This is a genomic window from Marinobacter sp. UBA2688, assembly GCF_002352785.1.
GTDB classification, from domain to species: domain Bacteria; phylum Pseudomonadota; class Gammaproteobacteria; order Pseudomonadales; family Oleiphilaceae; genus Marinobacter; species Marinobacter salarius.
Genome location: NZ_DELU01000027.1, coordinates 1 through 57,671 on the forward strand (window position 1 = coordinate 1; position 57,671 = coordinate 57,671).

At 58.4% G+C, this 57,671-nt stretch carries 50 protein-coding genes and 1 pseudogene; 22 read left to right on the top strand and 29 right to left on the bottom strand.

From position 1 onward, the window contains the following. Positions 1-341 (bottom strand): annotated as a pseudogene (locus B3M52_RS17840) (isocitrate lyase); the annotation flags it as partial. 490 nt (positions 342-831) lie between these two features. On the opposite strand from B3M52_RS17840, the gene B3M52_RS17845 reads away from it, so the two are divergent. Next, on the top strand, positions 832-2,199 hold the full coding sequence (locus tag B3M52_RS17845) for a WS/DGAT/MGAT family O-acyltransferase (protein WP_286750001.1): 1,368 nt from the start codon (positions 832-834) through the stop codon (positions 2,197-2,199). 3 nt (positions 2,200-2,202) lie between these two features. On the opposite strand, the gene B3M52_RS17850 is transcribed toward B3M52_RS17845, so the two are convergent. The 8 genes from B3M52_RS17850 to B3M52_RS17885 all read right to left on the bottom strand — a co-directional run bounded on the left by B3M52_RS17850 (position 2,203) and on the right by B3M52_RS17885 (position 10,928). Then, complete coding sequence (locus tag B3M52_RS17850) at positions 2,203-2,610, bottom strand: NINE protein (RefSeq protein WP_041332848.1); 408 nt, start codon at positions 2,608-2,610, stop codon at positions 2,203-2,205. Between the two features lie 60 nt (positions 2,611-2,670). Further along, the gene (locus tag B3M52_RS17855) at positions 2,671-3,816 is read right to left on the bottom strand and encodes an iron-containing alcohol dehydrogenase (protein WP_075196318.1); all 1,146 of its coding nucleotides are present in this window, start codon (positions 3,814-3,816) and stop codon (positions 2,671-2,673) included. A 45-nt stretch (positions 3,817-3,861) separates the two neighbouring features. Next, positions 3,862-5,247 (bottom strand): aldehyde dehydrogenase family protein, encoded by a 1,386-nt coding sequence (locus B3M52_RS17860; RefSeq protein WP_075196319.1) that lies wholly within the window; start codon positions 5,245-5,247, stop codon positions 3,862-3,864. 9 nt (positions 5,248-5,256) lie between these two features. Then, positions 5,257-6,624 carry a glutamine synthetase family protein gene (locus B3M52_RS17865; RefSeq protein WP_036201946.1) on the bottom strand — a complete coding sequence of 456 codons (1,368 nt, stop codon included), beginning with the start codon at positions 6,622-6,624 and terminating at the stop codon, positions 5,257-5,259. Between the two features lie 102 nt (positions 6,625-6,726). Then, on the bottom strand, positions 6,727-7,773 hold the full coding sequence (locus B3M52_RS17870) for a TRAP transporter substrate-binding protein (RefSeq protein WP_036201943.1): 1,047 nt from the start codon (positions 7,771-7,773) through the stop codon (positions 6,727-6,729). Positions 7,774-7,863: 90 nt separating this feature from the next. Next, positions 7,864-9,186, bottom strand: a complete 1,323-nt coding sequence (locus B3M52_RS17875; RefSeq protein WP_036201940.1) for a TRAP transporter large permease — start codon at positions 9,184-9,186, stop codon at positions 7,864-7,866. Continuing rightward, positions 9,186-9,692, bottom strand: a complete 507-nt coding sequence (locus tag B3M52_RS17880; protein WP_075196320.1) for a TRAP transporter small permease subunit — start codon at positions 9,690-9,692, stop codon at positions 9,186-9,188. Before B3M52_RS17880 ends, B3M52_RS17875 begins: the two co-directional genes overlap by 1 nt. A 129-nt stretch (positions 9,693-9,821) precedes the next feature. Next, positions 9,822-10,928, bottom strand: a complete 1,107-nt coding sequence (locus tag B3M52_RS17885) for a helix-turn-helix domain-containing protein (protein ID WP_075196321.1) — start codon at positions 10,926-10,928, stop codon at positions 9,822-9,824. A 244-nt stretch (positions 10,929-11,172) separates the two neighbouring features. Here B3M52_RS17885 and B3M52_RS17890 point away from each other — a divergent pair, with 244 nt between their 5' ends. Further along, positions 11,173-12,063 (top strand): metal-dependent hydrolase, encoded by an 891-nt coding sequence (locus B3M52_RS17890; RefSeq protein WP_041332837.1) that lies wholly within the window; start codon positions 11,173-11,175, stop codon positions 12,061-12,063. A 29-nt stretch (positions 12,064-12,092) separates the two neighbouring features. Here the strand turns inward: B3M52_RS17890 and B3M52_RS17895 are convergent, their stop codons facing one another. Both B3M52_RS17895 and B3M52_RS17900 read right to left on the bottom strand, forming a co-directional pair. Beyond that, positions 12,093-13,190: a GGDEF domain-containing protein gene (locus tag B3M52_RS17895; protein ID WP_036201928.1), complete on the bottom strand. Its 1,098-nt coding sequence runs from the start codon at positions 13,188-13,190 to the stop codon at positions 12,093-12,095. A 139-nt stretch (positions 13,191-13,329) separates the two neighbouring features. Then, on the bottom strand, positions 13,330-14,145 hold the full coding sequence (locus B3M52_RS17900; protein ID WP_041332835.1) for an SDR family NAD(P)-dependent oxidoreductase: 816 nt from the start codon (positions 14,143-14,145) through the stop codon (positions 13,330-13,332). Between the two features lie 238 nt (positions 14,146-14,383). Here B3M52_RS17900 and B3M52_RS17905 point away from each other — a divergent pair, with 238 nt between their 5' ends. The 3 genes from B3M52_RS17905 (at position 14,384) to B3M52_RS17915 (ending at position 17,472) form a co-directional block, all read left to right on the top strand. After that, positions 14,384-14,842: an NfeD family protein gene (locus B3M52_RS17905; RefSeq protein ID WP_041332833.1), complete on the top strand. Its 459-nt coding sequence runs from the start codon at positions 14,384-14,386 to the stop codon at positions 14,840-14,842. Between the two features lie 2 nt (positions 14,843-14,844). Beyond that, entirely contained in the window at positions 14,845-15,879 is a 1,035-nt protein-coding gene (locus B3M52_RS17910) for an SPFH domain-containing protein (protein WP_075196322.1), read from the top strand. A 240-nt stretch (positions 15,880-16,119) separates the two neighbouring features. Further along, entirely contained in the window at positions 16,120-17,472 is a 1,353-nt protein-coding gene (locus B3M52_RS17915) for a HipA domain-containing protein (protein ID WP_075196323.1), read from the top strand. A gap of 357 nt (positions 17,473-17,829) precedes the next feature. On the opposite strand, the gene yfbR is transcribed toward B3M52_RS17915, so the two are convergent. Next, positions 17,830-18,423 (bottom strand): 5'-deoxynucleotidase, encoded by a 594-nt coding sequence (gene yfbR, locus B3M52_RS17920; RefSeq protein ID WP_041332831.1) that lies wholly within the window; start codon positions 18,421-18,423, stop codon positions 17,830-17,832. 110 nt (positions 18,424-18,533) lie between these two features. Here yfbR and B3M52_RS17925 point away from each other — a divergent pair, with 110 nt between their 5' ends. Next, positions 18,534-19,373 carry an amino acid ABC transporter substrate-binding protein gene (locus tag B3M52_RS17925; protein ID WP_256713631.1) on the top strand — a complete coding sequence of 280 codons (840 nt, stop codon included), beginning with the start codon at positions 18,534-18,536 and terminating at the stop codon, positions 19,371-19,373. Between the two features lie 12 nt (positions 19,374-19,385). Here the strand turns inward: B3M52_RS17925 and B3M52_RS17930 are convergent, their stop codons facing one another. Further along, entirely contained in the window at positions 19,386-22,298 is a 2,913-nt protein-coding gene (locus B3M52_RS17930) for a DUF748 domain-containing protein (protein WP_256713632.1), read from the bottom strand. 224 nt (positions 22,299-22,522) lie between these two features. Here B3M52_RS17930 and pdxH point away from each other — a divergent pair, with 224 nt between their 5' ends. From pdxH to B3M52_RS17945, 3 genes are all read left to right on the top strand, one after another. Continuing rightward, on the top strand, positions 22,523-23,158 hold the full coding sequence (gene pdxH, locus B3M52_RS17935) for a pyridoxamine 5'-phosphate oxidase (protein ID WP_075196326.1): 636 nt from the start codon (positions 22,523-22,525) through the stop codon (positions 23,156-23,158). Positions 23,159-23,198: 40 nt separating this feature from the next. Continuing rightward, positions 23,199-23,786, top strand: coding sequence for a DNA-3-methyladenine glycosylase I (locus tag B3M52_RS17940; RefSeq protein WP_075196327.1), 588 nt, complete (start codon positions 23,199-23,201; stop codon positions 23,784-23,786). A 219-nt stretch (positions 23,787-24,005) separates the two neighbouring features. Beyond that, positions 24,006-24,458 carry a DUF3429 domain-containing protein gene (locus B3M52_RS17945; RefSeq protein WP_075196328.1) on the top strand — a complete coding sequence of 151 codons (453 nt, stop codon included), beginning with the start codon at positions 24,006-24,008 and terminating at the stop codon, positions 24,456-24,458. Positions 24,459-24,482: 24 nt separating this feature from the next. On the opposite strand, the gene B3M52_RS17950 is transcribed toward B3M52_RS17945, so the two are convergent. The 8 genes from B3M52_RS17950 to B3M52_RS17985 all read right to left on the bottom strand — a co-directional run bounded on the left by B3M52_RS17950 (position 24,483) and on the right by B3M52_RS17985 (position 34,952). After that, on the bottom strand, positions 24,483-25,481 hold the full coding sequence (locus tag B3M52_RS17950) for a sigma-70 family RNA polymerase sigma factor (RefSeq protein WP_075196329.1): 999 nt from the start codon (positions 25,479-25,481) through the stop codon (positions 24,483-24,485). Between the two features lie 119 nt (positions 25,482-25,600). Continuing rightward, on the bottom strand, positions 25,601-27,043 hold the full coding sequence (locus tag B3M52_RS17955) for an aspartate kinase (protein WP_075196330.1): 1,443 nt from the start codon (positions 27,041-27,043) through the stop codon (positions 25,601-25,603). Positions 27,044-27,094: 51 nt separating this feature from the next. Beyond that, positions 27,095-28,363 (bottom strand): diaminobutyrate--2-oxoglutarate transaminase, encoded by a 1,269-nt coding sequence (ectB, locus tag B3M52_RS17960; RefSeq protein ID WP_075196331.1) that lies wholly within the window; start codon positions 28,361-28,363, stop codon positions 27,095-27,097. 131 nt (positions 28,364-28,494) lie between these two features. After that, entirely contained in the window at positions 28,495-29,010 is a 516-nt protein-coding gene (ectA, locus tag B3M52_RS17965; RefSeq protein WP_075196332.1) for a diaminobutyrate acetyltransferase, read from the bottom strand. A 149-nt stretch (positions 29,011-29,159) separates the two neighbouring features. After that, entirely contained in the window at positions 29,160-30,122 is a 963-nt protein-coding gene (locus tag B3M52_RS17970) for a metallophosphoesterase family protein (RefSeq protein WP_075196333.1), read from the bottom strand. An 11-nt stretch (positions 30,123-30,133) separates the two neighbouring features. Then, on the bottom strand, positions 30,134-31,537 hold the full coding sequence (locus B3M52_RS17975) for a sodium:solute symporter family transporter (protein ID WP_007154860.1): 1,404 nt from the start codon (positions 31,535-31,537) through the stop codon (positions 30,134-30,136). 186 nt (positions 31,538-31,723) lie between these two features. Further along, positions 31,724-32,686, bottom strand: a complete 963-nt coding sequence (locus B3M52_RS17980) for a radical SAM protein (RefSeq protein WP_041332820.1) — start codon at positions 32,684-32,686, stop codon at positions 31,724-31,726. Between the two features lie 76 nt (positions 32,687-32,762). Beyond that, positions 32,763-34,952, bottom strand: a complete 2,190-nt coding sequence (locus B3M52_RS17985) for an FAD-dependent oxidoreductase (protein ID WP_075196334.1) — start codon at positions 34,950-34,952, stop codon at positions 32,763-32,765. 219 nt (positions 34,953-35,171) lie between these two features. Between B3M52_RS17985 and B3M52_RS17990 the strand changes: the two genes are divergently transcribed. The 9 genes from B3M52_RS17990 to B3M52_RS18030 all read left to right on the top strand — a co-directional run bounded on the left by B3M52_RS17990 (position 35,172) and on the right by B3M52_RS18030 (position 41,721). Beyond that, a complete protein-coding gene (locus tag B3M52_RS17990; RefSeq protein ID WP_007154863.1) occupies positions 35,172-35,792 on the top strand; it encodes an RNA polymerase sigma factor in 621 nt (206 codons plus the stop codon). Further along, a complete protein-coding gene (locus B3M52_RS17995; RefSeq protein WP_041332818.1) occupies positions 35,786-36,049 on the top strand; it encodes a zf-HC2 domain-containing protein in 264 nt (87 codons plus the stop codon). The genes B3M52_RS17990 and B3M52_RS17995 overlap by 7 nt, the downstream gene beginning before the upstream one ends. Before the next feature lie 147 nt (positions 36,050-36,196). Then, on the top strand, positions 36,197-36,607 hold the full coding sequence (locus B3M52_RS18000; protein ID WP_007154865.1) for a hypothetical protein: 411 nt from the start codon (positions 36,197-36,199) through the stop codon (positions 36,605-36,607). Positions 36,608-36,688: 81 nt separating this feature from the next. Next, positions 36,689-37,441 carry a YiiX/YebB-like N1pC/P60 family cysteine hydrolase gene (locus B3M52_RS18005; RefSeq protein WP_041332814.1) on the top strand — a complete coding sequence of 251 codons (753 nt, stop codon included), beginning with the start codon at positions 36,689-36,691 and terminating at the stop codon, positions 37,439-37,441. Next, entirely contained in the window at positions 37,438-38,109 is a 672-nt protein-coding gene (locus B3M52_RS18010) for a TVP38/TMEM64 family protein (protein ID WP_041332810.1), read from the top strand. The genes B3M52_RS18005 and B3M52_RS18010 overlap by 4 nt, the downstream gene beginning before the upstream one ends. Positions 38,110-38,127: 18 nt before the next feature. After that, on the top strand, positions 38,128-39,462 hold the full coding sequence (locus tag B3M52_RS18015; protein WP_075196335.1) for a DsbA family protein: 1,335 nt from the start codon (positions 38,128-38,130) through the stop codon (positions 39,460-39,462). A 59-nt stretch (positions 39,463-39,521) separates the two neighbouring features. Next, positions 39,522-40,277, top strand: a complete 756-nt coding sequence (locus tag B3M52_RS18020; RefSeq protein WP_075196336.1) for an amino acid ABC transporter substrate-binding protein — start codon at positions 39,522-39,524, stop codon at positions 40,275-40,277. 26 nt (positions 40,278-40,303) lie between these two features. Next, positions 40,304-40,978 carry an amino acid ABC transporter permease gene (locus B3M52_RS18025; RefSeq protein ID WP_075196337.1) on the top strand — a complete coding sequence of 225 codons (675 nt, stop codon included), beginning with the start codon at positions 40,304-40,306 and terminating at the stop codon, positions 40,976-40,978. Continuing rightward, complete coding sequence (locus tag B3M52_RS18030) at positions 40,975-41,721, top strand: amino acid ABC transporter ATP-binding protein (protein WP_036201846.1); 747 nt, start codon at positions 40,975-40,977, stop codon at positions 41,719-41,721. The genes B3M52_RS18025 and B3M52_RS18030 overlap by 4 nt, the downstream gene beginning before the upstream one ends. A gap of 26 nt (positions 41,722-41,747) precedes the next feature. Here the strand turns inward: B3M52_RS18030 and B3M52_RS18035 are convergent, their stop codons facing one another. Then, on the bottom strand, positions 41,748-42,590 hold the full coding sequence (locus B3M52_RS18035) for a DUF547 domain-containing protein (RefSeq protein WP_226909996.1): 843 nt from the start codon (positions 42,588-42,590) through the stop codon (positions 41,748-41,750). Positions 42,591-42,760: 170 nt separating this feature from the next. On the opposite strand from B3M52_RS18035, the gene B3M52_RS18040 reads away from it, so the two are divergent. Then, entirely contained in the window at positions 42,761-44,848 is a 2,088-nt protein-coding gene (locus B3M52_RS18040) for a TonB-dependent receptor (protein WP_075196339.1), read from the top strand. A 33-nt stretch (positions 44,849-44,881) separates the two neighbouring features. Here the strand turns inward: B3M52_RS18040 and B3M52_RS18045 are convergent, their stop codons facing one another. Both B3M52_RS18045 and B3M52_RS18050 read right to left on the bottom strand, forming a co-directional pair. Next, positions 44,882-45,799, bottom strand: a complete 918-nt coding sequence (locus B3M52_RS18045) for a sucrase ferredoxin (RefSeq protein ID WP_075196340.1) — start codon at positions 45,797-45,799, stop codon at positions 44,882-44,884. Then, positions 45,796-46,662, bottom strand: a complete 867-nt coding sequence (locus tag B3M52_RS18050; RefSeq protein ID WP_075196341.1) for an ABC transporter ATP-binding protein — start codon at positions 46,660-46,662, stop codon at positions 45,796-45,798. Before B3M52_RS18050 ends, B3M52_RS18045 begins: the two co-directional genes overlap by 4 nt. Before the next feature lie 111 nt (positions 46,663-46,773). Here B3M52_RS18050 and B3M52_RS18055 point away from each other — a divergent pair, with 111 nt between their 5' ends. The 3 genes from B3M52_RS18055 to B3M52_RS18065 are packed head-to-tail and all read left to right on the top strand — an operon-like array spanning position 46,774 to position 49,780. Further along, complete coding sequence (locus B3M52_RS18055; protein ID WP_075196342.1) at positions 46,774-47,739, top strand: ABC transporter substrate-binding protein; 966 nt, start codon at positions 46,774-46,776, stop codon at positions 47,737-47,739. Next, positions 47,733-48,737 (top strand): FecCD family ABC transporter permease, encoded by a 1,005-nt coding sequence (locus B3M52_RS18060; protein WP_075196343.1) that lies wholly within the window; start codon positions 47,733-47,735, stop codon positions 48,735-48,737. The genes B3M52_RS18055 and B3M52_RS18060 overlap by 7 nt, the downstream gene beginning before the upstream one ends. Then, complete coding sequence (locus B3M52_RS18065; protein WP_075196344.1) at positions 48,734-49,780, top strand: FecCD family ABC transporter permease; 1,047 nt, start codon at positions 48,734-48,736, stop codon at positions 49,778-49,780. Before B3M52_RS18060 ends, B3M52_RS18065 begins: the two co-directional genes overlap by 4 nt. Positions 49,781-49,829: 49 nt before the next feature. Here B3M52_RS18065 and B3M52_RS18070 read toward each other — a convergent pair whose 3' ends face one another. The 5 genes from B3M52_RS18070 to B3M52_RS18090 form a co-directional block, all read right to left on the bottom strand. Continuing rightward, entirely contained in the window at positions 49,830-51,968 is a 2,139-nt protein-coding gene (locus B3M52_RS18070; RefSeq protein ID WP_075196345.1) for a TonB-dependent receptor, read from the bottom strand. A gap of 119 nt (positions 51,969-52,087) precedes the next feature. Next, entirely contained in the window at positions 52,088-52,309 is a 222-nt protein-coding gene (locus B3M52_RS18075) for a formate dehydrogenase subunit delta (RefSeq protein ID WP_075196346.1), read from the bottom strand. After that, positions 52,302-53,192, bottom strand: coding sequence for a formate dehydrogenase accessory sulfurtransferase FdhD (fdhD, locus tag B3M52_RS18080; protein WP_083637256.1), 891 nt, complete (start codon positions 53,190-53,192; stop codon positions 52,302-52,304). Before fdhD ends, B3M52_RS18075 begins: the two co-directional genes overlap by 8 nt. Next, on the bottom strand, positions 53,173-56,103 hold the full coding sequence (fdhF, locus tag B3M52_RS18085; RefSeq protein WP_151983088.1) for a formate dehydrogenase subunit alpha: 2,931 nt from the start codon (positions 56,101-56,103) through the stop codon (positions 53,173-53,175). Before fdhF ends, fdhD begins: the two co-directional genes overlap by 20 nt. 24 nt (positions 56,104-56,127) lie before the next feature. After that, the gene (locus B3M52_RS18090) at positions 56,128-57,666 is read right to left on the bottom strand and encodes a formate dehydrogenase beta subunit (RefSeq protein ID WP_075196438.1); all 1,539 of its coding nucleotides are present in this window, start codon (positions 57,664-57,666) and stop codon (positions 56,128-56,130) included. Positions 57,667-57,671 lie beyond the last annotated feature (5 nt).

The following is a 57,671-nucleotide window of genomic DNA, read 5'->3' on the forward strand; positions in this document are numbered from 1 at the left end:
GGCAGCGGACCGAACTCGGAGCGCAGCGCAGCAACCATCCAGCCGGACAGGTACAGGTAACGGCCTTTGGTGGTACCGAAGTGCTTCTTGATGGAGATCAGCTTCTGCTGACCTACGAAGCCGTGCCAGCAACCCAGGGACTGGGTGTACTTGCTGGTGTCCTTGTCATAGGCCGCCATGTCTTCACGCATGATCTTGGCGTTGTACTTGGCGATGTCCAGATGCGTGTTGAAACGGTTTTGCAGACGCATGCGAACAGCAGATTCCGGGTTGATATCTTTCCAGGTGCTGTTGGCACCAACCACAGAACTCAGTGCTTCGATGTCTTTGGTGTATGACATGGTGAACCTCTGATTAACAAATTGGTTTATCGATACCGGGAGGGGCAACCCTGCTCATGCCAGACGGACACATGCCGGTCTACCGATGCGGCGCATTCTAGAGGCAGTAGACCCATAAACATAATCAATATGATCTATGTTCGGTATTTTCCTGGTGAATGTAAGGCGTATTTCGTAGTGCCCGAGCCTCTGATTGGCCACCAGATTGGACCTGCGCCGGCATGAATCCGGGCGATCTCGAACCTGACTTGCCAACACGCAACCCGGCCTTCAAGGTGGATAGGAACCTCCATTTTCCTGAACACACTGCCACTCATCAATGAGACAGCCAGCGGCATTTACCGCATCGCCCGCCAATTTACACCTTGCACACAGTGACCCGAATGGGGCTTTGCTACTATGATCTTTCCTGCACAGCTGGCATGGAGAGTGCATTGCCATTTCAGGTAACAGTTGTGTTCAGGGAGATAAAAATGACGAAGGGGAACCTATGAAAGCGCTTAGTCCGGTGGACCAACTTTTCCTGTGGCTGGAAAAACGCCAGCAGCCCATGCACGTTGGCGGCCTGCAGCTGTTCTCGTTCCCCGAGGATGCACCGGATGACTATGTGGCCCAACTTGCGGACCAGTTGCGGGAGGAAACCATCGTCACACCTCCCTTCGACAGGCGCCTGGGCAGTCGGTTCGGTCAACCGGTCTGGGTAGAAGACGAGCAGCTGGACCTGGAGCATCATTTCCGCTTTGAGGCCCTGCCCACTCCAGGCCGAATTCGTGAACTGTTGTCGTTTGTCTCCGCCGAACACAGCCACCTGATGGACCGGGAACGGCCCATGTGGGAGTTCCACCTCATCGAAGGCCTGAAAGACCGGCAGTTCGCCGTTTACACCAAGGTACACCACTCCCTGGTGGATGGTGTGTCTGCCATGCGCCTGTTCCAGCGCATGTTGTCGGATGACCCGGACGAGCGAAACATGCCGCCGATCTGGTCGCTGCCGCGCCGCAGCCGCAGCGATGACGACGATGAGGGCCCGTCAATGTGGCGCAACGTTGCCCATCTGCTCGGGGAATCGGGTAAACAGCTGGGCACGGTTCCGGCGGTCACCAAGGCGCTGCTGAACACCGTTAACCGGGCCCGCAAGGACCCGGCCTACGATTCCATCTTCCACGCGCCGCGCTGCGTCCTGAACGGCAAGATCACCGGCTCCCGCCGTTTTGCGGCCCAGTCCTATGATCTGAAACGCATCCGTGCCGTATGCACCGCCTTCGGTACAACGGTTAACGACGTGGTCATGACCATGTGTGCCACGGCCCTGCGGACCTACCTGATGAATCAGGACGCGTTGCCGGAAAAACCGCTGGTCGCCATGGTACCGGTTTCCCTGCGCACGGATGACAGCTCCGGTGGCAACCAGGTGGGTATTATCCTCGCCTCCCTGGGCACCCACCTGAACGACGCGGCTGAGCGGCTGCGCTATATCCACGAAGACGTGAAAGCCTCCAAACAGCGCTACGCGGCCATGTCGCCAGAGGAAATCCTGAATTACACGGCGCTGCTGCTGGCCCCGGCGAGCTTCAACCTGCTAACGGGGCTGGCGCCGAAGTGGCAGACCTTTAACGTGGTCATTTCCAACGTACCAGGGCCGAAGGAGCCCAGCTACTGGAACGGCGCGAGGCTTGAGGGCATGTATCCGGTGTCCATCGCCATGGACCGGATTGCCCTGAACATGACCCTGACCAGCTACTGCGATCAGGTGGAATTCGGGCTGATCGGCTGCCGCCGCACCCTGCCCAGCCTGCAGCGCATGCTGGATTATCTTGAAGACGGCCTGAGCGAGCTGGAGCAGGCAGCTGGGCTGTAACGCCTAGCCGAACTTCACTTCCTGATTGCGTTCCGATATCTGGCTGTTCAGTGTCCAGAAATCATAAAGCACACCCACCAGGAACAGACCGCCCGTCAGCAAGTAAATGATTCCGGTGATCCACTTGCCCATGTACATCCGGTGGATACCAAATACGCCAAGGAAGGTCAGTAGAATCCAACCGATGTTGAAACTGACCTCGCCCTCACGGAACCGGTGATCCGCCTCCCGGTCCATGGCCGGTATCAGGAACAGGTCGATGATCCAGCCAATGAACAGCAACCCCAGGGTGAAAAACCAGATGGTGCCGGTGATGGGCTTGCCGTAGTAGAAGCGGTGCGACCCCAGGAACCCGAAGATCCAGAGCAGGTAGCCGATGAGTTTGCTGTGGGTGTCCTGATTGTCTGCCATTTGCGTTCCTTTTGGCTCGGGTTTTGGCGTGAGACTTGGCCAAAACCGACAATAGATCAATCAGATGCAGGCTTCAAACAAAGCTCGCGTGTTTTCCGCTGTCATCTTCACCGGGTTGCCACCGGCACTTGGGTCTTCAAGCGCCATTCTGGTCATTTCCTCAATGCGATCCGTCCCCACACCCATGTCCCTCAAACGCTCCGGCACGCCAAGGGATTCCCGCAACGTCATGATGAACTGGGTGAATCCGTCAAAGCCATTGGCAATGCCCAGGTAGCGGGTAATGTCGTCGACCCGGTTTTCGATCGCTGGTCGGTTCATGGCGATGACCGACGGCAGCACCACGGCGTTGGTCATGCCATGGTGGGTGTTGTAGATCGCTCCGACCGAATGGGAGACGGCGTGGGTCGCCCCCAGCCCCTTCTGGAAGGCTACCGCGCCCATGGCGGCGGCGACCAGCATCTGCCCGCGAGCCTCGATATCGGCGGCATCCGCATACACCCGGGGCAGATTTTCCTTCACCAGCCGCATGCCCTCCAGCGCAATACCCTGGCTCATGGGGTGGAAGTTGGGGGAACAGAACGCCTCGAAACAGTGAATAAAGGCATCCATGCCGGTTCCCGCAGTGATAAATGGCGGCATACCAACCGTCAATTCGGGGTCGGAGATCACAATCGACGGCAGTATTCGGGGATGAAAAATGATCTTTTTGACGTGGCTCTGACTGTTGACGATGACGCTGGCTCGACCGACCTCCGACCCCGTGCCTGCGGTCGTTGGTACGGCGATGATAGGGGCAATCCCATCGGCATCCGCGCGTTTCCACCAGTCACCAATATCCTCGAAGTCCCACACCGGCCGGGTCTGACCGGCCATGAAGGCCAGCAATTTACCCAGGTCCAGCCCGGACCCTCCGCCGAAGGCGATCACGCCGTCGTGGTTGCCGTCGAGAAAGACCTTCCGGCCCGCTTCCATGTTGATTTCCGTGGGGTTGGGATCAACCTCTGAAAACATGGCTCGTCCAAGGCCAGCCTGCTCCATTAAATCGAGCGTGTCCTGGGTAATGGGAAGGCTTGCCAACCCTCGGTCGGTCACCAGTAACGGCCGGGTTATACCTGCCTCCTTACAGCATTCGCCGAGTTCGGCAATACGACCGGCGCCAAAACGGATATCGGTGGGATAGGACCAGTTTGCGGAGAGTGTCATTGTCAGCCCCTCGTCAGAGAATCGGGTTGTCTGTTGATCCGGATATCAGTTCACCGGTTTTTTCAGGTAATACGATTTCGGGCGCGTCAGGTTGTGGTAGCCGATGACCGAAAGCCCACCACCGCGACCGGTGTTCTTGCAACCGGTCCAGCAAAGCGCCGGGTCCAGGTAATCACAACGGTTCATGAACACCGTGCCGGTTTCAATCTGATCGGCCACCCGCGTGGCGCGGTCAATATCTCTGGTCCACAGGGACGCGGTCAGGCCGAACTCGCTGTCGTTCATCAGTGCGACCGCTTCAGCGTCATCTTTGACTTTCATGATGCCAACCACCGGGCCAAAGGACTCCTCCCGCATAACCCGCATGGAGTGGTCCACGTCGACAAGGATCTGCGGCATCAGATAGGCGCCGCCCTGTTCAGGGAAGAGTTCGGGGTCGATCAATGCCCGGGCACCGCTGGCAACGGCCTCTGCCGTCTGCTCCCGGACATGGTCGGCAAAGCGGACATGCGCCATCGGGCCAAGCGTTGTGTCCCTGTCCAGCGGATTGCCAAGCCGGTAGCCGCTGACGATGGCAACGGCTTTCTCAACAAACGCATCGAACAGGTTTTCGGCAACGTAAATGCGCTCAATGCCACAGCAGCACTGGCCGGCATTGAACATGGCCCCGTCGATCAGTGTCTCCACGGCGGCATCCAGATCCGCATCGTCCATCACATAACCGGGGTCCTTACCGCCAAGCTCCAACCCTACGCCGGTGAAAGTGCCGGCAGCAGCTCGTTCTATGGCCTGCCCCCCATTTACCGAGCCGGTAAAGTTGACGAAACCGAAGGCTTTTTCCGCGATCAGTGCGGAAGTGGTGTCGTGGGACAGGAACACGTTCTGGAAAATCTCGCGGGGGACACCGGCGGCATGGAACGCCTCCGCCATGTGCTCACCGACCAGGGGCGTTTGTGACGCGTGTTTGAGAAACACTGCGTTACCGGCAATCAGGGCAGGAACGACCGTGTTCACCGCCGTCATGTAGGGATAGTTCCAGGGCGCGACAACCAGCACCGCGCCGTGAGGTTCGCGCCGAATGTAGCGATGAAAGGAGGCGCTGCTTTCAATTTCGATGGGGGCAAGCCCTTCTTCCGCCAGATCGGCCATCATCCCGGCACGCTCGTCCACGCCGCCGAACTCACCGCCGTAGCGCACGGGCCGCCCCATCTGCCACGCCAGTTTTTCCACGATGTCGTCATTCATGTCACCCAGACGGGCGATGCCGTCGCGAACCCGTTGAACCCGCTCTGACAGTGGCAGGGCGGCCCAGTCCGGCTGTGCGTTTTTTGCCCTGGCAACGGCCTCCCGCGCAGCTTCCAGAGAAAGCGTTGTGCGCTGCACATACACGGAACCATCGATGGGCGATATGCATTGAATGGGTGTACTCATAGCTGTGTCCTAAGCCTGCTCAAATCCACGTTTGACTTCGTAATCGGTAACCACACGATCAAAATCTTCCTGCTCCCACTCCGCACAGCGCACGTAGTGATCAATAACGTCGTTACCCATGGCTTCCCGCAGCATGGTCGAGCCGCGTAACGATTCCGTGGCTGCCCTCAATGTGGCTGGGATACTGCGCGCAGACTCGGCGCCATAGGCATTGCCGGAGAACTCCGGCTCCAGTTCGAGTTTGCCTTCGATACCGGCGATGGTGGCGGCAATCTGCGATGCCAACGCCAGGTACGGGTTCAGGTCCGACCCGCCGATGCGACACTCCACTCGCACGGCATCCGTGTTCGGTGCGACAACGCGGTAACCGGCCGTACGGTTGTCGATGGACCAGACAGTGCTGGTCGGGGCAAAGGTGCCGGCGGCAAATCGTTTGTACGAGTTAACGTAAGGCGCGAGGAAGAAGGTGGTGTCGTTGGCGTATTCCAGTAGCCCCGCCAGCGCATGCTCCATAGTTTTGGACATACCATGGGCACCATTGGGGTCATAGAACACTGACTTTCCGGTACTGTCCGAGAGGGCCTGATGGATATGGCTGGACGACCCGGCGGCGTTGTGGTTCCACTTGGCCATGAAACTCACACTGCGCCCGTGCTGCCAGGCGATTTCCTTGACGGCATTTTTCACCAGAACGTGAGTATCGGCCATGGCGAGCGGGTCGGAGTAGTGAATGTTGAGCTCGGCCTGACCAGCGTCGGCCTCACCCTTGCTGCTCTCGACCGTGATCCCCGCCTGGTAGAGCCCATTGCGGATGGGCCGCATTACATCTTCCTCACGGGTGGTCTGGAAGATGTGGTAGTCCTCGTTATAGGGGCTGATGGGCGTCATATGGTGATACTGACGCTTCTGCATCTCCTCAAAGGTCTCCCGGAAAATGAAAAACTCCAGTTCGGTGGCCGTGGTCATCTGCAGCCCCATGGCTGACAACCGTTCCAGCTGTTTTTTCAGCACCGCCCGGGGCGAGTGAGGTACCGGCTCATGGGTGGCGTGATCAATCAGATCACACAGAATAAAGGCGGTACCCTCGAGCCATGGCAGGCGGCGCAGGGTGGTCAGGTCCGGCTTCATCACATAGTCGCCATAGCCGGCCGCCCAACTGGTCGAGGCGTAGTTCTCCACCGTTGTCATTTCCAGATCGGTCGCCACCAGGTACTTGCAACAGTGGCTCTCTTCCCAGGCGGTGTCGATAAAGTACTGGGCCTGGAAGCGCTTGCCCATGAGACGCCCCTGCATGTCCGGAATCGCCGCCACGACCGTGTCAATGGTGCCGTCCTCGACACACGTTTTCAGTTCCTTAAAAGACAGTTGAGCTGCCATCTCACCGCTCCGCAATATCAGTTAGGCTAAAAGGCGCCGCGCTCAGTGACGAGTAAATCCGGTAGTGATCGCCACTGAACGCAGTGTTTCTCTGCGATCCCATCAGGTGTATCGATAGGGCCGCCCCGCCTTCTCCATTTTCTCGTTGTATTCCTTGAGGATCTTGACCACCCGGGCCTTGGTTTCGGATTCCTGGGCAACCTCGTCCCAGAACACGCGCGCGGCCTTTTCAACTTCTGCCCACTCCTTGTCCGGAATGGTGGTCAACTTCATCTTCGTGCCGTCTGTACGCAGTTTGGCCTCGCCTCCCCAATACCACCACTGACGGTAGTAGTGGGAGCTGTCCATGGTCAGTTTGAGCAGTTCCTTGAGATGATCCGGAAGCTCGTTGTAGCGGTCCATGTTGGCGAAGAAGGATCCCGCCCAGGCACCGGAGATGTTGTTGGTCAGGAAGTAGTTGGTCACATCCGCCCAGCCCACCGTGTAGTCCTCGGTAATACCCGACCAGGCGATCCCGTCCAGCTCACCCGTCTGCACCGCGACTTCGATGTCTTCCCAGGGCAGTTGAACCGGTACCACGCCGAACTGGCTCATGAAACGGCCGGCAGTGGGGAAGGTGAACACACGCTTGCCCTTGAGATCCTCGAGGCTGTGGATCGGCTCTTTGGTGGCAAAGTGGCAGGGGTCCCAGGCACCGGCGGACAGGTGTTTCACGCCCACCTTGGAATACTCTTCATCCCAGATTTCATTCAGGCCGTACTGATTGAACAGCACGGGTACGTCCAGCGAATAGCGGCTGGCGAACGGAAAGTAGCCACCGAAAACAGTAACCTCGGTGGGTGAGGCCATGGAATCGTCATCGGACTGAACCGCGTCAATGGTGCCTTTCTGCATGGCGCGGAACAGTTCCCCCGTGGGCACAAGCTGATCGGCAAAATAGAGCTCGATCTGCATCTCCTTGCCGGCAATACGGTTGAAACTGTCGATCGCCGGCTTGACTACATGCTCTGCCAGGGCCGGCCCGGCGTATGTTTGCAGCCGCCATCGTATTTTTGGCTCCTGCGCGTAAAGTCTGGGTGGCGTGAGGGCGGCGGCCCCGGCCAGTGCTGCTACGGATGCTGATGCGAGAAATTTACGTCTTGTGGTCATGTCGACCTCCTTGACTGACGCTTGTTATGGAAGCCGGCCGGCCTCCGGGGTGTTACTCGACATTCGTATTCATCCAAAAACGTTGACGGTTCACTTGTTGTAAACGTACTCCGGCAGCCAGAGCGCAATCTGTGGAAAGGCCATGATCAGCGACAGTGCCACCAGCATCACGCAGACAAACGGGAGAATTGAACTGTAGATATCGCGCAGGGAAATCTCAGGCGGCGCCATGGCCCGCATCAGGAACAGGTTGTAACCGAAAGGCGGCGTCATATAGGCAATCTGGGTGGTAATCGTGTAGAGAACGCCATACCAGATAAGATCAAAGCCAAGAGCTGCCACCAACGGCACGTAAAGGGGCGCCACAATCACCAGCATTGCGGTATCGTCCAGGAAGGTACCCATCAACAGAAACGACAACTGCATCATGATCAGGATCATCCAGGGGTTCAGCCCCAGCTGCTCGGTAAACAGGCTGTCGATGGCCTTTACCGCACCCAGCCCATCAAACACGGCACCGAAACCCAGGGCGGCGAGGATGATCCACATGAACATGCAGGAAATGGCCAGCGTCTGGCGTACGGAGGCTTCAAACACGGCCCGGGTCATCCGGCGTTTGAGGATCGCTGCGACGAATGCCGCCATGGCACCGATGGCGGAACTCTCCACCAGGCTGGTCCAGCCTTTGACGAACGGCACCATCATGGAGGCGAAAATAACCACCGGCAGAACTCCTGCACGCAGCAGGCGTAACTTCTCGCCCAGGCTGACCTGGCGCTCCTCTTTTGGCAGCACAGGCCCGAGCTCGGGCTGGAGACGACACCGCACCGCAATGTAGACGATAAACATCACCGCCATGATCAGCCCCGGCACAACGCCCGCAAGCCATAGCTGCCCCACCGGCTGGCGGGCAATCATGGCGTACAGCACCAGCACCACCGAGGGCGGCACCAGAATGCCCAACGATGAACCCGCCTGAACCACGCCCGTGACCATACGCTTGTCATAACCCCGCCGGAGCAATTCGGGCAGGGCGATGGTGGCTCCAATGGCCATACCGGCAACCGACAAACCGTTCATGGCTGACACCAGCACCATCAGGCCAATGGTGCCAATGGCAAGCCCGCCATGAATCGGCCCCATCCAGACATGGAACATCCGGTAGAGATCGTCGGCGATTTTCGATTCGGAGAGCACGTAGCCCATGAAGATAAACATCGGCAGCGTCAGCAGCGGATACCAGTTCATCAGCTTCATGGCGGATGAGAAGGGGATATCGGAACCACCGGTTCCCCACAGCGCCAATGCTGAGGCCGCGGCAACGGCACCAATGGCACCAAACACCCGCTGGCCGGTCATCAGCATCAGCATCATTGAGGCAAACATGAAAATGGCGATGAGATCGTAAGACATCAGATGTCTTCTCCCCGAATGCGGGCGATGTCTTTGAAAAGCTCTGATACCGCCTGCAACAGCATGAGTGAGAAGCCGATGCACATCACCACCTTGATCGGCCACATGTAGGGTCGCCACGCGGATGCGCTGCGCTCGCCGTATTGAATCGCATAGCTCGTGCTGTCGTAGGCGCCGTACAGGAGCACGCCCAGAAAGAAAATCAGGAAAAAAATGGTGAAGACATCGAACCAGGCTTTTCTACGGACGGACCAACCGCCGTAAAACAGGTCCATGCGTACATTGGCGTCCAGCTGGATGGAATAGGGACCGCCCAGTATGTAATACGCCACCATGGCGAACTGCGCGGCTTCAAGCGTCCATAACGAGGGAAGGAAGAACGCTTTGGAAATGGACGACCACAGCAGAATAGCGACCATGACAAAGATGCCGTACATTACCGCTCGACCAACACGGTAATTCACGGCATCCACGAAACGGATGTATCCGTTGACGAACGGTGGCATCCACAGACCCCACTCAATGCGTTAGTGAGCCAGTCAGACAGCCGAGTGGCCATGGACTGCTGTTTTTCTGTAGCAAACTTTTAAGCTAGCACAGCATTTTTAATCTGTCGCATGACCGGAAGATCGTTGTCAGGGACCAACCTCGGGTGCCGGGTCCGGGCCGCCTTCGCGGAATTCACTGGCCGACTTTCCGGTCCACTTGCGGAAGGCACGGCTGAAGTTGGACAGGTCCGCGTAGCCCAGCTCATAGGCGATCTCGCTGACGGACTGATTGGTGTAACGCAGCAACTGGATGGCGCGGTCTTTCAGTACCGCTTCGACAATTTCCCGGTAGGTGGTGTCCTTCTCCGCCAGCCGTCGCTTCAGGGTGCGGGACGACACGCAGAAGCGCTCCGCCATGGCCTCCAGGGATGGCAGCGGCCCGGGCATCATGTGGAGCATGTTGCGGATGGCATAGGTGATGTCGCCCTGGTCTTTCAGGGCTTTTTGCAGTTCGAACTCGCACTGGTCCCGTGCCATCCGGGATGCTTCCGCATCCGCCAGGCGCATGCGGGTGTCCAGCAGGCCTTTGGGAAACACCATGGTTTCCTCGGGCTGGCCATACTCGAAAGGTACCGGTAGCTGGGGCGCAAACCTGGGGTAATAGGCCGGCTCCGGAGAAGTCAGTTGTACCTTCACGCCAGGGAGCTTGCCATCCACCAGCGGGAATCCCCGTTTTTCCGCATCCTCCCGGTCGATCAGTTGTTCCGCCAGCATCATCAGCGTGGCACTGACGGTTTCCGCCAGAAAACGGTATTGGGTGGGCACGTCGAACTCGGAGCGCAACCGCACCAACACATGGTCGCCGGTGTCGGTCAGGGTCATAGTGAGGAAGGGCACACGCAACTGCAGGTAGCGCCTTACCGAATCCAGGGCGCCAGCGAGTGTGGGGCTGGTCAGGGCGGCGAAGCCGAGGGTGCCATGGATGGTGACCCGCAGTTCCCGCGCCAGCATGAAGCTCAAGCCGTCTTTGCTGGCCAGGTTCAGAGCCCGCTCCACCATTACAATCGCATCGGTGACAAACACCCGGCTGTCATTGGATTTCAGATCCTGGGGCGTGAATGCCATGCCTTCGTACAGAACACGGTCGTTGTGGCCCAACTGCCGCACCACATCCGCCAGCACCCGGAGGTACACACCGGGAACCAGGAACAGTCCCAGCATCTGCCGTTCTTTTTCCGGGCCCGGGTTCGCCATGCAGGTTCCTTTTCGTTGTGTGAGATTTGTTGTGGGAAGACTCACTGCCACCGATGCTATCAGAAGCCCGGCGCAGCCACACTGTGACTGGAGGCACCGGCAACCACGTCAGCATAGTCAATTGAGGCCGCCCCTGGCCCCTAATCCACGATGGCCGTCCCCTTTTCGCATTCAAAGCCCGCGTTGACTCACACACACTGGTCCCATCACATCAGCCATAGCGCCCAAGCGCAGGAGTAACGATATGCTGAGAACGAAAACCACTGAGTCAAAGCCGGTTGCACGCACCCCGGACAACGTTGCCATCAAGCCACAGCGCATGGGGTTTGAATTCGGGGAGAAGGTTCCCCATTACTGGCTGGACAACAGCTATATCCTGAGCCACACCATGAACGCCCTGTCTGTGCTGTTCCCGCAGGGCGAGCAGTTTTTCGTGGATTCGGTCCGCTACTATCAGGATCAGATCAACGATCCCAAGCTGAAAAAAGAAGTCAGAGGCTTTATCGGCCAGGAAGCCATGCACTCGCTGGAACACAAGTCCATGAACCAGCACGTGCGGGATCAGGGCATGCCAGTGGAGGAACTGGAAGAACACCTGGAAGTGGTTTTGGGCATTGCCAAGAAGCTTCCAAAACGGCACCAACTGGCCATCACCTGCGCCCTGGAACATATGACCGCGATGATGGCGGACATGCTGCTGGAGCGCAGCGACGTTCGCGAAGACATGCATGAAACCATGCGCCCGCTGTGGGTGTGGCACGCCATTGAGGAAACCGAGCACAAAGCGGTGACCTACGACGTGTTCAACCAGGTCGGCGGCACCTATGCCGAGCGCACGTTTTACCTGGCATTCAGTACAGCCGCATTGGGCGTGATGGCCAGTTACTTCACCACCCGGATGATGCTGAACGATCCGAAGAACTTCTCACTGAAAGACTCTGCCCGCGGCTTGTGGCGGATGTGGGGCAAAAACGGCACCTTCTCCAGCCTGATCCCCACCTGGCTGGAATACTTCAAGCCGGGATTCCACCCTTGGGACCACGACAACAGCGAACTGATTGCCCGCTTCAAGGAGCAGATCAACGAGTACATTGCCCCGCAGTATCAGAAGGGAAATCGCCGGACTATTCAGTAACCCTGTATGTCAGTAACCCTGGATGATCACTAAGTCCTTGCTGTCGCAAGCGGGCCTTTGACCGGCGAAAGGCCCGCCCTGGCGACCCGATTGCGCCCGGCCCGCTTGCTGCTGAACAGGCAGCGGTCGGCAATCCGGAACAAGGACTCGGCTTCGATGGCATGATCGGGATAATGCGCAATTCCGAACGATGCGGTCACCCGGATCAGGGCATCACCATAAGGAAGTTCGCTGTCGGCAATACGCTGGCGCAACTCGTCCATTAACTGGAACGAATCCTCGAGTTTCACATCCCGCAGAATCAACCCGAATTCCTCTCCGCCCAATCGTCCCACTGCGTCGGTGGTCCGCAGACGTTCGGTGAGCTGCTTGCCAATGTTTTGCAGAACGTGGTCTCCGGCGTCATGGCCCATGGTGTCATTCACTACCTTGAAGTGGTCGATGTCCATAATCACCAGGGCAAATCCCGAGCCACTGCGGGCACACTCTGCGATGGTGCGGGCCAGGGTGCTCTGGAAGTTCGCACGATTGGCCAGCCCTGTGAGTGCATCAGTCTGTGCAAGAGTGAACAATTTTTGCTCGGCTTCCTCACGACGGGCTTCATAAAGATGGATAAAACTCAGCATCAGGATGGCGCAGAGCACCATGTTTAGCAGGTCGATCACGCCGCCGGCATCAGCGACGAACTCCAGGTGGAAGTAGTAAGTGACGCAGCCCGCCACCACGAACGGCGCGCTGAGCAGGAAACCTTCTTTCTTTCCCAGCAGCAAATACGCCAGAACCGGTATCATCAGCACCCACACGAAGGCAGACACCGAGGCTTCGGGTACCAGCATGATCATCAAGGCGAAGGAAAATCCCGTCACCAGATAACTGTAGATCCAGACCTGGAGACGAGGTGTGCGATTGATTCGGGTAACCCCAAAGAAAAGGATAAGGCTCGCAATGAGCTCCCCCGTCGCGAGCCAGATATAGCCGTTCAGAATCTGCAGGCAGCCAAAAACCACCAGTGCAGAGGCGGTCACGAGAAACAGTGCTCGCATCAACGAACGACGGTGGGTGTCCCGGAGGCCTGAGCGGCTTTGTTCAAGCGACGCACCAAGGTCCGGGTGCTGGGGAGTGTTCATGCTGCCTCTTTCCCTGAAATACAGCGAGATTGGAATATCGGTGGCTGTATGCAAAATATACAGCGGCAGTCACTGGGCTTCAATCATCCCGGCGAACTGCCGCGAAACCACCGAAATACGGCAAGCATGAAAAAGGGTTTCAGACGTAAAGATTTTTCCGCGAAAAACGCTCAACCAGAGGCTGGTAGGCGGACCCCAGAACCCGGTTCAGGGCATCGATACCCCAGGCATCGGGCCCGACCAGAATTCGGGATTCATCTTTCAGAATGCCACGGACGATGATATTCGCCGCCTTTTCCGGAGTGGTCATGGCGATCTTGTCGAAGCCCTTGCGCTGGGCTTCGGCGTTCTCCGATTTGCCCATACGCGCCGCATTCGCAATGTTGGTGCGGATGCCACCGGGATGAACACAGCTCACCGCGACCGACTGCTTTTCCAGCTTCATTTCCTGGCGCAGTGACTCAGTAAAGCCACGAACTGCGAATTTAGCCGCGTTATAGGCGCTTTGTTTGGGTACGCCAATAAGTCCGAACACGCTGGAAATATTCACCACGTGACCATCCCCGGAGGCGATCAGGTGCGGCAGGAAGGCCCGGGTACCATGGGCCACGCCCCAGAAATCGATATCCATGATCCACTTGAAGTCATCGTCGGTCATCTCTCGCACAGATGCGGACAGGGCAACGCCGGCGTTGTTAATCACCAGGTTCACCTGGCCGAAATCCCTGGCGACCTGCTCAGCATGAGCGTAGATGGCATCCCGGTCTGAGACATCCAGGGTATAGGTGCGAACTTCCGCCCCGCTACAGCCAGCTGCAGTTTCCGCAAGGCCTGTCTCGTTGACATCGGAAAGCGCCAGGCGACAGCCCTTTTCCGCCAGTGCCACGGCCAGCGCCCGGCCTATGCCGGAACCCGCGCCGGTAACCACGGCTACCCTGTTGTTCAGATCTTTCATGGTCGATGACCTCTTGTTGTGCGATGTGTTGCTTACTCTAACAGGTGTCGGGCCGCTGGATATGGCAAAAGCGCGCCTATGACCGGGGCATTCGGGCCACCCGATACCCGGGGTTCAGCAACACCACGAATATCGTGACTCCGTCCCCACGAATGTGCACAATCCGGGACGACGTTGGCCGGGTTTGGTTACACTCTCCTGGCCAACCCTTTTTCCTGTCACTAGTGGATGTTGCTGTATGGAATGGAGTCTCACGCATTTCTGGCTGATACTCGCCCTCGTATTGAGTCTCGCAGAACTGACGTCTGGTGTGCTGGTGCTACTGGCGCTGGGGATCGCAGCTGCTTTAACGGCGCTGTTGACCGCTCTCGGCGCGCCTTTCGAATGGCAACTGGTCGGTATGGGCGTGTTTTCGGGCATTCTGGTACCCATTGCCATTCGCTGGATCAAACCGAGGTTTTCCCCCAAGGGTGTCGCTTACGGGACAACCGGCACCGGCGTCGAGCAGGGCAAGCAGTATCGCACGCTGAAGCGCGATTTTGACGGCGCCAGTGGCATCAAGGTCAACGGCGACTTCTATCGCCTGCGTACCAGCGATACCGGCATGACCGAACTGCCCGCAGGCACCGAGGTTACTTTCGAACGTTTTGACGGCACCACTGCCGTTGTTCACACGATCACTAAAAAGGAGCAGTAAACATGGAAAACGTGGTTTCCCCGGGGCTGGTGATCAGCCTTATTTTCGTCGTCATTGGCATTTTCATCATCGCCAAGGGCCTGGTGATTGTGCGCCAGTCCGAAGTGATGGTGATCGAGCGGCTAGGGTCATTCAATCGCATACTGGAGAGTGGTGTTAACATCATCATCCCCTTCATTGAGCGCCCGCGCGCCATCACCATGACCCGCTACGTGCGCATCGGCGACGAGTATCATCCAAGCAGCAGTTTCGAAACCCGCATTGACCGCCGCGAAACCGTCATGGACTTCCCCGGACAGCCGGTGGTAACCACCGACAACGTCACCGTAAACATCAACGGCGCGCTTTACTACCAGATTATCGACCCACGCCGTGCGGTTTACGAAGTGGCCAACATGAGCCAGGCGGTCGAGGTTCTGGCCAAAACCACCCTGCGCTCCGTGGTGGGCAAGATGGAGCTGGACAAGCTGTTTGAATCCCGTAGCGAAGTGAACAACGCCATCCAGGCCGAAATGGAAGAAGCGGCGTCAAAGTGGGGTGTGAAGCTGACTCGCGTTGAAGTTCAGGACATCAGCATGCCGGAAGAGGTGGAAGAAGCCATGCGCCTGCAGATGGCCGCCGAGCGTAAGCGTCGCGCCACGGTGACCGAGGCCGAAGGTGAGAAGTCTGCCGCTATTGCCATGGCCCAGGGCCAGCGGGAATCCGCCATTCTCAACGCTCAGGGCGACAAGGAATCTGCCATCTTGCGTGCCCAGGGTGAGCAGGAATCCATTCGCCTGGTCTTGAGTGCCATGGGTGACACCGAAGAGAACAAGCAGACCGTTATCGGCTATTTGCTGGGGCAAAGCTACATCAAGGTACTGCCGAACATGGCCAAGGAAGGGGAACGGGTCTTCGTGCCCTACGAGTCATCCGCCCTGCTGGGTTCCATGGGCATGTTCCGGGAACTGGCGGGCAGCCCCGAAGACATCGTGCGCCAGAGTGTGAAACAGAATGGCCTGCGCGGTGGCATGGTGGCGTCAGCCGGCAGCAGCTAGAGCGCTCCGCCACTCAGCGGCCCCGGCAGCCCTTATTCCAGTAGGTTGTCGAGGGGTCGCTGGCTCAAACTCCTTGTTGCCCTTATGCTCAGCAAATAAACAGACCCAGGCTCTAATCTACTCTGCAAGTATACTTGCAACGATTTTGCTTTTTATCGCTTACCTTGCAAGTAAACTTGCAATAAAGCCCGAGCCATCTAATATTGTTGCAAGTATTCTTGCAACATAGGGTCTGAATCAATGAGCCTCACTCTGCAGATTCACTGGGACAATCAGTGGCACGATGCTGGCACCGTTGCTTTTCCACACGAAACCGACGGACTGCTCGGTAAACCGACGTTTTCATACGACATTCAATATGTCTTGGCGGCCCTCGAACAGGGTGGCGATTATGAAAGAGAGGACCTGAATAACAAGAAAGCCGTCGGAGTAAATCTACCGTGCATCCTGGGCGGTGATTTCATGGCGGGAGAAATTGCACCAATATTGCGCGATATTATTCCTCAAGGCGCTGGGCGCCGAGCTTTAGTAAAACAACTTGGATATTCCCGTGACCCAGAACAGGCGATTGATGTTCGACTCTTGACTGAGGGGTGCATTGGGCCGATTGGCAACCTACGGATTAAAGAGGCCGCCAAAGCCTTTGAAAAAGAGGTTGCCGAGTCCGAAATCGTCCTCTTTGACCGACAAGACGTATGTACTCGCGCTGACGCCCTGGTTCAATATGCTAACAACTTACATGTCGCGATTGGCGGCGCCACAGGTGCCGGTGGTGATGCCCCGAAACTCCTATTGGTTGAGAATCATTACGGTGAGTATGCGCTTGAGGGAACTATTCCTGAAGAGGATATTTCGCGCCACTGGCTCGTAAAATTCCCGCGCGGCAACAGATCCAAAGATGATGTTCAGGTTCTTGAAGGCGAGGCAGCTGTTTATCAGTTGCTTGAGGCTCGAGGGTTCACGTCTATAGTCGGCACATTCTTCGATGAGATCAATGGCGACGTTGCACTGTGGTTACCTCGATTCGATCGGGAGGTGGGGGCTGATGGTGTATCACGCCACGGTATGGAATCTGTTTATTCCATCATGGGAATGATAGGCGATGGTGCACGACTTGAGCACGTGGATGTGATTCAAAAACTGCGAGAGTGCATTACAAAGCCCAAGAATAAAGACGCTCTACTCGCTGATTACTTGGTTCGCGATGTGCTGAATACCACAGTCGGTAATAGAGACAACCATGGAAGAAATACATCTTTGATAAAACGTGGCCACGACATTGAATTAGCGCCGGCTTATGACTTAGCACCAATGGTTTTAGACCCTGAGCCAATTGCAAATTCTACCTGGTGGCCGAAACACCTCTTGGATAGGCGACGGAACCCAGATTATGCCGCCATTCTAGAGGAGCTCGCGACCGATCCCAAGAGAGCAGCCGGCCTCATGGAAGGCGAGTTATCGAAACTGACAGGCATGAAAGATGGTCTTAAGCGGTGTGGCGCCCCTGCCAAGATGCTGGATCACGCCTCCATTAGAATGCATGAGCCTGAACTGGCACTTGAGCAGCTCGAGCGTTTACTGCAACCACACTGACTCAACGGGATTCAAAACATTCATGCCCAAATTAAAGCGGCCGGATCTTACACCGGAAGAGCGGACCAAAATTCGAGAGGAGATTATAACTGAACTTCAGACCGAGGAAATCCACCTCGGTCAAGCCATTCGGCGGCTTCGTCTAAAATTTACAGGCCTCAACCAGAAACAATTCGGGAGAATCGCAGGATTCTCAGCGACGACCATCTCCGCTATCGAGCGCGACCCAGAGACAGGGACCGTGAAAACGTTGAACAGGATCCTTCGAAAGTTTGGCATGCACTTAACTCTTGGAATGATAGTGCGAAAAAGCGATAAAACCTAAATTTCAGGCCCGGCTCCATAGCAGCAATTGTCCTATTCCAGGAGGTTGTCGAGGGGCCGCTGATAACCCGGCGCAAACACTTCCAGGAAATACATCACTTCCGGCAGGGCATCATCCTCCAGCTTTTTCAGGATGTGACCCGCCGCTGGCTCAAACTCCTTGTTGCCCGCCTGAATCTCTGCCTGGCATTTCAACAACGCCGAGAGCCGGTCGGCCGCCTTGATCAGTTCCTTCTCCTCCTGTTCCCATCCGGATTCGCGAACATAAGGCGCAAAATCCTCCTGCAGGTCCGCCGGTAGCAGCGCCAGTAGCTCGGCCTCCGCCTTGTGCTCGATATCTCCGAACGCTTCCCGCATAACCTGCGAGTGATATTTGACCGGTGTCGGCATATCGCCTGTAATAACCTCTGTGGCATCGTGGTAGAGTGCTGCGGCAGCGATCCGGTCAGCGTTGACCTGCCCGCCAAAATGCCGGTTACGGATAATCGCAAGCGCATGGGCCAGGGTAGCCACCTCCCAGGAATGAGTGGCGACATTTTCCTCAATCGCGTTGCGCATCAGCCCCCATCGCTTGATCCACCGCAGGCGAGACACATAGGCAAAAAAATGACTGAGAGGGCGTTTCATAATGGGCGCTTCACGTTTTGCATGAGTTTATTGTTGGCCTCTTCTGACTAAGATTAAACAGTGGTAATGTGAATGGACGTTCAAACCTTGATGCCGGGAAGCACTCTACCTTGAAACTCCAACTCGGATTAAAGCGCAGACATCCGCTGAAAGTCACCTTTCTGATACTGGGCTTAACGCTGACTCTCGGTGTTACAACCACTGTTTCGGCCCAGACCAACATCGCTGTCGGCGTCTATAATTTCCCTCCGGTGGCCAGTGTGAACAGTGAAAACAAGGTGGAGGGCTTACTCGGTGACCTGTTAAGAGAGCTGGATTCAACAAACGACAAGGTCACGTTCCAGATTGTCTACACTTCCCCAAAACGCAGACACCTGGATTTCCACGCCGGATTGTACGACGTTATTTTCTTTGAGAACCCGAGCTGGGGCTGGGAAAACCTGCCCGTTAACGCTACCCGACCAATTCTGATGGACGAAGACGTCTATGTCGCCCTCAACAAACCCGGCCGTGACCAAAGCTTCTTTGACAACGTCACCGAGCGACAGCTCGTTGCTATCTCGGGCTATCACTATGGCTTCGCCGGCCTGTCTACGGATAACGCCGAGCTTGAGAAGCGATTCAATATCGAGTTCTCCCATAGCCACAGCCGTAATCTTGACCTGATCAAGGCGGACCGTCCGTCACTGGCCGAAGTGGCTGTGGTCAGTCGCTCCTATCTTCAGAGCCACCTGAACGACAACCCCGAGGACAGTGACAGGTTCCTGGTGTCCGATACCCCCGATCAGACCTATCTCCTCCATATCATGGCACGGGACAACGGCCCCATCGACGCAGCCACATTGGAGCAACTGCTGTCGCCGCTGTTCAAAGACGGGCGGTACCAGCAATTTGTCGATAAACGCGACCTCCAGTTGCCGCCGGGCATCCCCGAGCCAGCAGCGCCTTGATCCCAGCCGCTGTCACCGCACATCCAGCTCAAAGCTGACGGTGACAGTGCCGGCCTCATCGGCCGTCGCGTCGCGCACAGGGTCAAGCAGGTATACCTGATTTTCTGATGCTCCATGCTCCTGCAGCATTTGCTCCCGGAGCCATACGCCCCGGGATGTTGCCAGGTTGCCCAAAGCCTCCGGTGGCAGTTCCATATCGGCTATCAGTCGCTTCACCAGCGCCTGCTCCCATTCCTGTTCGCCGGGTTCTGCGTTCCCGCCGGCAACGTCGTTTCGGAAAGCTTCCACCGACGCCACGTAATCCGAATCCGCGTACGCCTGCTCAAGCCGGGCGATACGTGTAGACGCGGAAGCTCCATCCGCTATGTCCAGTTGCTCGAACAGTTTCTGCCGCCGTAACGCGTCTCCGTCTGCCTCTGGTGCGACCGCTCCACGAACATTGAGCGCCAGACCAGGGCGTTCATTCAAGGCCTTGCCCAGTGCCTCCAGTTTGACGCCTTCCCCATCGGCAAGCTCGGTGCGCCCCGCTTCAAAACGCACATTGCCCAGTTCTTCTCCCGACAGGCCCGCAAAATCCGCAATCGAACCCAGCATGCTGAATGGCGACGTAGCGGCTTTGGCAACGAGGTTTACGAATGTCCTCATGACAACCTGACCGATACTGAAGTCCGGGCTTTCCAGATCTCCGCTGATGGGCAGGTTGATATCGATGACACCCTGCCGGTCACGCAGCAACGCCAGACCAAGCTTGACCGGTGCACTGACGGCCTCGTCACTCGGAACGGGGCCTCCAAGCTCCAGCCGATCCAGGATGACGCTGTTGGCAGCATCCAGACGGCTGCCGGAAAACTCATAATCCAGATCAAGCTTGAGCTTGCCACTGTCCACGCTGTATCCCAGGTAACGGCCAAAATACGGTGACAGCATGGGCAGAGAGACGTTCTCCATGGTCAGCTTCAGATCGCTGGTATCATCGGTGCCCAGGGCGCCCACGGAACCATCCAGCGTCATGGTTGCCACATCGCCAACCCGCCCCTGGATCGAGATCTGGCCCTGTTGCGGCGCCACGTTGCTAAGCCCGGTTACCGAGCCGCGCAACTGGTCGAACCGGGTTGCGAATGTCGGGTCCAGGGTCCGATCGGTGTAGGAGATGGCACCTTCTTCCAGCATCAGTTGGCCAATGCGGAAGATGAAGCCGGGTTCGCCGTCGCTACTGGTTGTTTCCCCGGCTGGCGCGGATTCGTCCGACGGCGAGGACCTGACAATCCGTTCAACATTATGAGTGCCGTTGCTGTCACGGACCACGTTCACCGCAGGACCCACCAGGGTAATGGTGCCAATCTGCAGCCGTGCCGGCGCGACGTTGTACTCCAATGGTTCCAGGCGCACGCTCTGCCAGCGGATCAGGGGCTGATCGCTGTCGCCAAGACGCATATCCAGGGAGGCCACCTCGCCAGTGCCGCTAAAGGTACCCGTCAGCGGGTCTTGCTGTTGATCCAGATCCAGATTGCCATCGACAGACAACAGGCCATCCCTGACATCCAGGTTCGCCGCCTGGTTGATATAGGCGCCAAACTGCGACAGGGCAATCCCGCTGCCAGACAGCCCGGCTTCCAGCGTGAAAGGTGCCAACGTGGCCTGACCATTGATCGACAGTTTCCCACCACCGTTCAGCGCACCACTGGCGTTGTAATTGACCGGTTCCTCCAGGCGATGGGAGATCTCATCGATGCTGATCGACAGGTCCTCAAGGGCCAGTTCGGCGGGCAGTTGCGGCTGCTCGTCCCGCCAACTGACGGCGCTGTTGGCCAGTTCCACGCCGGCCACCGTCCAGCGGAAAGGCGCTCCTGTGCCAGTGTCGTCACCACCTGATTCGTCTGCACTATTCTGAAGTGGCGCCAGAAGATTGAGCTGGCCGTCCGCATCACGAAGCAGTGACAGGCTGACACCATCGATGTTCACGGTGCCAGTGGACAGCTCCTGCTCGTTAAGCCCGAAACGGATATTACCCACGCTCAGACGGTTCGCGCTCAGCAGCCCATCATCGGCATCAGCCTCAACGCCGAGATCGACATCGTCGATCGTGAGCTGGCCCTCCGAGGTGGTCAGATACAGTTCACCGGCAGAACGCAGTTCGTACTGCGAGCTAAGGGTCACACTGCCGTTACGAAGCTGATAGGGAAGATAGGGCTTGAGAAAATGCTGCAGGGTTTCATGGGACACGTCACCCAGTTTGAGGAACCCTTTTGAATAGAGAGGGGCGATGCTCAGGTCGCCTTCCCACTCAATGGTCTGGCTGCCGACCGCCGCCAGCAGGTAATAGCTGCTGTCGGCGTCCTCGCGGGGCCAGGTGGCCAGGTCGTTCAAAGCCAGATCCAGGGGCGTAACCCGAAATTCTTCCTGGCCTTGCTGACTGAAATCCCGGAACAGCAGTTCGCCACCCGAGACCCTGATCCGGTCAAAATAGATTCTGGGCGGTTCTCCAGAATCCGCCTCCTCGGGCGCCGGTTGTTCGCCACCCGGATTATGGGCCTGCCAATCCCGGGCGAAGTTGACACTGTAGTCCTCGAGCAAATCCAGGCGAACGTAAGGGTCTTCCAGTTCGATGTCCTGCAGCGCGACAATTCCGGTGAGCAATCGCCAGACGCCGAGGTTGGCGTAAAGGCTGTCAAAGGCAACCACCGGTTCGCCTTCAGCGTCCCTGGCCTCCAGGCCAACGGCTTCAACGCTCATGGCGAAGGGGTTCACCTGGACCTCTTCAATCTCGGCCTTCCACCCCATGTGTTGTTCCAGCCGCTCCGGCAGCGTTCGCTCCAGCCACCACGGCAGTAGCGCAAACCCGGCGATGGCATAGATCACCACCAGAACCAGTACCACTATCGAGATATTTCTGGCAGACAATCGTCGTTTGCGGTTCGCAGGCACCGGGCTCTCCTTGTTGTCCATTGCTGACAGGCGCGATCTGTCGCCAATCTATCCACCAAGGATAGCCCGCCAGTCACCGGTTTGTCAGCCGGATGGGTTGATGGGGAGGGTGATGAGGAGGGTGATGGGGGGTTATAGAGGGTGATGGACTGACATGGGGCAACGAACCCGATATTCTGTTTTCACTGACTCAGGCAACGAAATCCCTCATTCAGGAAACCCGGATGGATATTAGCGATATGCGCCGAGACTTCGAAAGCGAAGGCCTTGAGCGCGATGCCCTTGATGACAACCCCGTCAGACAATTCCATGTCTGGTTCGAGAATGCCCGTGAGGCCGGCATTCTCGAGCCCAATGCCATGTCACTGGCCACCTCAGGCGGAGACGGCATGCCCGACATACGGACCGTCCTGTTGAAATACTTCGACGACGCCGGTTTTGTGTTCTATACCAACTACGGCAGCCGCAAGGCCCACGAAATGGCAGAAAATCCAAAAGCCGCCCTGCTGTTCCCCTGGATCGGGCTGAACCGCCAGGTGCGGATTCAGGGCCATGTGGAAAAGGTCAGCAAATCCGAATCCCTGAGGTACTTCACCTCTCGCCCCCGGGGCAGCCAGATCGGTGCCTGGGTATCGGAACAGAGCAGGGCGATCAACTCCCGCGGATTGCTGGAACAGAAAGTGGCCGAGATGAAACGCCGGTTCAAGGACGGGACGATCCCGCTACCCGATTTCTGGGGCGGTTACCGCGTGGTGCCGGAACGAATCGAGTTCTGGCAGGGGCGGCCAAGCCGCCTGCATGACCGCTTTGAATACGTCAGGCAGGGCGATCGCTGGCACATCGACCGTCTACAGCCGTAACCCGCACCGCTCCACCAACTTCAGACGAGAAGGCAGGACTATGGACAATCAACAACGCTGCCCCTGGTGTGGCGATGACCCGCTCTACGTTCACTACCACGACACCGTATGGGGCCGCCCCGAGTACGACGACCTGGCGCTGTTTGAGAAGCTGTGCCTGGATGGCCAGCAGGCGGGCCTGAGCTGGATCACCATACTCAAGAAACAGGACAACTACCGCGCCGCCTACGACCATTTCGACCCTGAAAAAATCGTCCGTTATGACGAGGCCAAAGTCGACGCCTTGATGCAGGACACCGGCATCGTCCGTAACCGCCTGAAAGTCGAGTCCATCATTCGCAACGCCCGGGGCTACCTGGAGCTACGGGATCAGGGCCACTCGTTCAGAGACTTCCTGTGGTCGTTTGTCGGTGGAGAGCCTATCCAGAATCACTGGCAGCGCTTTGCCGACGTGCCGGTTTACACGCCCGAGGCCGAAGCCATGTCCAAGGCACTGAAAAAACGCGGCTTCAACTTTGTGGGGCCCACCATTGTATATGCCTTCATGCAGGCCACGGGCATGGTCAATGACCACCTCGTTCAGTGCCCTCAACACGCCGCCTGCCGTGAGCTCGCGGACAATGTCTGACTATTATTTCCTCGGCGTTACACGACTGGAATGATCCCAAACGATCCGTTGCTCGTAAGTCCGTGGGTAGCACATCATCCCCGCGTTTTACGGTGAGAGTCATACGGTGAGAATAACCCTGGAAGAACTCAGGCAGTCGATCAACCCGGCCATTGAGTTGGTGGGCACGGAGCCCGCCGCTATCGAACCAATGAGGATTCGGGTTCAGGGGAAGCACTCGTGATTGCCGTCGCCAGACTGGCGATCGTCGTGGGCATTGGCGGGCTGCTGCCTTTCCTTGCCGCCATTTTCGGACTCTTTGCGTTGCCTGAACAGAGCCTGGCCATCTCCCGCTATTTCTACCTGTACAGCGCGGGCATTCTGGGCTTTATGGCGGGCATCTACTGGCCACTGGCCATGCAGCTTGAGAATCGCTGCTACCCGATTTCCCCTCTGGTAACCATGTTGTTGAGCCAAGTGTTCTTCATCACCGCCGGCATTGGTCTGCTGCTGCCCATTGCCGGCCAGATCCTGGTTTACACGCTGGCCTATGTCGCGCTGTATGTGGTCGACGCTCGCTGGATGAGGGGTTATTGGCCGGACTGGTATCTGAAGTTGCGGCTGGGACTGACAGCTGTTGTCCTGGCGTGCCAGGTAGCGGCGGGCGCCTGGTTCATTCTGGCCCAGGGCTAAGCCGGTCGATACCGGCCCTGAATACTAGCCCCGGAGCTCGTCGTTAGGGTCGATAAAACGGCCCCGTAACTTTTTCAGGGCGCTTTTCTCTATCTGCCGCACCCGCTCCCGGCTTATTCCCAGGTCATCGGAGATCACCTGCAGGGTTTCCGGTTCCGGGAGACCCAGGCCGTAACGCCTGGCCAGGACATCCTTTTCCCGCGAACTCAGTTCCGCCAAGAGAGCGGTCAGTGTCCGTTTGCGGTCACGCTGGGCCATGTCGTGGTCCGGCGCGGACTGATCGTCTGCACATAGGCTGTCACCCAGCGTAATGCCACCCTCCATGCCCACCGGCAGATCCACCGACACTTCCAGACTGGCCAGCGCCCGCAGCTCACCAATGCGGGAAGGCGACACCTCAATCTCCCGCGCCAGTTCGGTCTGCGACGGTGTGCGGCCCAATGTCTGGTGCAGTACCAGGGATTTTTTCTGCAACAGGCGGATTTCATCGACCACGTTTTCAGGGGTATGCACAAGCCGGGTTCCACGCTTCATGCACCGCTTCACCTCTTCGCTGATCCACCAGTAGGCATAGGTCGAGAAACGAAAGCCCTTGGTAGGATCAAACCGCTCCACGGCCTTGATCAGACCGACATTGGCATCCTGAATGACATCCGACATGGGAATGCCGCGGTTGGCGTAGCGCCTTGCGATGTGCACCGCGAGCCGGAGATTGCTGCGAATCAGCCGCTGACGACTGGCGGTGGCGAGATGGTAGGCACGACGACACCGCCTCGAAAAAGCACAGGCGTCGCCCAGGCTTCCAACCACTTCGCGGAATGTCTGAGGGGTGCCTTCCGGCAAGGCAAGCTCGGTAGATATGATCCGATAGCAGAAGGTCAGGCGCCGTGAAAGTCGGCGCTCGCCCTCATTGGTGAGCAATTCGTAACGGGACGCATCCCTGAAGTACAGCCCTACCAGGGATTCCGTTTCGCCGGAATGGGCTATGGTCGGAGACGGCCCCGGGCTCTGAACGTCAGTCATGGCACAGGTTCCGATCGCGAATTTCCAGAGAATACGCGCGGAACAGCGTCGTGGATCCCCCGTTGCCGGGGGCACAGACTGTCCGTTGTGGCAATTACCGACGTAGAGAAACCAGCAGGTTACGCTGCAACAATCGCGTACTCGTGGTTGTGAGGCTCAATCAGCGCGCCGTGAAGCGCCACAATGGTCTTCTCATAGGCGTCTTCGTCCACTACGAACTGGATGTCCACCTGCCGCATGCACTGGTGCAGGGCCAGAACGCTGATATCCTCGTCCGCCAGGGCCTTGACTGACCGAGCCAGGATGCCCGACACCTTGATATCGCTGCCAATGGCAGACACGATCGCCACCTTGCGAGTGCTGATTTCGGCGTTGGGAAATTCGTCTTTCAGCGCCCTGACCACCCGTTTGACGTGTTTGAGCGTACTGTCCACGTAGTGGGTAATGGTGTTGGCGTTGGTGTCCTTGGATACGAAACGCACCTTGAAGCGACCCAGCACTTCCAGAATGCGACGGTCGGAACCGGGCTCACCCTGCATGTCCTGATCGAACACCTCAATGGCAAACACGCCTTTGTTACCCGCGATGATCTCTACCTGAGGCTTCTCACTGACGTAGTCGCCGGTGATCAGGGTACCGGTGTGCTCCGGCTCGAAGGTGTTCATCACCCGCAGCGGAATCTCGTTCTGACGCATGCCCTTGCCAGCGCGCGGGTGGATCGCTTCCATACCGAGGTTCGCCAACTGGTCAGCAACGTCATAGTTGGTGCGCCCCAGGGGGACGACCTTATCCGCACCGACAATGTTGGGGTCCGCGGAACTGAGGTGGTATTCCTTGTGGATGATCGCTTCGCGGGCGTTGGTAATCACCGCGACCCGGCTGAAGGTCATCTCGCTGTAGCCCCGGTCGAAGGTACGCATCAGGCCTTCCTTGCACTGGGCATACCCCGTCACGATCGGCAGCTCACGGCTCAGGTCCACCGCGTCGAATGCCTGCTTGAGCTTTTCATCCAGCGGCAGCAGTTCATTGTCGCGCCACCCGGTCAGGTCCACGAACCGCGCATTGATGCCTTCCTGCTGAAGCTTCAGGGCAGTGTTGAAGGCACTGTGGGCCTCACCGATACCGGCCAGCATTTCACGAACCGTCAGCAGATGCTCCTCAAGCTGGAACTGCCCGTAGGAACACAGACGTTGCAAATCAATCAGGCAGCCGCGAACGCCTTCGATGCGGTCAGTGATGAACTGGTCCGCCTGCTGCTTGAGCATGGGGTCCGGGAACAGCTCGCCATTGATGTCGGTCAGGAACTGGATCAGTTTGGTGAGGTCGTCGCCCCAGGCCCAGTCCGACTCGGCATCGGCGAACAGGGCATAGACACCCGGTTCTCCGGTTTTCTTGTGCTCCAGCAATTCGTCGGTGACACCGCCATAGGCGGAGACCACGAAGATGCGCTGGTACAGGTCGTCCTTGGAGCGCCCGCCGAGAATGATGTTGTCGCGCACCGCCTCATAATTGCTCATGGAGGTGCCGCCGATTTTCTCTACGGTATGTTGTTCGCTAGTCATAATGTTACCGTCGTTATCCTGCAGAATGAGTGTCGGGAGATGGCAGGCGTCTCAGGACGCCTTGCTCATTCCCTCCTGCATGATTTCGTCCACGCTTTGACCTAGAAGTTTAGCACCTTTGCGCAGATCGTCCTCGCTGGTGGTCAGCGGCATCAGGCATTTGATCACTTCGTCATTGGGGCCGCTGGTTTCAATAATCAGGCCCTTCTCAAAGGCACGACCGGTGATCTTGTCCGTCACTTCAGCGTCGGTGGCTTCAATGCCACGCATCATGCCCCGGCCTTTCATCTTGAACTCGCCCGGGTACTTGTCACAGATTGCCTGCAGCCCTTCAGCCAGAACCTCGGTCTTGGCTTTCACTTCATTGGCAAAGGCATCGTCTTTCCAGTAGGTCTCGACCGCTGCGCGGGCGGTTACAAAGGCCATGTTGTTGCCCCGGAAGGTGCCGTTGTGCTCGCCCGGCCCCCAGACATCAAGCTCCGGCTTGAACAGCACCAGGGCCATCGGCAGGCCGTAACCGCTCAACGACTTGGATACCGTTACGATATCCGGCTTGATGCCCGCAAATTCGAAACTGAAGAACTCGCCGGTACGGCCGTTCCCTGCCTGGATATCGTCGACGATCAACAGAATGTCGTACTTTTTGCACAGCTTCTCGAGGCCCTGCAGCCATTCAGCGCGGGCGACGTTCAATCCGCCTTCGCCCTGGACCGCTTCAACGATGACCGCTGCCGGCAGTTCAAAGCCGGAGGAGCCGTCGGACAACACCTTGTCCATGATTTCCAGGGTGTCTACGTTCTCACCCAGGTAGCCGTCATAGAACATGAAGTCCACATTCCCCAGCGGGGTGCCAACGCCACCACGGTGGTGCTTGTTACCTGTGGCCGCGACCGCGCCCATGGTGACGCCGTGGAAGCCATTGGTGAAGGACACGATGCCATTGCGGCCTTTCACCTTGCGAGCCAGTTTCAGGGCCGCTTCCACGCAGTTGGTGCCGGTAGGACCGGTAAACTGCATTTTGTAGTCCAGGCCACGGGGGTCCAGGATGTGCTTCTTGTACGACTCAATGAAATCGTGCTTGGCGGTGGTAAACATATCCAGGCCCTGGCTGACACCATCGCTTTCAATGTACTCGAGCAGCGCTTTCTTGAGAATGTCGTTGTTGTGGCCATAGTTCAGTGACCCGGCGCCGGCCAGGAAGTCCAGGTATTCCTTGCCATCTTCGGTGTACAGGTGCGCGTTCTTGGCACGGTTAAAGATCACCGGAAAGGCACGGGAATAAACGCGTACTTCGGATTCGGTCGACTTGAAAAGTTCCATTGTCTTGCCTCTTAGCATGTCAGGTTCGAGGTAACTGTGCGGTAGCACGTTGGTTGAAGCCGTTGTGACAGATTCACCTCAGCAATCTGCCGGCTAGTCCAAACAGGGGGATCGGTCGTTCGGGAAGGCTGCTACGCCGTCTTTGTGAAAGGCCCGATGCGGAGCAGGAACTCGGAGTCGTGCTTGCCGCCAAAGTGGGTGTCTTTCTCAAAGTGCTCGTGGTAAGTCAGTTCAGCACCCATGTCACGGGCAAAGGACCGGAACAGCGCCCAGGAAGCCTCATTGTCTTCAGTGATGGTGGTTTCCATGTGGGTCACGTCTTTACACGCGTCCCTGGCCACAATCGCCTTCAACATCCGCTTGGCAAGACCTTGCCCACGACCTTTCTCGTGAACGGCCACCTGCCAGACAAAAACGGTTTTGGGCTGTTGGGGGGGAATATATCCGGAAATAAAGCCGACCAGATCGCCGTCTATCTCCGCGGCCACGCCGGTTTCGGCAAAATGGCTGCACTGCAGGAGGTTGCAGTAGATCGAGTTAGGGTCCAGCGGGGGGCATTGTGCCACCAACTGGTGAAGCCTGTAGCCATCATCCTTGACCGGCGTGCGGAGGGTGATGGCGGTGGTATTCGAGCCTTCTGATGTCATAACGTGATCGATTCGCCTCAAAAAGTTAGCGTTAAATTATATAGACCACAAAATATATTTCAAGTCGGCGCTCTGGGGCCGCCAGCCCCGATGGCTACCTCTCACCTTCAGAATAGACATTATTACACCAACCGCCAGTGACAAATTCGTTACCCTATAGAGCCCCTTCCAGGGGGAAACGTAATATCGTCTGCGGTTATCGAAGTCCCTCCAACGATCCGGTCCCGGTACGACACAGCGGCGGCCGAACCCGCCGGCCAGAGCCGGTCAAACTGCTCTAACCAGGCGTCGACGTCATAGTCCACGGGTAACAGTGAGACATTCAGGCCCTGCCGCTCAAGACCGGCAACCGGCTCAGCCACGGGGCTCGCCAGACCGATCCGGGTGATCAACCCACGGGGGTCCTGCCGCAGATTCCCCATTCCGGCTGCCCCGTTGTTGGCAACCACACAACGTCGCTCGTTCACCATTCCCGACCACAGTACTGGCAGGCAGGTGTGGGTGGAGACAATCACATCAGCACCGCTGGCCAGGAACCACTCCGTCAGCTTCGCCTCGTTACCAGCCACAAAGGATTCATAGGCCAACCCCCAACCGGCGAGGGACTCCGGATCGCCGTGAATCACCAAAACCTTTAGGCCTCCAAATATCAGGCAACGGTAACGGGGTAAGAGGGATAACCGCGCCTGAATATCGGAATGCTCCCCGGCCACCCCCTGCAGCCGCCCCATAATGGCGTTGGAACGTGCCACGACGCCCTCATCCACGAAATCCGGATAGGCACAACCGCAGCCGGCGCCATCATTGGGGTTGGCCAGTTCATAATCCACGTTGCCCAGGCTGACGGTGTGCTCCAGCACCCGATTGTTGATCTCCCGGAACAGCCCGTCGGTGGCGTTAAACCAGTTAAAATCCCCGTTAAACACCAACGTCACCCGGCGACCCTGTCGCTCCTCCGCCCGTGCCAATCGCTCGATTTCATCCAGGGCAAGGGGATTTCCGTACAGGCCACCGATAACATACAGCACGTCCCCGGCCACCTGTTGCGGCTCAGCACACAGCGACGCCGGATCGTAGCGATACGCCAGCGGACAACTCCGGCCCTCGGTCACGACACCACCTCCTAAACCTCCCCGGCCGCCAGAGAGCGCCCGGCAAGTCGGCGGACGACCAGCGGCACAAAGAAACCGGCGGTGCAGATCAGGAAGCCGTAGGCGTTTACACCCAGCAGCATGGCGTATTTGCCGTCACCGATGGCCCAGCTGGCGGGAATCAGCCCCGTTGCCAGCAGCACACCCAGACCCAGGCCGGTCCAGAAACTGAGATGAAAGCTCCAGGGCGACCAGCGGGTAAAACCGTAAAACAGGAACACCGGTGCCAGCCCCATCACCATGGTGCCGGAAATGGTGGTGGCCTTGAGAATATCGGTGCCGGCAAACATCGGCAGGTTACCCAGCAGTGCGAACACAATCATGATGACCGCGCCCACGCGAACGCTCGGCAAGCGGTCTTTGGCACGTTTCGCCAGCCGTGGCAGATCCACCGCCAGGGACTTGGCCAGTGAACTGAATGTGGAATCCAGCGTGGAGCCGGCGGAGGTCATCATCACCACACTCATGAAGAAGAGCGCCGCCAACCCAAGCGATTGTCCGACAGCCGCGGGCGCATTACCCATGGCCTCAATGCCATTGAGCCGTGCGTGAACACCGACGAGGCTGAAGATGAACACCGCCACAAAGCCCAGCAGTCCTGCCACCACGAAGCTCTTCAACATCGTTTTTTCCTTGTTCACAAAGCCGCGGTCGGTTAGCACCGGATCGTGGAAGGGGTAGCTGAACATCTGCAACAGCGCGACGAGCAACAGGTCAAAGCCGGCATTGAGCTTGAACTCACCGTCGGTGAGCAGGGCACTGGTGTCATTGGCCGGCACAATCAGGAACAGCACCGCGCCGACAAAGAACACAAACACGAACGCCTGAATCACATCCGTGAATATCGACGACCGCAGGCCACCTTTCAGGCTGTAGGCGAGAGTAAAGACGGTAAACAGCATCGCCGCGGAGTAGTACTCCCACTCACCCGGCAGCCCGAAATAGCCGCCCACCACGGCGGTGTTACTCCAGACTTCGTTATACAGACGGATCAGGATGGCCGCCGCAAACGCCAGACTGGCCAGCCGGCCAAAGCGCGACGTGAGGAAATCCTGCAGGCTGCGGGCACCGGTCTGGGTCCGAATCAAATAGATGATGTAGCCGGCCACGGGAATCGACAGCCAGTAACTGGCGTACGCCAGACCGCCGGTGACACCATAAGCAGCCCCCAGGTTGGCCGCGTTGGTCACCGACTTGGCAAAGATCCAACTGATGAAAATACTCGCCGTCAGCGACCACTGACTTACCGGGTTACCCTGATCATCCGCACCTTTATAGAACGAATTGGCGTTTTTGCTCTTGGGCGACAACACATACATCACCACCCCATAAACCACCAAAAACCCCCAAAACAGGGTCGCTTCCGTGAAATTCATCGTCTGTCTTTTCCTCGTCCGTTCTTTGTTCTAATCCAGCGAATTGCAGTCATTCAACCGCGGTCTGGGGGTGGTGTTTTATTTCCGCCAGGAAAAAGGTGTCTGAACAAAGCGAGTTCTTTTTCTCAAGGAAATAAAACACCACCCCCAGACCGCCAACTCCCAGCAACCAGTCCTAAAAAAGAATCACCCAGGCGCCGAACAACTAGCCCCAAACCGATAACAGGCAAAACACCGGTGATGCCGCAACATAATCCGCTCATCCATGCTCTCCGCCAGTGTCCCGCCAAGGTCATACTGCGGATCGTCATCCACCAACGTACAGGCATACACCCGCACCCGGTCATCCCGCTTCACCAGCATGCGCGTATAAGTGCACATGAAGTGCGACCGTGCCTCTTTGGTGGGGTATTTCTCCATGCAGGTTTCGGTAATCTCCGGGCTGCCGTCTTCTGAGCCGGGCGTCCCCAGATCAGGGAACGCGGTGAATGCCAGCGTTTCAGGAATGCCCCAGTCCCGCAGAATCTCGCGGAAAGCCGCTTCCACATCCGCCGGAATCTCCTCCGGATCGGTCTGGCGAGCAATCGATACCTGAAAACCCTGGTCGACCAGCCAGCGAATCCCCTCCAATGCCTTATCGAAACTGCCTTCACCCCGGTCCACGTCATGCCGGGCCCGGTCAGGGAAGTCCAGGCTGACGCGGAAATGGATCGGGTACGCGTTGTCCAGTAACGGCAGCACCTGATGACGGCGTTTGAGCAGCGGATCCGTGGCATTGGTCAGGACAAAGCAGGGACGGTGCTGGCTGGCGTAATCGAGGATATTGATGAAATCCTTGATCACGAAAGGCTCACCGCCGGTGAAGGAGAACTGCTCCACCCCCATATCCAGGGCTTCGTGAATAAAGGGTTTCACGTCGCTCAACTTCATGCCCGGAATACGGCCATCGCCGGGGTGTGACCCTTCCAGGCAAAACGGGCAGGCCAGGTTGCAGGCGGTGCCGGTATGAATCCACAGTTCCTTGAGCTTGTCGGAATCAATGTAGCCGCGCGGGTCGCCGTTGCGGGTGTGGGTCCAGCTGTCGCGGGCCCTCGGTTCCAGCACTTCCACGGCGGGAATACGTCTTTCGGCGGTTTGGGTCAGGGGCATAGCTGCTCCGTGTTGACGATGAATCTATGAGTGCCAAAAAAGGTGCAGGCCCTGTAACACCTGCACTTATTCTGTTTTACGTTGTTACTTCCCGGCCGGCCTTGTCGCCGGTCTGTTTGCCACGGCGCCAGCCGTGAAGTTTCTCAAGCAGTTTGAGAATGCCCTGGGGTGCGTGTTCGCGCTTCCACTCTCCAGCGGCATACTTGGCTGATTCGTTCCAGGTCGGGTAAGGGTGGATAGTGCCCAGAATTTTGTTCAGGCCCAGGCCGTGCTTCATGGCCAGGGTGAACTCGGCCAGTATCTCGCCGGCGTGCACACCGACCACGACGGCACCCAGAATCTTGTCCTTCCCTGGCGGCGTGAGCACCTTGATAAAACCGTAATCCTCACTCTCAGCAATGGCACGATCCAGGTCGTCCAGGCCATAGCGGGTGACTTCGTAAGCCACACCTTTTTCCTTGGCTTCGGCCTCGCTAAGGCCGACCCTGGCCACTTCCGGCGAGGTAAAGGTCACCCAGGGCATCACCCGGTAATCCACCTGGAAACGCTTGAACTCGCCAAACAGACCGTTCACTGCCGCGTACCAGGCCTGGTGAGCCGCCGCGTGGGTAAACTGATAGGGCCCGGCCACATCGCCACAGGCGAAGACGTTGGGGAAGCGCATACTCATGTCTTCTGCCACTGGCACAGTGCCATTGGGCAGGGTTTCCACCCCTATCTTTTCCAGCCCCAGGCCGTCAGTTCGAGCGGCACGACCAACAGCAACCAGAACCTGGTCAAACACGATCCTCACGCGCTCGCCGTTGAACTCGCAGTAGGCCACCTTTTCTCCGTCCTCGACAGCGAACTCCTTGGCGGCGTGGTTAAGCCGCAGATCAATGCCATCCTGTTCAAACTGTTTCCGGATGACCTCGGAGACATCGGCGTCTTCCTTGGCCAGCAAACGCTCGCCCATTTCCACCTGGATCACCTTGCTGCCAAGCCTCGCAAAGGCATGGGCCAGTTCCGAGCCAATGGGGCCGCCACCAAGTACCAGCAAGCGCTCAGGCTGGGTCTGCAGGGACCATAGATTGTCCGATGTCAGCGGCTCCATGTCCGCCAAACCGGGAATGGGCGGCACTGCCGGCTTGCCCCCAGTGGCCACCACAATACTGCGCGCGGTCAGGCGCTCGGTGTGACCGTCGCTATGGACCACTTCCAGCTCCCAGGGCGATACGAAGCTGGCGGTACCGGAGATGCAGTCAACACCCAGTTTGCGGAAGCGCTCGGGCGAGTCGTGGGGTTCCACCTTGGCGATGACTTCTTTCACCCTCGCCATGATATTGGCAAAGGAGCCTTTTACCGGTACCGACTCCAGGCCATAACGATTCGCCTGGCGCAGGGTGTCGGCCGCCTTGGCACTGCGAATCAGCGCCTTGGACGGTACGCAACCGGTGTTGAGGCAGTCTCCGCCCATTTTGTCTTTCTCGATCAGCGCCACCTTGGCCTTAACCGCTGCGGCAATGTACGCCGACACCAGGCCCGCCGAGCCACCGCCAATCACCAGCAGGTTGTAATTAAACGACTCTGGTTTCTGCCAGCCGGCGTACACCCGGCGCTTGCGAATGAAACCGACAACAAACTTGGCGATCAGCGGGAACACCCCCAACAGCGCGAAAGACAGCAGAATATTGGCGGACACAATGTCGCTGGTGGTTTCAATCGTCGACAGCTGAGTGCCGGCGTTTACATACACAAAGGTACCCGGCAGCATCGCCGCCCAGCTCACCAGAGCGTAGGTCTTCAGCTTCATGGCGGTCAGGCCCATCGCCAGGTTAATCAGGAAGAACGGAAATACCGGTACCAGACGCAGGGTGGCAAGATAGAACGCACCGTCTTTTTTGATGCCACGGTCCATCTTTGCGACGGTTTCCGCGTACTTCTCCCGCAAGGTATCCCGCATCAGAAACCTGGCCACCAGGAACGCAAGTGAGGCACCGATGGTCGATGCGATGGATACTGCAACCAGACCATAGACATTACCGAAAAAGGCACCGCCGGCCAGCGTCATGATCGCGGCACCGGGCAGCGACAGCGCCGTTACCACCACATACACTCCAGCAAACCCAAGCACCGCCGCCAGCAAATTCTGATTGATCCACTGTTCAATGGCAGACTGGTGTTTCTGCAGGTTTTCCAGCGTGAGTATCTCGTGACCGCCAAAACTGACAAACAGTGCAACCACGACACCGATAACCAGCAGCAAAACGAGCTTTTTGGAGTTCATAGCTAAATCCATAAATTAAAAGTGAAAACGGTTGCTCTGAGAGACACGCCAAAGCGCTGGATGTTACAGCAGCCAGGGTCTAAAATTTTTTTGAGCAGTGACTCATCATTACTGGAACTAATGGCTGCGACTATAGACATACCATTGTCCAGGCCGCTCTGGATGTCCAATAACATGTTTATAACAACGCTCTAACGCGGGTGTCCTGGGGTATACGGAATGGAAACCACAACGCACCAATCTGACGACGACATCCTCATCACCGGCCTGAAGTCGGGGAACCAGGGCGCCTTTCGCGAGGCTGTGCGTTTATACACCCCTGGCATGATGGCCGTCGCCCGCTTTTACCTTGATCACGCCTCGGCAGAGGAAATTGTCCAGGATTGCTGGGTGACGGTTATCGACGCCGTTCAGACATTTGAGGGCCGTTCCGGCCTGAAGACATGGTTGCACCGTATCGTGGCAAACCGGGCCAAGAATCATCTCCGAAAGACCAAGAGGGAAGTGAACGCGGATTTTTCGGAAGCGCTGGACCCGGACCTCGCCGCCCGCTTTGCGCCCAATGGTCGCTGGGCCACACCGCCGAGCCTGAAAACCAATGAGTCCGCCCAGGCACTGATGGAGAACGGTGCACTGAGCGACTGCCTTGATCGACACCTGTCCGCACTGCCGGAAACACAACGATCAGCATTGATGTTGTACGAAGCGCATCAGCACAAATCCGACGACGTGTGTAACATTCTGGATGTCAGCGCCTCTAACCTGCGCGTGCTCCTGCATCGGGCACGGCAGAAAATCTTTCTGATGGTTGAGACATTTCAGGAGACAGGCGAATGTTAATGTGCCGGGATCTGGCTCGCATCGCCAGCGATTACATTGACGGTGAGCTGGGCACCGGGAAAGTAATGTCTGTGAAAATGCACCTGCTGATGTGCGGTCGATGTCGTAGCTTCATTGGCAGCCTGCGGGCCAGCATAGAGCTTATGAACGCCCACTCGAGCCAGCAGCTGGACGAAGATCTGGTACGCCGGATTGACGAACGTGTCAGTGAGTCGCTCAACGCTCGGCACTCCGGAAACGACACGTCGGACCCGTGATGCTCTTCGCTTTCGTTTAACGACACCCGCCCCTTCCGGACGTTACACCAGGCTCTGACAGAACCACTCTTTTCGCTTGCCAATGGAACTCCCACACCGCCGCTCTGTCTCTGGAACGATCATTCAAAATTCGAAAGGAGATATGGAATGCCCAAGCAGTTACCCCTTGCCCTGCTGTTACTTCGACTTGGTGTTTTCGTTGTTTTTCTGGTCTGGACCCTGGATAAACTGGTTCAGCCCGAGCACGCTATCAAGGTTTTCGATTCATTCTACGGGCTCGATGGCCTTGGCGAGACAGCCGTCTACCTCATCGGCATCGCACAACTTGTGCTGATACTGATGTTTGTTGCTGGCCTTCTGAAAACCTGGACTTACGGCGCACTCCTGATCTTCCACGGTGCTTCCACCCTGTCCTCATTCGCGAAATACCTGCAGCCTTTCGATAACCTCCTGTTCTTTGCGGCCTGGCCCATGCTCGCCGCATGCGCGGCGCTGTATCTGCTTCGTGATTACGATACGCTTACGCTTTCGAGGCAACCGGCTCCCACTGCTGCGTAAAACGGCGCCAGGGCGTTGTAACAGTCAGTCCGGTTGTTTGTCCTTGTTGCTATCAACCTACCGCCAACAACCGGAGTACCGATGCTACTGAACTGGCTGTCACGGCGCCTGACCACCTATCTTTCAAAGCAGGTCACCCAACACTCGGTGCGCACCTCCGCCTGGGAGGCCCTGGAAAAAACTCTTCAGCCCGGCGACGTTTTACTGGTGGAGGGAAATACGCGAATCAGTGTAGCCATCAAGTACCTGACTCAGTCAACCTGGTCGCACGCCGCCCTTTACCTGGGACCGAACGCGGGCCTTGGCGCCGCCGGCAATGGCGAGCCACATGTACTGATCGAGGCGGATCTTGAGGAAGGTATTCGCCCGCTTTCGCTGTCGGCATACCGCAACACCCATACCCGCATCTGTCGCCCGGTCGGACTCACCGACAATGATATCGACAAGCTTGTGGATTACTCGAAAAGCCGGCTCGGCCACCAGTACGACCTGAAAAACGTCTGGGATCTGGCACGCTACCTGTGCCCGACGCCACCGGTACCGTCCCGTTACCGACGTTCGCTTCTGGCCCTTGGCAGCGGTGATCCCACGCGGGCGATCTGCTCCACATTCATCGCCGAGGGATTCCAGGCCCTCCGTTACCCGATACTGCCCGTAAGCCTGTCCGAATCAGAAGGTGATCCGGCTTGCGACGCGCAAAAGCGCGAGTACTTCCGGATTCGCCACCATTCTCTATTTGCGCCCCGGGATTTCGACGCCTCCCCCTATTTCGACGTCGTTAAACCCACGCTGGAACAGGGGTTTGATTACCGGGGGTTCCGGTGGGCGGAATGACACTGAGAATCGCCATCGTTGTTGTGGTAATGGCTGCCCTGGCAGGTGCCTGGTGGCTGCTGCAGATATTGGGAATACCTGCGGACCTGTCTCCAGATGCCCTTGCACAATGGCTGAAAAGCCAGGGGGCTGCCGGCCCACTGTTGCTGATGCTGCTGATGACGATGGCGGTTGTGATAGGCCCGATTCCCACACTTCCGGTCAGTGCAACCGCAGGTCTGGCGTTTGGTGTGCTTGAGGGAACCGCCATTGCAGCAACCGGTGCCCTGCTGGGCGCCATGGCGGCGTTCTGGGTTGCCCGTTGCCTCGGACGCGAGGTGATCTGCAAACGTTTTCCGGACAACCCTGTGCTTGCACGGGATGGCTCGCAACGCTTTCTCACCATTGCCATCCTGCTGACCCGGCTGATACCCGTTTTCTCGTTCGCCCTGATCAGTTACGCCGCCGGCGTCACTGCCATACGCGCCTGGCGCTTTGCGATTGCCACCTTCGTTGGCATGCTGCCAATGACGGTGGTGTTTGCAGGCCTGGGGAACACGTTCACGTTGAATCCGGTACTTACCGTCGCCGCAGGCGCGATTATCCTGGCAGTGATGGTATGGTTGCCGTGGTCCATCAGCCGAAACCCCGGCTCGCAGCTGGCGCGCTGGCTTCAACTTAACCAATAACAACAAAGAGACGACCTTATGCGCCGTCCGGTCAAAGCCGATGTTATGCCCTGGCTCGCCCGTGCCCTTTCCAGTGCGCCCAGATACGCTCTGCAACGATCCCTTCACAACATACGGGCAAAAACGCGGGGTGAGAGCGATCTTGTCCAGGTGTTCGTAAACCCCCGAGACCCATTTGGGCTGCCCCTGTTGCAGGCGCTTATCCAGCTACAGGAACGTTTTTATGTGCGTTTCCGGGTCCATACTGTCTGGCAACTGGACGACAACATGTACCCCGAGCCGGCTCTCTGGCGCACCTGGGCGCAACAGGACGCCACAAGGCTCGCACAACTATACGGCTTCACGCCTCCAGACCGGCCGACGGCGCCCTCCGAGACCGAACTGACGACAGCCACGGCCCGTCTGCTCAATGCAGAAAAAACCGGTGAAGGGCTGATAACCGCCGTGCGTGTGCTGGAAGATCTATGGCATTCACATTCCGGCTCGCCACCGGACACAGCGCCCGCAAGGTATGACCACGCACAGCTGTCCGAGAATGAACGGTTGCTCCGGAGGCTAGGGCACTATCAAGGCAGCATGACGAGGTACCTGGGTGAATGGTTCTGGGGTGTGGACCGCCTGGATCATCTTGAGCGGCGTCTAAACGAACAGGGACTGAACCGGGACGTCCCCGATGCGGTCCTTTTCACGCGCACATGGTCCGATTTGATGAGTAGCAGCCCCAGCCCGGCTGACGGCCATCGAGCGACCACCACCCTTGAGGTCTTCTTTTCCATCCGCAGCCCATACTCCTATCTGGGCCTGGAGCGAGCAGTCCAGTTGGCCAAGGCGTGGAATATTCCTCTTCAACTGAAACCGGTTCTGCCCATGTTGATGCGCGGGCAGTCGGTACCGGATGCCAAAAAGTGGTACATCTTCCACGACACCAAAAGGGAAGCCAACAAACTGGGCATTCCGTATGGTTTCGTCGCCGATCCTTTGGGGCCGGGCGTGGAAAGATGCTATGCCTTGTTCGAATACGCCCGCTCACTCGGTCGCGAGACCGACTACATGCTGGCCTACGCCAGGGCCGTCAATGCCGAAGGCATCCGCTCCGAAACCGATGCCGGTCTGAAAGTAATCGTCGAACGAGCCGGCCTGGACTGGCAGAAAGCCAAGGCTTTATTGAACGATCAAAGCTGGCGTGAGTGGGCGGAAAACAACCGCAAAGCCATGTATGACTGCGGGCTATGGGGCGTTCCCAGCTTCCGTTACGGGGAGGTCAGCTGTTGGGGGCAGGATCGGTTGTGGGTGATCGAAAAGAGCATCGTCGCGGCTACCGCGACTCTCAATAAACGCCAAGGGCGCGTATGATAACTCCATGCTCGTCCCAACGTGGGCCGTGAAGGCGACAAACTCTGGAAGGAGGTTCTATGAAAACACTATTGATTCATTCGTTGATCATCGTATCCATGATGGTAAGTGCTCCTGCTCTTGCCCAGGGAGACCCCTTGAGAGTCGGAATGTCCGGCCAGTATTTCCCGTTTACCTTTGTGGAGCAGGATACCCTCAAAGGGTTTGAAGTTGATGTGATGAACGCAATTGGCAAGGAAATGGGGCGTGAAATCCAGTACCAGACCGCCAACTTCTCAGGCCTGTTTGGCATGTTGGAATCCGGGCGCATCGACACCGTTGCCAACCAGATCACCATCACCGAGGAGCGCCAGAAGGCCTACATTTTCAGCGAACCGTATGTCTATGACGGTGCTCAGGTAGTAACCAAGGAAGGCAACACCGAGGTCGAGGGTGTGGAAGATCTGAAGGGTAAAACCGTCGCGGTGAATCTGGGCTCCAACTTCGAGGCCCTGTTGCGGGAACTGCCCTATGCAGACCAAATCAACATCAAAACCTATGAGAGCAATCTGGAGCGTGATACCGCTCTGGGTCGCGTGGACGCCTTCGTTATGGACCGGGTCAGTGCCAGCCAGATCATCAAGGAGAAGCCACTGCCGCTGGAGCTCGCCGGCCCAACGTTCTCCCAGATCACCAACGCCTACCCGTTTCGCGACACGGACGCCGGACGAGCGCTGCGTGATGAAGTAAACGCAGCCCTGACAGCCCTGCGTGACAACGGAACCCTGGCCTCCATTTCAGAGAAGTGGTTCGGCACCGACATCACCCAGCCCTGAGGGGCGCCACCAAGGCCTGACTCGCTATGGACGTGTTGAACGTCGAATACATGCTTGGGCTGGTACCTGTGTTGCTCGGGTACCTGCCCCTCACCCTGCAACTGGCCGGCGTCGGGATGGTGCTGGCGCTGATCCTTGCCTGCCTGTTCGCCGTCGTCCGGGTGCTGCGCATCCCGGTGCTCAATCAGCTGACCATCGTGTTCATTTCCTTTTTCCGGGGCACTCCGCTGCTGGTGCAGTTGTTCCTGTTCTATTACGGGCTGCCGCAACTGGTCAGTGCATTGACGGTCATAGACGGCGTTACGGCGACCATCATGGGCCTGACCATGCATTTTTCGGCGTACATGGCGGAATCGATACGTGCCGCCATCGTGGGTGTGGACCGCAGCCAGACCGAAGCCGCCCTGTCGATCGGCATGACCAACGGCCAGCTGATGCGACGGATAGTGTTGCCCCAGGCCACACGTGTGGCACTGCCCACGCTGATGAACTACTTCATCGACATGATCAAGGCCACCTCCCTGGCATTTACCCTGGGGGTTACCGAGCTGATGGGTGCCACCCAGAAAGAGGCCGCCGGCAGTTTCCTGTACTTCGAGGCCTTCATTGTTGCCGCCATCATGTACTGGATCGTTGTTGAGATGCTCTCCAAGCTTCAGCACTACCTGGAAATCCGTCTGAACAAGGCCTACAGCCGATGATCAAACTGGAATCACTGAGCAAACATTTTGGCAAGGCCGTGGTTCTCGACGGCATCGATCTCGCCATCGAAGAAGGTGAGATCGTGGTGATCATCGGTCCCTCAGGGACCGGAAAATCCACCCTGTTGCGCTGCGTCAACTTTCTGGAACAACCCACCAAAGGCACCATGACCGTGGGTGATCTGACCGTGGACGTGAACCGCGCCAGCCGCGCGGACATTCTCTCCATGCGCCGGCGAACCGCGTTCGTTTTCCAGAACTATGCCCTGTTCTCCAACAAGACCGCGTTGCAGAACATCGCGGAACGGTTGCTCGTGGTGGATCGCTGGCCGAAAGAAAAAGCCTACCAGCGCGCACGGGAGATACTTGATCGGATCGGCCTCGCCGACAAGGCAGATGCCTATCCGGCGTCCATGTCCGGCGGACAGCAACAGCGGGTCGGTATCGGCCGTGCCATGGCAACGGGCGCGGAAGTCATCCTGTTTGACGAGCCCACCTCGTCACTCGACCCCGAGTGGGTGGAAGAAGTGCTGGGGCTGATGAAACAGTTGGCCTCGGAACGCCAGACCATGATGGTGGTTACCCACGAAATGTCCTTCGCGCGGGACGTGGCCGACCGTGTGATCTTTATCGACGGAGGTCGAATCGTGGAGCAGGGGCCTCCCAGTGAGATTTTCCATAATCCCAAGGACCCACGAACCAAGGACTTTCTGAAGAAAATCCTGGCCACCAATCCGGTATGAACGGCGGTCGGGCCGACCAACACCGATTATCGGAATTCAGAAAAATTGTCGGGCTTGTTAAGCGCCCAGTCGTAATCGATGTACTCCATCGCAGACGTTTGCGCGACGCGACTCGCCACTGACGCATCCGCCCAGGCCCTGATAAACGCCTTTGGTGTTCCCGATGCCTCTTCGAAATCCGTCGCGTACCACTTGAACAGTTCGGTGACATACGCTGTATCAGTATCGATCCTCAGATGCCGATCCGTATTGAACGCACGCCGGGTATTCTCTGCCAGCAGGTTTTCCAGATTGTCAGCCGTGTAGACAGTCTCCCGCAATGGCGGGCAGCCAACGGACGCACAATTCACCGCGAAGTGTACCCGCGCGTCTTTCCACCCTTTATCTGCGTATTCCTCCCCAAGAAGGATATCCTTCTCCATCTGGTTCAGGCTGTATTCCTGTCCGCCTATCTCAAACTTTTCCCGGTCAAAAACACTGTCCACAAAGGGATTGACGCGACCGCCGTAGTCCCAGACCGAGTCGACGAGTTCTCCGTCCGGTCGCTCAGTCAGGATCTGGTCGATCATGAAGAAATTATAGGCGTTGAGCCAGAAGGCGACGGATTCAGCCTCGCCATCGAGGGTGCCGGTATCGAAATCTGCAAGGCGGTCACGCTGATCCGCCAGCAGGCCGTCGGTCTGCGATGAGGCCAGGGCCGCCTCATAGTCAAATGCAGAAACCAGGCCACCGTCGGTCGTTGTCGACTCTGTCAGGTACTGTGTTAGCAGACGCTGAAACGGGTCAAACGTTGCTTCAGCGGCGGCAGCGGTCACCGGCATGATGACGGCGAACATCATCAGGCCTATCAATCGTCCAGGTTTGTTCACGTCACTCTCCACAGGTCTAAAGGTTCCGAAGGTCTACAGGTTCATCGACTTTGCTCTTTCACCGACACGAAAAGCCGGCCATTGTTACAATGCAATTAGTATTGATAATCGATTACATTTAGTTTAGTTTCCGCATCGTGACGAAAAACAACCATCAGGTGCCGAGAACCATGCTCAAACAACCCAACCCTCTTCGCTATTCCCTGATCTTCGCGCTTGGATGCGCCACAACCGCAACTGCTCAGGAAGGCACCGATCAGGCACCGAAATCTCTTGATACACTTGAAGTAACCGCCACTCGCGGTCTCGACTCCCTCAACGTTAACCCCGGTGCGGTCACCGTGGTTGACCGCGACGCCATCGACAAACAGTCCTCATTGGGTGGCAACGTGGGCGATATTCTGGCCAAAACCGTTCCAGGCCTGTCGCCCTCTACCCACGGTTTAACCAGTGTGGCGCAGACGCTGCGTGGCCGAAACCTGTTCGTACTGATTGACGGCATCCCCCAGACCATCAGCCTGCGCGACGGGCTTCATTCCCTGAACTCCATTGACCCGTCATCGATCGAGCGCATCGAAGTGATCCGGGGCTCCAATGGTGTGTACGGCTTTGGCGGTACCGGCGGCATCATCAACATCATCACCCGCAAGAACGAGAAAGGCGCCCCCCTATACCGCACCGAACTGAATGGTGGTTTCTCGACCGAGCACATCAAGGACAGCGAACAATTCGGGCTATCCCAGAGCGTGACCGGTGGCTCAGGAGCCCTTGACTACCAGCTCCGAGGCTCCTACGAAAAACGCGCTAATGTCTTCGATGCCGATGGCGACCGCATCCCGCCGGACCCGAACGGCCAGGGTGGCATTGCCGACTCCCGCGAGTTCGACGTGCTGGCAAAGCTCGGCTTCGACCTGGACGCCGACAAGCGCCTGGAACTGACCACCAGCTACTACGACATCAAGCAGGACACCAATTACGTCCTTGAAGCGGGCGTGTACGGCGAGCAGAAAACCCGCGCCGTCAAAGGCGACCCGGGCGGCGAGGATCAGGGCACTGAAAACCTGAACGTGAACCTGACCTACAGCGACCAGCAACTGTTCGGCAATACCTCACTGGGTGCGCAGCTGTATTATCGCGACTACATGACCCGATTCGGGTACTTCGCCACCTTCTATCCCGGCGGTGGACAGTCGCTGACCGAATCGGAGCGCATCGGCTCCCGTCTGGACTTTGAAACGCCGTTTGACGTCATGTCTGGCGCCAAGTTGCTCTGGGGCCTGGACACCCTGATGGAAACCACGGCCCAGCCCCTGGAAGACGGGCGGACGTTCGTACCTGAAATGGACCAGAACAGTGTGGCGCCGTTCCTGCAGGCGGAACTTCGGCTGAATCCGAAGTGGACCGTTAATGCTGGTGTCCGCTACGAAAAATTCTGGTTCGAGGTGGACGACTACACCACGGTGTTTGGTGCAGACGTCGAAGGCGGTGAGCTGGAGTACAGCGAAACGGTCTTCAATACCGGGGCCCGATACCAGGTGAACGATGTCTGGGCAGCCACCGCCAGCTTCTCTCAGGGCTTCACGGTGCCGGAGATTGGCCGCACCCTGCGCCAGCCCCAGCAGGGCACATCGCTGGATCAGATCCGCCCTGAGCCACAGGTGGTCGACAACTACGAGGTTGGCACCGAGGCCGTCTGGGATCGCGCCGATCTTGCACTGACGCTGTTCTACAGTGAGTCGGAACTGGGAACCAGCCTTGCGGCAGCCAACGCCAACGAGCCCATTCCCGTGCTGCGCAGCCCTGAACGTATCTACGGTTTCGAGGCAGAGCTCAACACCTATCCCACCCGCGACCTGAGTGCCGGCGGCACCTTCACCTGGATGGAAGGCAAAGTCGATTCTGACGATGATGGCAGCTACGACACCTATCTTGCCGGCAACCGGATTTCACCACTCAAGCTCACCGGCTATGTGGAACACGATACTACTGCGCGCTGGAGCAATCGCCTGCAGGCCATGGTCGTGGGTGATCGCGACCGCTTTAGCGGTAGCGGTTTTGGCCAGGGCGAGGTGGAGTCCTTCACGGTTCTGGATCTGACCAGCACCTGGCGGACCGGCAACGGGGATATCACCCTGGCCATCAACAATCTGCTGAATGAGGATTACTTCCCGGTGATCTCGCAGATCTACAATTTCGACACCCAGTACACCACTGCACCCGGCCGATCGGTGATGGTCAGTTACGGGGTCGACTGGTAAACGGAAGACTGGCAGAACCACACATAAGGCCGCTCAAAGCGGCCTTATGTTTTTTACCACCCAGCAAAGCGACGCCGTAGGGCCCTCGTCCAGGTCCGCACAGGTATCGACGCGCACGACCTCCATGGTGCCGCATCGGGCTGTCAGTGCCCCGGAATCATCATTCGACGCCCAGTCCACTTGCACCACAACCTCCTTGCTGTCATCACAGGAAGCTTCCGGACCAACTGACAGTGCCGCACAAATGTTTCTGTCAGAAAGCCACTCCAGGGCGGAGATTTCAGCGCACTGTTGGGCAGGCGTCAGCAGCGACTGGCCACGATAACAGGGCAGGTAGGGAAGGCCATCTGCCTCATGCTGCAGAAAAGGCAGCACCTGTTCCGGCGCAACGCGGCCGTATTTACGCATGGACGGGAACACCATGATGCTCGCCGCAAGCCGGCATCCGCCCAGATGGGAACTTTCCCAGACCTCAAACGGCAGGTCCCGGTCTGCGACTGTACGGGCGAGCTCCTGATAGGTCGCATATCCAAACTTGGCACAGCACTTGTCCTTGCGGCCATGGGTGCAACACAGCACCAGGGAGTCGGTCATCGCTGCGCCGGCCCACCCACTCAGGTCGTTGCCGGACGCCAGGGCCTCCAGAAACGCCGGCAGGTCACGCCGCTCAACGTCAAAGCTGCGGCCTTCCGGCAACAGGTAAAGCCGGTGACTGTGCTCCGGACGACCACGCTGGTGAATCAGGTTCACCCGCCGTCCACTGGCCGCAAGACGATTGATCCGTGATGCCAGGTCGTCATCCATATCACGGGCGATTCGCAGGCTTCGCGACCACTTCGGCCGCGGCCAACTGATCAGCAGATTGCTCTCGGCATGGGTTGCTGTGCCGGCAAGAGGATCGCCGGCCTCAATACTGTCGACAGTACAGAACCGATGGACGGAGGCACTCATGCCGTTGCCGCCGGCGAGGTGAAGGAAGCAGTCTCTGCCACGGTTCGTTTTACCGGCACACAAACAGGCCGGCCCGCCAAAGGTTCACGGATGACCTGGGCATCAAGATCAAACACCTGCTTGAGGTTGTCGGCGGTAAACACGGTCTCCGGTGGGCCGTCGTGCAGAATCCGGCCCGCCTTCATCATTACCAGCCGGTCGGCGTAGGCCGCCGCCAGGTTGAGGTCGTGGAGCACTACCAACAGCGTCCGCCCCTGTGTGTGCGCCAGGGATACCAGCAGTTCCAGCAGGTCCACCTGTACCTTCAGGTCCAGAAACGTGGTGGGTTCATCAAGCAAAAGCAGATCGGTTTCCTGGGCCAGCACCATGGCAATCCAGCAGCGTTGACGCTGCCCGCCACTGAGCGCATCCACCGGCCGGTCGGCAAACGTCGCAACATCAGCCACCCTCATGGCCTCCTCAACAGCGGCTTCGTCGCGCCGGGACCACTGGCGCATCAGGCTCTGATAGGGGAAACGTCCAAGCCCTACCAACTCCCTGACAGTCAGCCCATCCGGTGCGGTGGGGCTCTGTGGCAGTATTCCGAGCCGTTGCGCGACGGTGCGGGTGGGCTGACGATGGATATCGCTGCCGTCAAGAAACACCTTGCCGGCGCTGGGGGCCAGAGTTCGGGCCAGGGTTTTCAGCAGGGTGGACTTGCCCGAGCCATTCGGTCCCAACAGAACGGTGACACTGCCCTCACGCACCGTGAAATCCACGTCCGTCAGCACCTGCCGGCCGTCGTATCCCGCGCACACTGAGTCACCCCGCAGTCGCGGCTGGCGATCGTAATCCGGGGATGGGGAATGTCGATTCAGGGGCATATTAGAGTCGCTTTCGAGTGAAGTCAGATGATATTATCTCCCATTCTCATTATCAAATTGACCCCATCAAATCAGCCCATAGTTGCTGTCCGCTAAACAACCGGATTTATCATGCACCGCTACGCCAGCTTCCTGCTGCTCGTTACCTGCTTCTTTCAATTCCCCGCAGCAATCGCTGCCATCGCTACCATCCCAACTACTCCGGTAACCACCGTGGAGCATGCCCTTGGTGAAGCAACCATCACGGGCCGGCCAGATCGCGTGATATCCCTGTATCAGGGCGCCACCGATACCGCTGTGGCGCTGGGGATCGAACCCATAGGCGTGGTGGAGTCCTGGACCGAAAAGCCGATGTATCAGTATCTGCGTGAAGACCTTCAGGGCGTGACCTATCTGGGACTTGAAACCCAGCCTGACCTGGAGCGCATCGCCTGGCTGTCGCCGGACCTGATTGTCGGCGCCAGAAACCGGCATCGCACCGTCTACCCCCTGCTGGAGCGCATCGCGCCCACGGTCATACCGGGCGATGTCTACGACTTCAAGGCGCTGCTTACGATGATGGCAAAGGCCACCGGCCGCACGGCTCGCGGTGAGGAATTGCTGAAGCGCTGGCAGGAACGGGTTGCGGATTTCAGAACCCGCATCCGCCAAAAGCTGGGTGAACAGTGGCCTCAGGAGGTGGCAATCCTGAGCTTTCGGGCCGACCATGCCCGCATCTACTATGGCGGCTTCGCCCGCTCCGTGCTGGACGAGCTTGGCTTCTCCGCCCCAGCCTCCCATCGCCAGGAAAGCTGGGGCATAAAACTCACCAGCCAGGAAAGCATCCCGGCCATGGACGCCGAAGCCGTCTTCATCTTCATGGAGGACGATCCCGCCGTTCAGCGCACGTTCAACACCTGGTCCAGCCACCCCCTATGGAAAAACCTGAAGGCCGTGCGGCAAAACGACGTCTATCAGGTGGACCCGGTCACCTGGAACATGGGCGCTGGTATTATTGCCGCCAATCGGATGCTGGACGAACTCTACCAGCACTACGACCTTCACCAACCTGAACATCAGGGGTGCCCACGATGCTGACCACCCCACCGGCAAAAACGCTGGGCGCCATACTCTGCCTGGGACTGCTGCTGGCCGCGACGGTATCAAGCCTGATATTCGGACACATTCCTGTGTCACTGGAGATGCTGATCAACAGCCTGACGGACTACGATCCCGGATCCCTCGAACATCTGGTCATTCACTCGGAACGCTTTTCGCGAACCGTGACCTCCGTGGTCGTAGGTGCCGGCCTGGCCATTGCCGGAGCGCTGATGCAGACGCTGACCCGCAACCCACTGGCGTCACCCGGCATTCTCGGCATCAATGCCGGCGCCATGTTTTTCGTGGTTGTCGGCGCCACGCTGTTTTCGCTGACCTCGCCATCGCAACTGGTATGGGCCGCCTTTACCGGCGCCGCCACGGCCGCCGTGCTGGTGTATTTCCTGGGGCAGGAAGCCGGGCGCGGTGTTTCGCCCGTGCGCACGGTGCTCGCCGGCGTCGCGGTGACAGCGCTGTTTGTCTCCTTTGCCCAGGGGTTGCTGATCCTCAACCAGGACCGTTTCGAAAGCATCCTGTTCTGGCTGGCGGGTTCCGTTTCAGGGCGCGACCTGGATGCGATAGCGCCATTGTTGCCGCTGTTCGGCGGCGCCCTGATCCTCGCGTTGCTATTGTCCCGGCAACTGAACCTGCTCGGGCTGGACGATGAGGTCATCCGCGGCCTGGGGCTCAGAGTAGGGCAGGTGCGATTGTTGATCGGTCTGGTGGTGATTGTCCTGGCAGGCACTTCGGTGGCCATGGCGGGGCTGATCGGCTTTGTCGGCCTGATCGTGCCACACATGGCTCGTGGCCTCTTTGGCACGGATCATCGCTGGCTGCTACCCCTGTCGGCCATTATTGGCGCCACGCTGCTGCTGGCAGCCGACACCCTCGCCAGGCTGGTGATACCACCCCAGGAGATTCCCGTGGGAGTCATGACAGCGCTGCTGGGCACACCGCTGTTCCTCCATCTCGCCCGACACGTGAGGAAAGTATCGTGAGCCGAACCCTGATACTTCGCTCCCGTAACGACCACTGGTCGATCAAACTCAATACCAGGGTTCTGGTGGTCACCAGTGTGCTCGCAGTGTTACTGGCTGTCAGCAGTGTTCTCGCGCTTACATCCGGCAGCCATCCCACCTCGGTTACAGACGTACTCGCCACCCTGGCCGCCCCGGATCAGTCAGAGCTGGCACTGATTATTCTGGAAATTCGCCTGCCCAGAATACTCATGGCCATACTGGTGGGCGCTGCTCTGGGCTCAGCCGGTCTCATCCTGCAAGGTCTGGTGAGAAACCCGCTGGCGTCACCGGATGTCATTGGCATCACCAGTGGGGCGTCGGCCGCAGCGGTGCTGTTTCTCTGGCTCGGAGGTGTCACCGGTACCTCGCTGTTACTGGCGCCCGTCGCCATGGGGGGCGCCTTTGCCGTGGCCCTGGGCATTACGGCCCTGGCCTGGCAGGGGGGGATCAGCCCCGCCAGGCTGGTGCTGGTGGGCGTCGGGCTGGCAGCCGGGCTGACCGCAGTGACCACCCTGCTGTTGGTCCTGAGCCCCGATGCCACCGCAATGAACGCCTATATCTGGCTCACTGGCAGCCTCTACGCCTCGCAGTGGCACGACGTCACCGCCCTGGCTCCCTGGCTGATGGTGTGCTGGCCCCTGGCGCTGATCAAGCTCAGACACCTCGATGCACAATCCATGGGGGAAGATATGGCGCTGGGCCTGGGTAGCGCCCTACAGGGCCATCGTTTGCTGTTCCTGATGCTGGCAGTGGCCCTCGCCGGCTCTGCCGTGGCCTATGCCGGGGCGGTCGGGTTCATCGGCCTGATTGCGCCACACATGGCGCGACAACTCGTCAACAGTGGCCACACGGGGCTGTTGCCCATCGCGGCGCTGGTCGGCGCGTTGATTCTTCTCTATGCGGACTGGGTGGGTCGGGTAGCGTTCATACCCAGGGATCTACCGGCCGGCATTTTCGTTGCGGGCATCGGTGCGCCCTTCTTCGTGTACCTGCTGTACCGACTCAGGCGGGAACTGGGGTGACAGTAAAAGCCCGGAGCACTGAGGCCCCGGGCTTTGGGATGCCGACTGCTCAGAAGTCGAGCTGATAACCAAGGGTGACGGTGCGGCCACGGCCCTGGAAATAGTACTCGTCACTCACCCGGGCAGACTGGGAGTAGTACGTGAAGTAGTCCTTATCCAGCAGGTTCTCGATGCCCAGGGAGAACTTCCCGGCACGGGTCCGGTAGGCCATAGAGCCATCCACCAACCCGTATCCGTCGAAGTCCAGGTCATCTCCTTCGATGTCCCGGTCCAGGAACTGGGTGAACTGAAGGTGGCTCGACAGCCTCTTCGTCCAGGCAGCTGACCAGCTCAGTTTCAGGGTTTCCGGCGCAATATTGATGCCGCTCAGCTCAGTGTCTACATCGCCATCACCGTCGGTGTCGGACTCACCATCCGCATAGGTGTAGGAAAACGCCAGGTTATGCGCGTCGTTCAGGTCCGCATCGGCGGTGACTTCCACGCCCTGGATTTCGGTTTTTTCACGCTTGCCGACCCAGGTGCCATTCACTTCGGTCAGGCGCTCACCAAAGTCAGAATCCGACTCGTAATAACTCACCTCCAGATGGTAACGGTCCCAGTCAAAACGACCACCGATCTCACGGTTATCGGTTACGATCGGCTCCAGCACCAGCAGGTTGTCAACATCCTGACCTTCGTCGCTGATTCCGCGTAGTACACGGCCAACATCTGGCATGCCAAACCCTTCGGAATAGTTGGCAAACAGTTGCACATGATCCGTCGCCTGATAGACAACACCCGCATTGAACAGGGTTTCGTTGAAATCCGGATTGCCACCCTGGACGGTGACGTTGTCCTGGGTGACATTGCTACGGTCGATGGTGTTGTAGGTATCAACCTTAAGCTCCGCATGTTCATAGCGGACACCGGTGTGCAGGGTCAAACGGTCGGTGGCTGCAACATCGCCCTGCAGGAAGGCTGCGTAGTTGCGGAACTGCGATTTGGGTACGTAGGTACGCCCGGTTTCCACCAGCGTCTGGCGGGTTTCATCCTGAAGAACATCCAGGCCCGTTGTCAGGGTCAGGTAATCGTTCAGCAGGCCGTCGCGGGTGAGGGTGAACTTGGCGCCCACCTTGTCGGATTCGTTGCGGGTCTGGTCGAGCTGATCGTTGCCATTGGCGTCCACATAGGGGAAGAACGGCGTGGTGGCAAACCGGGCCCGGAAGGTCTGGCTGTATAGCTGGGTATCCACCTGGTTGCCCAGCCAGTCGCCGTGCGAGTAGGAAAGACGAGCGGTGGTAACCTCATTTTCTCCGGGCTTACCGTCAATGATGCCCGGGCGTGCGGTTGTGGGCACGCCGCGGTCACGGTCTCCAGGTTGTGGCTTTACCGGTACGTATCCACCCTTGCCTTCAAGTTGAAAACGGTTGATGAAAAATTCCACGTTCTGGTCATCGTCCAGCCAGTAACCCAGCTTGGCCAATACGTCATAGCTTTCGGTGTTCTGGAGTTCACCGGGATAAGCCACACCGATCAAGCGATCCTCACCGTCGTAGAACACACCGCGCTCCTGAATGTTCCCGCCCAGAAGATAGTCCCAGCGGCCCTGCTGACCGCTGATCCGGTAGCCCACTTTGTAACCCTGGCCATCGGAGTCCACGTTGTCGTCACTGGTCACGCTGGCCGACACAGACTGGGAAACCTCACCGCTGTCGGGCCTGCGAGTTACAAAATTGATGATGCCACCCGTCGCACCCAGGCCGTGCTCAGCACTGGCACCGTGGATTACTTCGATACGTTCGACCATATCCAGATCGATGGTGTAGCTGTCCCGCGCGCTGTCCCGCAGTGGATTGCTCTGCGGCACACCGTCCACCAGGAACAGGGGTGACCGGCCCCGGAAGGTTTCACCGGCGTTGGACAGTTTCTGACGGCCCGGAGAGTAGGAAGGAATCAGGTTGCTCAGCACCTGGCCGGGGTCATTGGAAATCGCCTGCTGTTGTTCGATCTGCTCGCGGGTAATGATGGTTGTCTTCTGCGGAGTCTCTCCCGCTGTGCTTTTGTTGCGGGTGGCCGTGATAACCAGGTCCGGTAACGCTTTGGCGTTGTCGCCGGATTGGGTATTGGACGAAGATTGCGCCAGTGCAGAACCGTGAACAGCCGCTATGGCCAGCGCCAGCAGCAGGGGACGTGACTCCGGAGTTTTCATAGACAAATCTCGAATGGTTAATGCATTTTGCCCGCACCTTCAGGATGACAGACATTACCTCATGTTAACGAGGTGCAAATGCTAACAATTCTCATTGTCTAAATCAAAACCATCAGTTCTTACAACGAGAGGCGCTCGACGGCCAGCCGGGAAACGGCATTCAACTCTGCCCCGTCCGACGTTGCATAATCGCTGATCTGCTGTTTCATACTCCGGGCCCAGAACTTCCTGATGTGGGTGGCGACCACCTCCGCCGCCTCGCCCTCATCGCCATGATGGAGGTTGTTATCACTGATCTGGTTGATCATCTTGATCAGGTTCCGCAACTGCTGGTCACTCATGCTCGCGTTCCTCGGAAGGTTGGCCACTGTCGCCCCGATTGTAGATGACATGCCGCCCAGGGCGGGCGAACCCGATCAGGGTCATGCCGGCCGTTCGCGCTTCCCGGACCGCCAGTGCCGTGGCCGCAGAGACAGCCACCAGGCAACCGATACCGACACTGGCACTTTTCTGCACCATCTCGAAGCTGGCGCGACTGGAAACCAGTGCAAAGCCATCGTCGAAGGCCGACTCGCCCTTCTTGTGTATCCGTGCGCCGATCAGTTTATCGAGTGCGTTATGACGGCCGACATCTTCCCGAACCAGTTCGATGCGGCCCTGGCTATCGCACCAGGCTGCACCGTGGGTGGCGCCGGTCTGTTCCTGCAGGGGCTGGTAGTGCCGAAGGCTGCTCAGAGCGCGCTGAACGTCTTCATCATCCGGTATCGGGCGAAGCGGCACGCGTGGGATCGCCCGGACCGCATGGGCCAGGGATTCGGTGCCGCATAGCCCGCAGCCGGTTCGTCCGGTCATATTCCGTCGCTGTTGGCGCAAACGGGCAAAACAGTCGCCGGCGATGTGCATCTCGATAGCGATGCCCTCGTCGACGGCATGTACGTTCAGGTTAAACAACTGCCCGGGGCTGTCGATAATGCCTTCGGTCAGACTGAAACCCAGTGCAAAATCCTCCAGATCACAAGGCGATGCCATCATTACCGCATGGGATATGCCGTTATAAACCATCGCCACCGGCACCTCTTCGGCGACACTATCCTGACCGGGGGCGCCCTCAATGCCCCCATGAACCTCCACCGGGAGGTCACAGGACGCTGGCGCACCCTTCTCAGGGTCCGGCCCCATCACTGGCATGACTGCCAGCTCCGGGTTATTTGAGTGCCGTGGCATCGGGTTGCTCCATATGGCTGGCCGACGGTTCCAACAACCCTTGCTGGCGCTGGTCAAACTGCTCGAAGTGGCGTTGCCATTCCGACGGCTGCGAGACCTTCTCCACCTGCACCGCAGTCACCTTGTATTCCGGGCAGTTGGTGGCCCAGTCAGAACTGTCGGTGGTAATCACATTGGCACCGCTGCCCGGGTGGTGGAAGGTGGTGTACACCACCCCCGGCAACATGCGATCACTGATTCTTGCCCGCAGGACCGTCTGGCCCACACGGCTGGTGATGCCCAGCCAGTCGCCCTCGCGGATGCCCCGGAGTTCGGCATCGCTGGGATGAACTTCCAGTACATCCTCCTGATGCCACTGGCTGTTCTCGGTGCGTCGGGTCTGGGCACCGACATTGTACTGGCTCAGGATGCGACCGGTGGTCAGCAACAGCGGGAACTTGCGATTGGTTTTTTCCTCGCTGGCAACATACTCGGTGACCGCAAACTTGCCCTTGCCGATCGGGAAATCGAGGGTGTGCATGGTGGGCGTGCCGTCGGGATGCTCGTCGTTACAGGGCCACTGGATGCTGCCCAGTTCGTCCAACTTGTCGTAACTGACACCGGTAAACGTCGGCGTCAGCCGGGCGATCTCATCCATGATATCGGACGGATGACGGTACTGCATCGGATAGCCCAGCGCGTTCGACAATGCCATGGTGACTTCCCAGTCTTCCATGCCCGCCACCGGCGCCATCACTTTACGCACCCGGTTAATGCGGCGCTCGGCGTTGGTGAAAGTGCCGTTCTTTTCCAGGAACGTCGAACCCGGCAGCAGCACATGGGCGTACTTGGCGGTTTCGTTGAGGAAGATGTCCTGCACGATCAGGCAATCCAGCGAACTGAGCGCGGCTTCCACATGCTGGGTATTGGGATCGGACTGGGCAATGTCCTCGCCCTGCACATACATAGCCTTGAAGCTGCCGGCGATGGCGGCATCAAACATGTTGGGAATCCGCAGGCCCGGCTCATCGTCAATGGCCACATTCCAGGCCTCCTGAAACCTGGCTCGAACGGCCGGGTCGCCCACATGCTGATAGCCCGGCAGTTCGTGGGGGAAGGAGCCCATGTCGCAGGAACCCTGAACGTTGTTCTGCCCCCGTAACGGATTCACGCCAACGCCTTCACGGCCGATGTTGCCGGTGGCCATGGCCAGGTTGGCAATGCCCATCACCATGGTGGAGCCCTGGCTGTGCTCGGTGACCCCGAGGCCGTAATAGATGGCGCCATTACCCGCTTCACCATAGGCCCGCGCGGCCTGGCGTACCAGGTCGGCAGACACCCCCGTGACCGCCTCGAGGGCTTCCGGAGAGTGTCGCTCCTCGGCAATGAATTCCCGCCATTGTTTGTACTGCGCGGGCTCACACCGGCTTTCGATGAACGTTTTGTCTTCCAGGCCCTCGGTCACAATCACATGGGCCAGGGAATTGATCATCGCCACGTTGGTGCCCGGGCGTAGCGGCAGGTGAATGCCTTCGGTGCCGTGAGGTGTTTTCAGCAGGTCGATGCGGCGTGGATCGATCACAATCAGCTTCGCGCCCTGGCGCAGCCGCTTGCGCATCTGGGAGGCGAACACCGGGTGTGCATCGGTAGGGTTGGCACCGATTACCACGATGGTGTCGGCCTTCATCACCGAATCAAAGGTCTGTGTTCCCGCGGACTCGCCCATGGTGGTCTTCAGACCAAAGCCGGTGGGGGAATGGCAGACCCGCGCACAGGTATCGGTGTTGTTGTTGCCGAACGCGGCGCGGATCAGCTTCTGCACCAGATAGGTTTCCTCATTGGTGCAGCGTGAGGAGGTGATACCACCGATGCTTTCCCGGCCATATCTGGCCTGGGTGTCCTTGAGCTTTCTGGCGGAGAACTCGATGGCCTCCTCCCAGGACACCACTTTCCAGGGGTCGTTGATGGAGTCCCGGATCATCGGCTCCTTGATGCGGTCCTTGTGGGTGGCATAGCCAAAGGCAAAGCGGCCTTTCACGCAGGAGTGACCGTGGTTGGCATCGCCGCCCTTGTAGGGAACCATGCGCACCAGCTGGTCGCCTTTCATCTCCGCCTTGAACGAGCAGCCCACGCCACAGTATGCACAGGTGGTGACCACGCTGTGCTCGGGCTGGCCGGCGTCGATCACGCTCTTTTCCATCAATGTGGAGGTGGGGCAGGCCTGCACGCAGGCGCCGCAGGACACGCACTCGGAATCCATGAACGGATCGTTCTGGCCCGCAGATACCTTGGAGTCGAAGCCGCGGCCGTCAATGGTCAGGGCAAAGGTGCCCTGCACTTCCTCGCAGGCACGCACGCAACGTGAGCAGACAATGCACTTGCTGGGGTCGAAGCTGAAGTAGGGGTTGGAATCGTCCACTTCCACGTCCAGGTGGTTCTCGCCCTCAAAACCGTAGCGCACTTCCCGCAAACCCACGGCGCCGGCCACGTCCTGCAGTTCACAGTCGCCGTTGGCCGGGCAGGTCAGGCAGTCCAGCGGGTGGTCGGAAATATACAGCTCCATGATGTTGCGCCGGAGCTTGGCCAGCTTGCCGTTCTGGGTAGTGACGGCCATGCCCTCGGACACCGGCGTGGTACAGGAGGCCGGATAGCCGCGGCGGCCCTCGATCTCCACCGCGCACAGGCGACAGGAACCGAAGGCTTCGAGGTTGTCCGATGCGCACAGCTTGGGAATGTTGATACCCGCCAGGGTGGCTGCCCGCAGCACCGAAGTGCCTTCGGGCACTGCGATATCGGTGCCGTCAATGGACAGGCTAACCAGGGTTTCGGAGGTGCTGGGCTGCGTACCATAGTCGATATCGGGGTTCAGGCCGCCTGTACCTCGATTACCCGTACCTCGATTTAAAGTGCCCGGATCAAAATATTGCAACATCGTTATTGCCTCCACTCGCGTCGGTCAGGCTGTCAGGTCGTCCGGAAAATGTGTCATCACGCTCTGTACCGGGAACGGGGTCATGCCCCCCATTGCGCAAAGGGAACCGTCGACCATGGTCTCGCACAGCTCTTCCAGCAGAACCAGATTGGCCTCACGGTTCTCACCGGCGCGTATCCGGTCAATCACCTCCACACCACGTACCGATCCAATCCGGCAGGGCGTGCATTTGCCGCAGGACTCCACGGTGCAGAACTCCATGGCGAACCGGGCCTGCTCTCCCATGTCCACGGTGTCGTCAAAAACCACCACGCCGCCATGGCCGATACCCGCGCCAAGCTGGCCGAAGGCCTCGTAATCCATGGGCGTGTTCCACTGATTTTCCGGCATATACGCCATTAGCGGGCCGCCCACCTGGACGGCTTTCATGGGTCGGCCCGAGAAGGTGCCGCCACCGAAATCTTCGAGGATCTCCCGTAAACTAACGCCAAAGGCCAACTCGATCAGGCCACCCTGGCGGATGTTGCCCGCCAACTGGATCGGCAGGGTGCCCCGTGACTTGCCCATGCCGTAGTCCGCATAGGCCTGGCCACCCTGAGCCAGAATGAACGGCACAGCGGCAAATGACAGTACGTTATTGACCACGGTAGGCTGGCCGAACAGCCCCTTGATCGCGGGCAGGGGCGGCTTTGCCCGAACCAGGCCGCGCTTGCCCTCCAGGCTTTCCAGCAGCGAGGTTTCCTCACCACAGATGTAGGCGCCCGCCGCCAGCCGCACTTCCAGATGGAAGGCACGACCGCTGCCCCGGACATCCTGGCCCAGATAGCCTTCGGCTTCGGCACGGCGGATCGCTTCATTCAGAATGCGGTGCGCCACCGGGTATTCCGAGCGCAGATAGATGAATCCCTGGGTCGCCCCCACCGCCAGCCCGGCAATAGTCATGCCTTCAATCAGCATGTAGGGGTCGCATTCCATGGCGAGCCGGTCTGCGAAGGTGCCGGAATCGCCCTCATCGGCGTTGCAGACGATGTACTTCTGCAGCTGCCAGGGCTCGTCATGCACCGTCTGCCACTTGATACCGGTGGGAAAGGCTGCGCCACCCCGACCACGGAGGCCGGAGGCTTTGACCTCGTCGACAATGCCCTGGGGCTCCACGCTGATCGCCGTTTCCAGGCCGTCAAAGCCGCCATGATCACGATAGTCGGTAATCGACAGCGGATCGGTGATGCCAATACGGGAAAAAGTCAGGCGTTGCTGGCGTTTCAGGTAGGGAATATCGGCCACCGGGCCAAGAAACAGAGGATGGTCGGGCGCACCATCGAACAACCCGGCCTCCACCAGCCCCTGAACGTCATCCGGTTCCACCGGGCCATAGCCGATCCGGCCGCTGGCCGTCTCGACTTCCACCATTGGTTCAAGCCAGAACAACCCTCGGGAACCGTTACGAACCAGTTCAATAGCCACACCCTGAACTCCGGCATGGTGTTCTATCAGTCTCGCCACGTCATCCGCCCCCATGGACAGGGCGGTGGTATCGCAGGGCACGTAGATTCTGGTTGCCATCATCG

Excerpts from the sequence above, each read along its gene's own strand:
- B3M52_RS17845 (WP_286750001.1), top strand. The coding sequence starts at position 832 with ATGAAAGCGCTTAGTCCGGTGGACCAACTTTTCCTGTGGCTGGAAAAA.
- B3M52_RS17850 (WP_041332848.1), bottom strand. The coding sequence starts at position 2,610 with ATGGCAGACAATCAGGACACCCACAGCAAACTCATCGGCTACCTGCTC.
- B3M52_RS17855 (WP_075196318.1), bottom strand. The coding sequence starts at position 3,816 with ATGACACTCTCCGCAAACTGGTCCTATCCCACCGATATCCGTTTTGGC.
- B3M52_RS17860 (WP_075196319.1), bottom strand. The coding sequence starts at position 5,247 with ATGAGTACACCCATTCAATGCATATCGCCCATCGATGGTTCCGTGTAT.
- B3M52_RS17865 (WP_036201946.1), bottom strand. The coding sequence starts at position 6,624 with ATGGCAGCTCAACTGTCTTTTAAGGAACTGAAAACGTGTGTCGAGGAC.
- B3M52_RS17870 (WP_036201943.1), bottom strand. The coding sequence starts at position 7,773 with ATGACCACAAGACGTAAATTTCTCGCATCAGCATCCGTAGCAGCACTG.
- B3M52_RS17875 (WP_036201940.1), bottom strand. The coding sequence starts at position 9,186 with ATGTCTTACGATCTCATCGCCATTTTCATGTTTGCCTCAATGATGCTG.
- B3M52_RS17880 (WP_075196320.1), bottom strand. The coding sequence starts at position 9,692 with ATGCCACCGTTCGTCAACGGATACATCCGTTTCGTGGATGCCGTGAAT.
- B3M52_RS17885 (WP_075196321.1), bottom strand. The coding sequence starts at position 10,928 with ATGGCGAACCCGGGCCCGGAAAAAGAACGGCAGATGCTGGGACTGTTC.
- B3M52_RS17890 (WP_041332837.1), top strand. The coding sequence starts at position 11,173 with ATGCTGAGAACGAAAACCACTGAGTCAAAGCCGGTTGCACGCACCCCG.
- B3M52_RS17895 (WP_036201928.1), bottom strand. The coding sequence starts at position 13,190 with ATGAACACTCCCCAGCACCCGGACCTTGGTGCGTCGCTTGAACAAAGC.
- B3M52_RS17900 (WP_041332835.1), bottom strand. The coding sequence starts at position 14,145 with ATGAAAGATCTGAACAACAGGGTAGCCGTGGTTACCGGCGCGGGTTCC.
- B3M52_RS17905 (WP_041332833.1), top strand. The coding sequence starts at position 14,384 with ATGGAATGGAGTCTCACGCATTTCTGGCTGATACTCGCCCTCGTATTG.
- B3M52_RS17910 (WP_075196322.1), top strand. The coding sequence starts at position 14,845 with ATGGAAAACGTGGTTTCCCCGGGGCTGGTGATCAGCCTTATTTTCGTC.
- B3M52_RS17915 (WP_075196323.1), top strand. The coding sequence starts at position 16,120 with ATGAGCCTCACTCTGCAGATTCACTGGGACAATCAGTGGCACGATGCT.
- yfbR (WP_041332831.1), bottom strand. The coding sequence starts at position 18,423 with ATGAAACGCCCTCTCAGTCATTTTTTTGCCTATGTGTCTCGCCTGCGG.
- pdxH (WP_075196326.1), top strand. The coding sequence starts at position 22,523 with ATGGATATTAGCGATATGCGCCGAGACTTCGAAAGCGAAGGCCTTGAG.
- B3M52_RS17940 (WP_075196327.1), top strand. The coding sequence starts at position 23,199 with ATGGACAATCAACAACGCTGCCCCTGGTGTGGCGATGACCCGCTCTAC.
- B3M52_RS17950 (WP_075196329.1), bottom strand. The coding sequence starts at position 25,481 with ATGACTGACGTTCAGAGCCCGGGGCCGTCTCCGACCATAGCCCATTCC.
- B3M52_RS17955 (WP_075196330.1), bottom strand. The coding sequence starts at position 27,043 with ATGACTAGCGAACAACATACCGTAGAGAAAATCGGCGGCACCTCCATG.
- ectB (WP_075196331.1), bottom strand. The coding sequence starts at position 28,363 with ATGGAACTTTTCAAGTCGACCGAATCCGAAGTACGCGTTTATTCCCGT.
- ectA (WP_075196332.1), bottom strand. The coding sequence starts at position 29,010 with ATGACATCAGAAGGCTCGAATACCACCGCCATCACCCTCCGCACGCCG.
- B3M52_RS17975 (WP_007154860.1), bottom strand. The coding sequence starts at position 31,537 with ATGAATTTCACGGAAGCGACCCTGTTTTGGGGGTTTTTGGTGGTTTAT.
- B3M52_RS17980 (WP_041332820.1), bottom strand. The coding sequence starts at position 32,686 with ATGCCCCTGACCCAAACCGCCGAAAGACGTATTCCCGCCGTGGAAGTG.
- B3M52_RS17985 (WP_075196334.1), bottom strand. The coding sequence starts at position 34,952 with ATGAACTCCAAAAAGCTCGTTTTGCTGCTGGTTATCGGTGTCGTGGTT.
- B3M52_RS17990 (WP_007154863.1), top strand. The coding sequence starts at position 35,172 with ATGGAAACCACAACGCACCAATCTGACGACGACATCCTCATCACCGGC.
- B3M52_RS17995 (WP_041332818.1), top strand. The coding sequence starts at position 35,786 with ATGTTAATGTGCCGGGATCTGGCTCGCATCGCCAGCGATTACATTGAC.
- B3M52_RS18000 (WP_007154865.1), top strand. The coding sequence starts at position 36,197 with ATGCCCAAGCAGTTACCCCTTGCCCTGCTGTTACTTCGACTTGGTGTT.
- B3M52_RS18005 (WP_041332814.1), top strand. The coding sequence starts at position 36,689 with ATGCTACTGAACTGGCTGTCACGGCGCCTGACCACCTATCTTTCAAAG.
- B3M52_RS18010 (WP_041332810.1), top strand. The coding sequence starts at position 37,438 with ATGACACTGAGAATCGCCATCGTTGTTGTGGTAATGGCTGCCCTGGCA.
- B3M52_RS18015 (WP_075196335.1), top strand. The coding sequence starts at position 38,128 with ATGCGCCGTCCGGTCAAAGCCGATGTTATGCCCTGGCTCGCCCGTGCC.
- B3M52_RS18020 (WP_075196336.1), top strand. The coding sequence starts at position 39,522 with ATGAAAACACTATTGATTCATTCGTTGATCATCGTATCCATGATGGTA.
- B3M52_RS18025 (WP_075196337.1), top strand. The coding sequence starts at position 40,304 with ATGGACGTGTTGAACGTCGAATACATGCTTGGGCTGGTACCTGTGTTG.
- B3M52_RS18030 (WP_036201846.1), top strand. The coding sequence starts at position 40,975 with ATGATCAAACTGGAATCACTGAGCAAACATTTTGGCAAGGCCGTGGTT.
- B3M52_RS18040 (WP_075196339.1), top strand. The coding sequence starts at position 42,761 with ATGCTCAAACAACCCAACCCTCTTCGCTATTCCCTGATCTTCGCGCTT.
- B3M52_RS18045 (WP_075196340.1), bottom strand. The coding sequence starts at position 45,799 with ATGAGTGCCTCCGTCCATCGGTTCTGTACTGTCGACAGTATTGAGGCC.
- B3M52_RS18050 (WP_075196341.1), bottom strand. The coding sequence starts at position 46,662 with ATGCCCCTGAATCGACATTCCCCATCCCCGGATTACGATCGCCAGCCG.
- B3M52_RS18055 (WP_075196342.1), top strand. The coding sequence starts at position 46,774 with ATGCACCGCTACGCCAGCTTCCTGCTGCTCGTTACCTGCTTCTTTCAA.
- B3M52_RS18060 (WP_075196343.1), top strand. The coding sequence starts at position 47,733 with ATGCTGACCACCCCACCGGCAAAAACGCTGGGCGCCATACTCTGCCTG.
- B3M52_RS18070 (WP_075196345.1), bottom strand. The coding sequence starts at position 51,968 with ATGAAAACTCCGGAGTCACGTCCCCTGCTGCTGGCGCTGGCCATAGCG.
- B3M52_RS18075 (WP_075196346.1), bottom strand. The coding sequence starts at position 52,309 with ATGAGTGACCAGCAGTTGCGGAACCTGATCAAGATGATCAACCAGATC.
- fdhD (WP_083637256.1), bottom strand. The coding sequence starts at position 53,192 with ATGCCACGGCACTCAAATAACCCGGAGCTGGCAGTCATGCCAGTGATG.
- fdhF (WP_151983088.1), bottom strand. The coding sequence starts at position 56,103 with ATGTTGCAATATTTTGATCCGGGCACTTTAAATCGAGGTACGGGTAAT.
- B3M52_RS18090 (WP_075196438.1), bottom strand. The coding sequence starts at position 57,666 with ATGGCAACCAGAATCTACGTGCCCTGCGATACCACCGCCCTGTCCATG.